This is a genomic window from Cupriavidus sp. IDO (assembly GCF_000812465.1).
GTDB lineage: Bacteria > Pseudomonadota > Gammaproteobacteria > Burkholderiales > Burkholderiaceae > Cupriavidus.
In genome coordinates this window covers 1-55,270 of sequence record NZ_JWMA01000009.1, presented here as the reverse complement: position 1 = coordinate 55,270, position 55,270 = coordinate 1, and the positions used below count along the sequence as shown (strand labels likewise).

Genomic DNA, 55,270 nt, shown 5'->3' with positions numbered 1-55,270 from the left:
GTCTCCACTCGGTACGACAAGCGAGCCGACAGCTATCTCGTCTTCGCATCGCTCGCCTGCGCCTTCGGACCATTGGTTCAATTGTGAACAGACCCTAGGAAACCATGTTATCGAGCCCCCATGAAGAGAGTGCGTCGTTTTCCCTTTCCGTCTGTCTTCGGCTGGGCCGCCAGCCCCGAGAGGTCCGGCATGACCGAGTCATTCCCCGCCATCGGCCCGGCGCGCCCCGGCACGCGGGCACAGTCGCTGGTCGCGCTCGCGCTCGCGCTGGCGATCTTCCTGATCGATGCACTGACGCCGCTGGATATCGCCATTGCCGTACTTTACGTGGTGGTGGTACTGCTGGTCGCGCTGGGCGGATCGCGGCGGAGAACGCTTGCCGCGGGTGTGGCCTGTGTCGTCCTGACGCTGATCGGGTTCGGGCTTTCCCGGGACTTTAACGACAGCGCCGGCTCGCTGGCGCGCTGCGTAATCAGCCTGCTGGCGATCACGATTACGTCGCTGCTGGCGATGCGCAACCTGGCCAGCACGGCGCGCCTGCGCGATCAGATCCAGATGCTGAACCTGACGCATGACGCTATCGTCGTGTACGACATGAAGGACAGTGTCACCTTCTGGAACCGCGGCGCCGAGCAGGTCTATGGCTGGACCGCGGATGAGGCCATGGGCCAGTCGGTCCACCGGCTGACACAGACCCGTTTTCCTGTCCCTGCAGAACATATTCAAGCCGAACTGCTGCGGACCGGAAGCTGGGACGGCGAACTGCAGCGCACGCGCCGCGACGGCAAGCCGCTCACCATTTCCAGCCGCTGGGCGCTGTGGCGAGACCAGTCCGGAAAGCCGGCCGCCATCCTCGCCACGAGCAACGACATTACCGAACGCAAGCAGGCCGAAGCCGCGCTGACACGCAGCGAGGCCTTCCTCGCCGAGGCTCAGCGGCTCAGTAAGACCGGCAGCGTGGCGCTGAGGCTGCCGGAGGAGGAGGTAAGCTGGTCGGATGAGGCCTACCGCATCCTGGGCTACGATTTGAGCGTACAGCCCACTTCCGATCGCATGTTGAAGCGGACGCACCCGGACGACCTGGCGCTGGTACAGGAAGCCCGCGCGCAGATTCGGGCGGGTGTGCCGCACATCGACGTGATGCACCGCTTGCTGATGCCGGACGGCTCGGTCAAGCATGTGCATCTGGTGGCCAGGCTAACCACTGCTGCCGCAGGCCACCTCGAGTATGTCGGAGCCCTGATGGATGTGTCGGAGGCCACGCTGACGCAACAGGCGCTGCAGCGCTCGCTGACCGAACTGGCCCACGTCACGCGCATCACTACGCTGGGCGAACTCGCTGCCTCGATTGCCCACGAGGTCGCCCAGCCGATCGCGGCCATCGTCACCTGCGCGGATGCCGCGCTGCGATGGCTGCACCGCCCGCAGCCTGACATCGACGAAGCCACGCGATCGATCCGGCAGATGATCTCCGACGCCAAGCGCTCCAGCGAGATCATCCGCCAGATCCGCGCGATGGCGCAGAAGCGCGATCCCAGCTACGGCGAAGTCGATCTGAACGCGCTGGCGCGAGAATCGGTGGAACTGCTGCGCCGCGAACTGCAGGACCATGGCATCGAAGCCATGCTGCAGCTGGATGAACCGGCTTCGCTGATCCGCGGCGACCGCGTGCAGCTGCAACAGGTGCTGGTCAATCTGGTGGTGAACGCTGTGCAGGCGATGCATGATGTGGCCGGGCGCCGGCGCCGCCTGTGGATCAGCACCTGCCGGGTCGAACCGGAGCAGGTGCAGCTGACGGTCCGCGATTCAGGCAACGGCTTTCTCGCTGGGGACGCCGAGCACCTGTTCAACCCATTCTTCACCACCAAGGCGGATGGCATGGGCATGGGCCTGTCCATCTGCCGGTCGATCGTCGAAGCGCATGGAGGCCGGATCTGGGCGGAATGCCCGGATGACGGCGGCGCGTCGCTGCAAATGTTGCTGCCGATTCAGCATGAGGACGGAAAATGAGCAATAAGCCAGGTGGCGCTCCCGTTGTCTACGTGGTGGATGACGACGATTCCATGCGGGCGGCGCTCAGCATGCTGCTGCGTTCTGTGGGCCTGCACGTCGAGGTTTTCGCCTCGGCGCAGGAATTCCTCGCGCACAAGCAGGCCGACGCGCCAAGCTGCCTGGTGCTGGACGTGCGCCTGAAGGGCCAGAGTGGCCTGGCGGTTCAGGAACAGATTACCGCGAGCGGCATGCCCATCCCCATTGTCTTCATGACCGCGCATGGCGATGTCGCCATGACCGCGAAGGCCATGAAGGCGGGTGCCACCGATTTCCTGGCCAAGCCGTTCCGCGACCAGGATATGCTGGATGCGGTCAGCAGCGCGCTGGCGCGCGACGAAGCACGCCGTACCTCCGACCAGTCTTGCGCCGACCTGCGCCGCCGCTATCAATCCCTGACCCCGCGCGAGCGCGAAGTGATGGCGCTGGTAGTACGGGGCCTGATGAACAAGCAGATAGCCGCGGAGATGAACCTGAGCGAGATCACAGTAAAGCTCCACCGCGGCCAGGCCATGAAGAAAATGGGATCCAGGTCGCTGGCGGACTTCGTGCTCAAGGCCGAAGCGCTTGGCGTGGTCTCCGGCTCGCTCTCCTGAGGTGCGGTTCCAGCCAGCGCGCCTATCGCTGGCACCGGCACGCCGTCAAAGCGGCACCCACAACGCGACGACCGCGGCCATCGCGCAACTGGCGGCACACATGCCAAGCCACGCTGCTGTCAACAGGACAAGCCTGTGGCTACCGGGGCACGGCAGCTTTGAGTCGCCGGGAGCGGCGCGCGCCGGATCAAACAGAGCAACGTTGTTCATCACGGACCTCCGTGGGCGGAATCGCCGCCAGGAAACAGGGGCTGCCCACGCGGTGATGGGCAGCCTTGGCATCAGCCTTTCGCCGTGCCGTCGCCGGCCGGCGATTTCAGTACGCCGGCCAGGTCACGGCCGGCGACCAGTTCGCCGTCGAACGGGCGGGACGTCCCTTCCAGGCGGGCGCCCTCGGTAAAGGGGTCGAATTTTTGGTCAGTCCGACCGCTGCGCGCACCATCGGTGGAGGCGTCGCGCTTGCTGTTGCCGTTGAAGTTGTAGCCGTACCGGTCTGCACTGCCGGGGCTGGTACGCGGGTCGGCAGCGTGGGCCACGCCGGTGGCCAGAACGCTCGCGCCGATGAGGCCGGCGCTGGCAAGGCGGAGTTGGGTGCGTGTGGTCATGATTTCCTCGGGTCGGTGATAGATGGCGCCGGCACAGCTCACCGGCAAGCAGAATATGGCGTTGCGGATCGCGCCTTGGACTGTGGAACTGCACGGCCCGGGTGCGATGCACGCCTTGCTTTCGGGATCGTCGAGCGGGCTCGATTTCCCTAGCTCGAAGCATAGGTGCGACGGTGCGCGCGCGCCTTTATGCGTGCGTTGGCTTTTGCTAGCGCATCGGCTAGCTCCAAGCCATACCTTGGTTTAGGCGGAGCTGGCTGCAAGCGCCATGCCCATGCCCTGCCGGGATACGTAGTAGGGACAGGCCCGCCGATGGCGCGATATACCGGGGTGTGAAGCGGTCAAGCCATCCGGCGCGGTGGGCTACCGTTTGTAGGTCTGGCGATGCCCGGTGGCGCGGAGGAAGCCAAGTCTATGAGCGCGCCGCCGCAAGAAGGAGCGCCATGGCCCAGTCGCGGGGGACATCATTCGCAACGAGTGTGATTATGGCTCTTCGCCGCCGCAGCGGTACTTGTACGCTGACTTGCGGTGCATGCCAAAGCCCTGGCGAATGGTCGGTAATGGAATGCACCCCGAGCACTCGCTCCTTTCGACGACAGTGTTACTACGGACAGGCCGTTAGTGCCTGTGGCCCCTGGTGGGCAGGTACGTCTCAAGCTCCAGCCGGCCTGCCTGCCTGACGAGTTTGGCAAATGAGCCCGCTTGCATCTTCTTCATAATGTGACCACGATGCACCTGCACGGTGTACTCAGTGATCCCCAGTACGTCCGCTGCCTGCTTGTTCAACAACCCCCCGACGAGCAAAGGCAGAAGCTCTTTCTCTCTTGGGGTCAGGGCTTCGTACAACGCTCGTAGGGCAGCAGCTTCTGCCGCATTTCCTCGCTGCAAACGCGTCCTGGCAATTGCCGTGTCGACTGCTCGGAGTAGAGCATCCCCACTGATGGGCTTAACCAGGAAGTCAACGGCCCCGCTCTTCATCGCCAAAACCGTGGAAGGCACGTCATTCCTTCCTGTGATGAAAACGATCGAAGCATGAGAGTTGTTAATAACCTGCTCCTGGACTTCCAGGCCGCTCATGCCCGGCATGCGCATATCAAGAATCAAGCATGCCACTGCGTCCCACTGAATTGATTCCAGAAACTCCTTCCCCGAGTTGAACGACAGCACACTTTTTCCATGGGCGCGCAGCAGGCTTGTTACCGCTTCCCGGACGCTTGCATCGTCATCGACGACACACACAAATTGATTGACCGACTCCATGGTCCCTTCTCCATCATTACATCAGCGTGCTTCCCTTCTCTCTGTGGCGACTCAAGCGGCTGAGGCGACGAGAATTTCCTGCCGCTCTGAATTGAAATGGCGCTCAAAGCACGCCGCGCCAGGGATAGCCCCGCAACTGCCGGCAAGAATCGATCGTCAGCTCACGCAAGGTCCAGTGCGCCCCATCGGCCATGCCGCCGCAAGGAATGCAGCGAACAGGCATAGCGCAGTCCGAATAGCCGCGCGCGGGTCGATGAAGCACGCAAGCACCTGTTCGCTACGGCTTTCCCCATACAGGCACCAGGCGCAGAAATGTTCGCAGTTATTAGTCAGCAGCCTGTAATGATTCTCGCCTAATCGAGAGCGTGCGCGCCGCACGGCTTCGTGCCTGGCGTACACCGGATCAGCGCTTGGCACGAGCAAGACTTCGTATCCGGCAGCGAACCGCGTGATGCTGACCTCCTCGACAGGCCCGCGACGCAACGACCCGGCAAGTCCGGCGTAGTGCACCACCTTGCCGTCGCCCACATAGATGCCATGGTGGCTGTAGCCGTTGCGCGGGGTAAGGAGATGCGCACCAAGCGGCGGTTCTGTGCCGGCATCGAGAGCGCGGTGCGTCAGGACTGTGTTGGCGGTGCGACCTTGGTCGCGGGTTGGCTGGTCCATTTCGGATGCCCAGGCGGTCAGGTGAACTTGAGAGAAGCCTAAGCCCGGCAACACATTAATGACAATTAAACATTCTTCTATTGATCATAAATTTTCATTTATGCCATGCGTGTTGCTACTGGATCGACGATGGGTCATCGGCGGCGCCTGGTAGGCCACTGCGTATCGCATCGAGGTGCGCGGTCCGCGAGGGGACCGCGTTGCCTTCCTCCACGATGTGCCGGCTCGAGGCCGTGCAGCGTTGCCCTGTGGAGAAGAATGCACTCCGCACCGCGCATTCGACTGCGACTTCCAGGTCGGCGTCATCGAGCACCGCCATCCGGTTCTTGCAGCCCATCGCGAACCGGACCTTGGCCAGCCGCTGCGCTGCAGCCTGTGCTACACGAGTGCCGGTGGCGGCCGAACCGGAAACGAAATCGCGTCGATGCGCCGGTCGTCAAGCATGGCCCGGCCGACTTGCGAGCCGCAGCCCATCATGAGGTTTAACGGTTCCCGCCAGCAACAGCCCGGCACCCGTTCCGCCGGCTATCACCTGCGCTCGCTACGCTTCTCGCCGTCCACGTCGGTCATGCCTGTCGGGCCGGCCTCGGCTGGATCGAGCTGTCCGCTGCGCAAGTAGGCCGTGATCGGGGCCCAGAAGCGGGCTGCCTGGTCGCCTTCGATCGCGGCGTTGTGAACCAGGCCACTGTAGGCGACCAGGCGATGCGGCCCCGCAGCGGCGCCGGCAAGCCGCTCTGAGTTGGCGAAGGGGATGAGTTTGTCGGAACGGCTGTGCGTTAGCAGTAGCGGCAGCGTGAGCTTGCGCACCTGGGCTTCGTTGTCCCAGGGTTCGGGCAGCAGAGGTGCAAGCCAGGACGGCACGATGCCAGTGGCAACCGCCGCGGCGTGCGCCGTGGCGAATCCGGCGGCGATCACGACGCCGGACGGCGCCGGGGACAGGGAGTTGACGATATCAAGCAGCACCCCCGAACCGAGGGAGTAACCGAGGACGTAGCGCCGCGCCGCCAGCGGCGTGTCCGCGACAAAGCGGCGGTAGGCTTCCAGGCCATCCTGGTGCAGGTTGTTCACGTTGGGCCGGCCGCTGCTGGCGCCATAGCCGCTGTAGTCGAACACGAAGGAGGATATGCCCTCGTGGTAGAGCAGAGCCTGCACGATGGCCCAGTCCGAGAGGTTTTCTTCGTCGCCGTGGCAAATCATCAAAGCCGGCGCGGCCGGGTCAGCCGCCTGCACGTAAGAAGCACGCAGCTTGCGTTGCGAACTGGCGAAGACAATTTGCCGTGACGGTATGCCGAAGCTCTCGGGCGTGAAGGCGCCGGCGGGCTTCGGCTCGAACGCTTCGCGCTCTATCGCGGCAAACAATGCGAGCCGGCCGAGTCCGACCAGCATGGCCAGGCAGGCTACCCCTGCCAGCCAGCGGGTGAGGGAATGATTGCCCTTGCGATCCATGCCTGCCATGACGCTTGCCCATCCTCATGGCGTCGTGCCGACCGCGATCATCCAGGGGTCGCTCCCGGTCGGGCACGGATGGATCGTCGCGACTCGACTTGGCATGCCGAACGAGAAACAGGTCTTCATAGTCCATCCTGGTTCATGGGGAATTCTCTCGATTTCCGCGCGTCTGCGGTCAGCAGGCGGCGACTGGCCTCGCCGTCACGCCCGCCCCATGGTGAACCGAGATGAATGTGATTGCAACAGGATGAACGTCCGGGCGCCATCTGTTGGCTGGACAGCGGCATGCGGGGCGGTCCAAATGCAGTGGAGGTTGTGATCCCGGCCGGCGGCGTGGACCTGCGGCCATACTCACGCTGCCCCCGGGCGCAGACTCATTGGTATTGTCTGCGCACATTCGCCTTCGCTGGTTTCGACGGATGCGAGCGGCAACGCAACGGTCAATGCGAAGCCTTGATTGGGTGCGGTCTGGATCCGGATGGCGCCGCCCAGGCGGGCCGCACGCTCCCGCATTCCCAGCAGGCCGAAGGCGTTCGCGTTGGGTCGCACGTCACTGGTGCAACCACTGCCGTTGTCTACCACGCGTACTATGCAATTCATCTCCTCGCGCACGATTTCGAGCGTCACCGAGGTTGCCCCCGAATGGCGCGTGACGTTTGTCAGTGCTTCCTGGACAATTCGGAATACTGCGGTGCCGCCCTCGTGATTGAAGTCAATGTTGTCGACGTCAATTCGGCGGATCACTTGTACGTCGTGGCTCGCTGAAAACTCATCGATCAGCCAGTTGACCGCCGGAGTCAGGCCAAGGTCGTCCAGCATCGTGGGACGCAGACCTGCCGCAATCCGCCTTACCGAGCCAATGACCTGGTCGATCAGTGAGTAGACTTTGCGCAAGTTGGCAAGCGGCGCGGCCGTCTCAGCAGCCATAAGATGGTCTTCGATTTTGGCGGCTTCCACTTTCAGTGTCGCCAACTGCTGCCCAAGATCGTCGTGCAGTTCGCGTGCAATACGATTTTTCTCCTCCTCCCGTACGTGCTGAATATTCGCCGACAGGCGCTGCAGTTCTTCGCGCGATTCACGCAATGCGTCATCAGCCCGTTTCCGATCTGTAATATCCATGATCCAGCCCACCATGCGATACGGCTGATCGGAATCGTTCCACAGTGCTTGCCCACGAGACTGAACCCAACGGAAATCGGGAGACTTGGTTCGAACTCGATACTCCACGTCGTAGACGCGCTTATGCTCCAGGTGCGCTTTCAGGCTGGTGAATACCCTGTCTGCGTCGTCCGGATGAATGGCATCCCGAAGCGCTCGCGCGTCGTTGGGCAGTTCGCTGTTTTCATAGCCCATGGTTTCCTTGAAATAGGACGAAAGATACATCGCACCGGTCTGCAGATTCCAATCCCACAATCCCGCGGTAGCGCCGCTCACAGCGAGCTGAAATCGCTCCTCACTCGCTCTGAGCGCCGCCGCGATGCGATGTCGCTCGATGGCGTAACGAATTGCGCGGCCCAGCTCCGACGCATGGATATCTCTTTTCAGAAGGTAGTCCTGCGCACCTTCTTGTATGGCCAGCAAGCCAGCCGATGCGTCGTCCAGACCCGTGAGAACCAGTACCGGAACATCCGGCGAAAGCCGAATGAATGTTCTGACCGTGTCGAGCCCCTGGGCGTCTGGCAGGCCCAGATCCAGAAGCACGACATCGAAACGCATCGATTGTGAACGAGCCACGCCGTCAGACAGGCGCTCGGACCGAACCATCCGATGCTCGAACTCCACCACATCCCCTAGCGCCGTTTCAATCAGGAACGCATCGCTGGCGCTATCCTCAACCAGAAGAATTCTGATTTCCTTCGATATGCTCATGGTCGGATAAGCGGCAGCGTCACAATGCCAAACCAGAACTCACTGATGCTTCGTACGACATCCATGAATTTGGTGAAATCAACCGGCTTTGTGATGTAGCAATTGGCATAGAGCCCGTATGATCTCGCCACATCCTCCTCCGATTTGGAGGTGGTCAGCACGACCACCGGGATATTCATCAGCGCCGGATCTTTTTTGACATCCTCGAGCACTTCCCGCCCGCTCTTGCGCGGTAAATTGAGATCGAGAATGATGAGTCCGGGCCGGGGAGCGGCGCCGTGTTTTCCCTCACGCCTCAGGTATTCCATCGCCTCCACGCCGTCCTCGACCACATGCAGGGGATTCAGCACCTTGTAATACTCAAGAGCCTCACGTGTCATCATCACATCAGTGGGACTGTCTTCCACCAGGAGAATATGAAGGAGATCGTGGGATGCGTTGGTAACCATGGTGGCCTTCGGGACGTTATCGCGACGGATTTACGTGGTCGACCTTCGCGTGCAGAGTAAAGAAGAATGTCGTGCCCTGATCCGAAGCAGACTCGACCCAGATGCGCCCGCCGTGCTGTTCAACGATTCGCTTGCATAGGGCAAGACCGATTCCCGTGCCGGGATGTTCGGCGCGGGTATGGAGGCGCTGGAACACCAGAAAGATGCGCTCGTAATACTGAGGTTCGATGCCGATTCCGTTGTCCCTGACCCAGAACACCCATGAATCGCCCTGATGTTTGGCCCCTACATCGATCCGCACAGGACGGCCCTGGTGCCGAAACTTGATAGCGTTTCCGACCAGATTCTGAAACAGCAGCGTCAGCTGCGTGGGATTCGCGAGCACCGTTGGCAACGCAGCGTGAACAATCTGTGCACCAGCCTCCTCAATCACGACGCTCAAGCTCCTTAGCGCCTGATCAAGTGTTTGTCCGCAGTCAGTCGGCTCCCGTGTATCCACCGATCGACCCACACGAGAATATGTAAGCAGGTCGTTGATGAGCGCCTGCATGCGGGTGGCGCCATCCACCGCATGCGCAATATACTCATCGGCCCGCGGATCCAGTTGGCCCTGATATCGGCGTTGCAGCATTTGCAAGGAGCCGGCGACTGCACGCAGCGGCTCTTGCAGGTCGTGAGAGGCCACGTAGGCAAACTGTTCAAGGTCGTGATTGGAACGGGCCAGATCATCCGTCTTTCTAAGCAGCTCCTGCTCCGCACGCTTCCGCCCCGTGATATCGACAATCGCGCTGAGCACAAATACTTCCTCGGGCGTTCTGACCGGATTGAGTCCGAGCTCGACCGGGAACTCGGAGCCGTCCTTGCGCAGCGCGTAAAGCTCGCGGCCAATTCCCATTGGACGGCTCTTAAGGTCCCCATAGAACGCACTGCGGTAGCCTGGGTGAGCAGCACGGAAGCGCGCGGGCACGAGCGCTTCGATGCTCTTCCCGATCAGTTCGTCGCGCTCATAGCCAAACAGCTTCTCCGTCTGCGCGTTTACGAGGACGATCCGGCCAGCGCGATCCACCATCACCATGGCGTTGGGCGCTGCCTCCACCACCTGGCGGAAGAGTTCGTTTGTGAGGCCATTTGATTCCTTGCGTGGGTCCATCCGGCCTCCCGGCAACATCTCTTTGCGTTTCCGCGGAAAGCGACGCTTACGCGTCTTCACCTGGGTCGCTGCACAGGCCGTTTTTCAACGCGTAACGAATGAGCGCGACGTCGTTGCTCATCTGCATCTTCTGATGAATCCGCATCTTGTAGGTACTGACCGTTTTGGAGTTGATGCACAGCCCGTTTGCGATCTCCGAGACCGTCTCACCATTGACAAGCCGCCTGAAGACGTCGAACTCACGATCTGATAGCTGCTCGTGCGGCAAAGCCTCCGCGTCGCGGTCAAGGTTGCCGGCTACGCGCTCGGCCATGGCTGGGCTCAGATAGACGCCGCCACTGGCGACTTTGGTGATCGCAGTGACCAGATCCGTCATTGCGCTCTCCTTGGTCAGATAGCCCCGCGCGCCGCACTTGAACGCACGTTCGGCGTACTGGTGCTCGCCGTGCATGGTCAACACGATCGTTCGCACGGGCACATTTTCCTTCTTCAATTGGCGCACGACTTCGAGGCCATTGCGTCCTGGCATTGACAGGTCCACCAGCATGACCTGCGCAGGCGTGGTGCGCCCAAGGTGCAATGCCGCAGAACCGTCAGCCGCTTCGCCTACTACGTGGAATCCGGTTGCCTTCTCAAGGATATGCCGCAGGCCCTCACGCATCAATGCGTGGTCATCGGCGATCAATACGCGAATCATGCCTTGTCCCTCCAACGTTTGTCGCAAACGGCAATGCAAGGGAACCCGATCTCCCGTCTGCCATTGTCGGCGTCGGACACATCCCATCAGAATTTCGCGCTCAGGGAGAAGCGCTACCGTGGAAAGCCTACAAGGGTGTGCTCGGCTGGGAAACTACATGTTTATGTAGTCCGGGACACGGTCGCAGGTGCATTCAAGCAATCCCTTCATCACTGCCAGCGGCGATATCCCTTCGGTGATTGCGGGGATTTGCGAGTCGTTGTCGATTAACCCGCGAGGGCCGCTTACGGCAAAGAAATTCCTTCTTAGCACCGGCAACAGCTTTGAGGATCCAGCGATGCACGGTTGAATGCCACTCCTGGAAAGCGGCAGGCAGGCCCGTGGGCTAATGTGACTTTCGCGAGCACGTCCGCCGAGACCGCACCTTTGACAATTCGCAGCGCCTCAGTGGAGATATTCAGCACCAGATCGCCTCAACGGCAGGGTCATTCGCAAGCTGAGCGGCAATCGTGTCCGTACCGAAGCCTCAACCAGCTATGGTGTCGCATACGCAGCCCGAGCATGCCTGTATATCTCGACCAACGCCGCCAGCAGCAGTGCTGCTGGCAACCAGAGTGCCGCATCGTGCAGGCGGTGGGTAATCAGTCCGCCTGCCAACGCGCCGAGCACGAAACTGAGACTGATGGCACCAAGGCCCGCGGCATCGCGCAAACCTGCGGCCTTGACCCGCGGTATTGTCGACTCAAAAAGAAGTTGGAGGCAACGCCGCAGATTGCCGGTGGTCATCACCGACGAGTATGTCTGATTTCCTGAATGCGTGAAAAACGTCGATTGCTGCGTCGCTACGAACGCAACGCCTGCTAACAGCCAGAATTCCGGCAGCTCCTTCAGCGCTGCGAGCGCCAGAAACGCAATTTCGAACACCAGTGAAATGATTGCAGGGCTGCTTGGGTGGCGCCAGGCAATCAATTGCAGTAGGCGCGCAGCGAAAATGCCGCATACGAAACCAATGAGTGGCCAGATATGCCTCAGTGTCTGGTGCATGTCGCCACCCGCAAGATTGACGGCCAGCATCACGATATTGCCGGTCATCGAATTAGCGAATACATTACCGTGGCCAAGATAGGTAAATGCGTCAAGAAAGCCGCCATTCAAAGTAAGCAAGATTGCCACAATGGGATGCGTTTTCGCCGCTTCAATATTGTTCATCGCCTTAGATGATGGAGTATGGATGATGACACGTGGAAACCTGGGCGTGCGCACTGGCGCTCTCGGCGAGCTGTGCCGGCAATCCCAGGCTGCCTGGCCAGGAGATCGAGGTCCGGAAAGACGAGCCGCAGGCCGGCAGAAGAAGCGGAAACCGAAGCCAATCAGCCACGGTCGCGCCCCCTGCCGCGCCCACGCTGTGGTTGACGCACGCACGCCCCGGCATCAGCGTTTCTTCAACTTACCGCGACGAGCGATAGACCAACGACGCGCCTGAGCGAAACCAGCAGCGAACGTTCGGTCGGCGCACTCATCGCACGGTCCCCGTCCGCAGCGCGGATTGCACGCCGAACTCGTGGCGCAGCGCGGGTCCGTGCTCGTCGAGCGCCGGCGCCCCCGCGCGAACCTTCGGGTCGGGATAACCGCTGATCTTCACCGGATTGCCAGGCATCCGCACCCCTCCTGCCTCGATGAACATGTTGCGCGCTTCGGTCTGCGGTAGCTGCGCCGCCTCGGCAACGTTCAGCAGCGGTGCCACCGGTACGCCGGCCGCGTGGATCACCTCAAGCCAATGTTCAGCGGTTTGGCGTTTGAGCACCGACTCGAGTTCCACCTTCAATTCGGGCTCGTGCGCCACGCGACTGGTGTTGGTCACGAAGCGCGGGTCGGCGGCAAGCTCCGTCCGGCCGATTGCCGTACACAGCAGCTCGAACAGATGGTCGTTCCCGCAGCAGATGACGAACGGCTTGTCCGCCGCGGCGAAAACGTCGAACGGAGCCATGTACGGGTGCCGATTGCCAATCCGCGCGGGCGCGTGGCCGGTCGCAACGTACGACATGAAGCCATGCTCGAGGAAGGAAAGCGTCGCGTCGAACATCGCAACGTCGACGTGCGCGCCCTTGCCGGTTCGCTCGCGCGCGTATAGGGCACTCGCAATGCCGCAAAACATGAAGACGCCACCGCACAGATCTGAGAGCGATGTGCCGACCCGCGTCGGCGGGCCGTCGGGAAAGCCCGTTGCGTCCAAGATGCCGCTCATCGCCTGAACAATGGTGTCATATGCCGGGAAGGTCGACAGCGGCCCGGTTTGTCCGAAGCCCGACGACGACGCGTAGACGAGTCGCGGATTGATTTGGGCCAGCGCCTCGTACGAAAATCCGAGTCGCGCCATCGTGCCAGGGCGGAAATTCTCGGCAAGCACGTCGGCCTTGCGGACCATGTTCAGAAAGATCTCGCGGTCTGCGTCGTCTTTCAGGTTGAGCACGATGCTTTCTTTGCCGCGATTCACGAAGCTGAAATAGAGCGACTGGTCGCCGACGTACGGCTCGCCGACGTACGGGCCGTAGGTGCGCGTGTCGTCGCCGTGCCCCGGCGGCTCCACTTTAATCACGCGCGCGCCCAGGTCGCACAGGATCGTCGTGCCGAACGGGCCGTTCAACACGTGCGTGAGGTCGATTACCAACAGGCCGGCAAAGGGGCCGGCGGCGTTCTTGCGATGAGTAAAAGACATGATTTTGCTACCTTTATCAACGGATTGCATTGGCTTGTTCAACTGGAGCTACGCTGCCATTCTTTTTTACTGGTTTACCCATCTTGGGGATGACAAATGTTGCTATAGCGAAAGCGATGAAAGATGTAGCACCTGTAATCATAAACGCCGTATTCCAGCCGAATTTTGTAGCAATCGCTGCGCCAAGACCACCACCGAAGATAGATGAAATTGCCTTAGCTCCGAAGAAGAAGCCATAGTTTTCAGTCGAGAAGGCCGTACCAAAAACCTCGCTATTTATAGGTGGGAAAAGAGCGTAGGAACCACCCCAAGTAAAGAATGTCAACGCCAGTACGATGATAAAGGCTGTTGTCGAAATTGCTGCAACTGTTGGGAACGAAAACAGGATGATACAATTGACACCAAATACGATAGACATCGTCTTGTAGCGGCCAATCTTATCCGAAACAGCGCCCCAGAATGGACGGCTGGCACCGTTGAATAGATTCTGGATCGAAACTGCAATCGCTAGCGTGCCAGCAGCGATACCGAGGCTCTTACCGAAGGGGGCACTATTGGCAACCAGGAGCATGCCACCGAAGTTTACCGAGAAGAATGCCAACCACAGGACCCAGAACTGCGGTGTCTTCAGCATTTGAGCCGAAGTGAAGTCTTTTTCGGTGACAATCGGAGGAGCGTGTTTGACACCCTTCTGTTCGCCCGGGAACTTAATGATCAGTGCGATTGCGATAATCATCAGACCTTCGATCAAGCCTGTGTACGCAAATGCAGGACCAACGCCGCGTGTCTTCAACATGCCGCTAATCAGTGGCAGGAAAGGCAGAACACCCAAACCGTAGCCGGCAGCTGTGAATCCCGATGCCATACCGCGCTTCTCCGGGAACCAACGGTTAGCTGTATTTATCGCGGTACCATAGACGACACCAACGCCTGCACCAGCCAATGCGTACAGTGCGTACAGAGCTGGGGCAGTATCAACTTGCCCCATGAATGCCCAACCAACCAGAACCATTATGCCGCTGATAATCAGTGCACCCTTAGGACCGAATTTATCGACGACGATGCCGCCACTTGGTTGCGAAACTGCTTGAATGACTTGCGACAACGTAAACGCGATTTGCACGGCAGTAAGCGAAATCCCCAACTTTCCTTGCAGCGGGGCCGCATACAGAGTCCAGGAATACTGGACACCAGAGACCATACACATCAGCAAAACAGCTAATATTAGGTAGAGCCAACGATTTTCCAGCAAACCGGCTGGTTGAACTTTCTGCGAATTATTCACGGCATCCTCGCGAAGAATTTGATTGGTGATCGGATCATGTGGGCCGCCAAAGGCCCCAATTGCTCTGTACTGCTACCTGAATGGCGAAGATCGCCAGCGAAAGCGCCGCAAACGATCAGGCCGAAGCGTCGGCGACGCCGGCGAGCACCGTCGCAACGCGCCGCGCGGCGGCAAGCGACGCGGCCTCGCTCTCGGACGCCGCGTCGTCGACAACCCGCTGATACGGCAGCGGTACCGGTACGCGTATCGCAGTCAAACGGCTTTGGCCTCATGCATCCTGGCGATTTGCTCCTTCGTGTAGCCGAGCTGCGCAAGCACCTCGTCCGTATGCTCACCAAGGAGCGGCGACCCCGTAATCTCGGGCTTCATGTCCGAGAACTTGATCGGGCTGCCGACCGTCAGGTACTTGCCGCGCACCGGGTGGTCCACTTCGACGACCGAGCCCGTCTTGCGCATCGACTCGTCGTAGGCGAGCTCCTTCATGCTGAGCACTGGAGCGCACGGGATGTCGAATTTGCGCAGAATATCGACGGCCTCATACTTCGTCTTGTCGGCGAGCCACTCCTCGATCTTCGCAAAGATGTCGAAGATATGGGGCTGACGCGCCTGGGCCGTCTTGTAGTCCGGATCGTTGATCCATTCGGGCCGCCCGAGCGCGCGGCAGATCGGCTCCCACGCTTGCCCCTGAATGGTGAAGTAGATATATGCGTTCGGATCGGTTTCCCATCCCTTGCACTTGAGCACCCAGCCCGGCTGCCCGCCGCCGCCCGCGTTGCCGCCACGTGGCACGACATCGGTGAATGTGCCGTGCGGATACTGCGGATACTCCTCGAGGTAGCCGACGCGTTCGAGACGCTGCTGGTCGCGCAGCTTGACTCGGCACAGGTTCAGCACCGCGTCTTGCATCGATACGGCCACCTTCTGCCCCTTGCCCGTCTTGTCGCGTCCGATCAGCGCCGTCAGGATGCCAATCGCGAGGTGCATGCCGGTATTGCTGTCGCCGAGCGCGGCCGCGCTCACCGTCGGCGGACCGTCCCAGAAACCCGTTGTCGAAGCGGCGCCGCCCGCGCACTGCGCGACGTTCTCGTAGACCTTCAGATCCGAGTAGTGATGGCCTTCGGAAAAGCCCTTCACCGAGGCCACGATCATCTTCGGATTGAGCTCGTTGATACGCTCCCACGAGAAGCCCATCCGGTCGAGCGCGCCAGGACCGAAGTTCTCGACGAGCACGTCCGATTCGCGGATCAGCTTCTCGAGGACTTCCTTGCCTTCCGCTGTCTTCGTGTCGAGCGTCAGCGAACGCTTGTTGCTATTGAGCATGGTGAAGTAAAGCGCGTCGGCCTCGGGGATATCGCGCAGCTGATTGCGCGTCACGTCTCCCGAGCCGGGACGCTCGACCTTGATCACGTCGGCGCCGAACCAGGCGAGCAGTTGCGTGCAGGCGGGGCCCGCCTGAACATGCGTGAAGTCGATGATCTTGATTTCTTTCAGTGGGAGTTTCACTTTCGTTCTCCGGAGAATATAAGGGGGGTGATCAGGGGATTTAGTCCTGTTTCGCCGAGCTGTGCGGATTGAGGTTCGTCAAGCGGCCGCTTTCAGTGCCGGCGGATTCATCGATGACGGCGTTGATGAGGGCTGGCTTGCCGAGCCTGAGCGCTTCGTTCACCGCCTTTTTGAGCTCAGCCGTCGTCGTGGCGTGGTAGCCGATGCCACCGAACGCCTCGATCAGCTTGTCGTAGCGCGCATTCTTGACGAACACGGTCGGGGCTACATCCCTGGTTCCGGATGGATTCACATCCGTGCCGTGATACACGCCGTTGTTGTTGAAGACGACCGTGCAAACCGGCAGGTCATAACGGCAGATCGTTTCGATCTCCATACCGGAAAAGCCGAACGCGCTGTCGCCGCAGACCGCGAGCACCGGCTTGCCGGTCACGATCGCCGCGCCCACGGCATAGCCCATCCCGACGCCCATGACGCCCCACGTGCCGACGTCTAGGCGCTTGCGCGGCTCGTACATGTCGATGACCGCACGTGCAAAATCAAGCGTGTTGGCACCTTCGTTCACGAGCGAGATGCCCGGATTCGCCTCGATAACATCCTTCAGCACGCGAAGCGCGCTGTGGAAGCTCATTGGTGTCGGATCCTTGGCGAGCGTCTCTGCCATCTTCGCCAGGTTCTTGTCCTTGCGCTCGCCCACGGCATCCAGCCATTCGGCGCTGGGCTTCGGGAAGCTCGAGCCGAGCTCGCCGAGCATCGCCGAGACGCACGAACCGATATCACCAATGACAGGCGCAGCAACAGCGACATTGCTGTCGATTTCCGTCGGTGCGATGTCGATCTGGATGAACTGCTTCGGCTTGCCCCAGGTCTTGCCCTTGCCGTGCGCGAGCAGCCAGTTCAGGCGCGCGCCTACGAGCATCACAACGTCGGACTCCGCCAGCACGAACGAACGCGCGGCCGACGCCGATTGCGGATGAGTGTCGGGCAAGAGACCCTTGGCCATCGACATCGGCAGATAGGGAATGCCGGTCTTTTCGACGAGCTCATGAATCTGGGCGTCGGCTTGCGCGTACGCCGCACCCTTGCCGAGCAGGATCAGCGGACGCTTTGCGCTTTTCAGCAGGTCGACAGCACGCTTGACCGATTCGGGAGCGGGCAGCTGACGCGGCGCCGGATCGACCACCTTGATCAACGACTTGCGGCCCTTTTCGGCGTCGATTGCCTGCGCCAGCAGCTTCGCCGGCAGGTCGAGGTAGACGCCACCGGGACGGCCCGATACGGCAGCGCGAATAGCCCGCGCGACGCCGACGCCGATGTCTTCAGCGTGCAGCACGCGGAAGGCGGCCTTTGCGTGCGGCCTGGCGATGGCGAGCTGATCCATCTCTTCGTAATCGCCCTGCTGCAAGTCGACGATCTCGCGCTCGCTCGAGCCGCTGATTAGGATCATCGGAAAGCAGTTCGTGGTCGCGTTGGCCAACGCCGTGAGGCCGTTCAGGAAGCCAGGGGCGGACACGGTCAAGCAAATTCCAGGCTTCTTGCTGATAAAGCCGGAAATCGCGGCTGCGTTGCCTGCGTTCTGCTCATGACGAAAGCTGATGACGCGCATGCCTTCGGCCTGCGCGAGACGCGCCAAGTCGGTAACCGGGATGCCGGGCAAGCCGTAAATGTTCTCGATACCGTTCAGCTTCAGTGCATCGATGACGAGATGAAACCCGTCGATCATCTCTGTCTTTTGTTGCAGTGGGTCTTCTGCAGCGGAGCGCTGCAGGTTACCTTGTGCGCTGCGGGTTGCGCGTTGGTCTTCGTCGAGGTCTAGCATGACACATTCCTTAATTTATGCCTGGTTGGATACTCATTGGCCTTTGCGCATCGCGACCATCTGCGAGGCGTTCCTGTGATTGGCTGCAGTGCGAGAATCGTTAGAACGTAATGCCCGGTATGCTCACAGGAGCTGGCCAAAAGCTGAACGATGGCCGCGAACGCGGAGACATCGTTGATCCAAGTATTGACGAACCGGTCGATTGCGGAAATCGACTCCTTCTTGGAATCCTGTAGGGATTGGCTTTCGAGATTCATGTAATAGCCGTCCTTCGCCCCGCCAGCTATCATCAAGAACCTGGCACTATGAACCGTTCAAGTCAGTCAAAACGGGCTTGGTTATTGCACTGCGGACCTCGACGTGACCGCGGGCCAGATGAACGTCCCGCCGGGGCAATTCATGGCAACCGATTCAGCACTCGTCTTGGAGAGATGGCGGCCAGATAACGGCGCGGCGTGGCGGATACTGCGCGACGGAGACTCGTGGCTGACGAGACAGTGCCGTGGGGGCGCAACATCCACACGGCATCAAATGCAAAGTCGACTGCGTGCAATGCAAATCAAGTAAGCAGCGAAGACCGTATATTGGGTCCAAGGGATCGACTGGTTACGAGACGCACGCCGCGGGTCAGGACGAGTCTCACCTCCACCAGGGGGAGTGCCCCTCAATGTGCCTCGGCGTAGCGAAGCCGCCAGCAGCTCGCGGAAGCCTTTGCGCTTGCGATAGCGCTCTTGGAGCGATCAGAACAACGGTCTTGGTACCCGCGTCAAGCACTTAATGCGATCTGGTGGGAATTCGATCTTGGTAATTGTGTGTCTGCTACCGGCGCCAATTGCCCTCCATGCTCGGTAGCCAAAGGTGGTTGTAAGTGAGTTTTCTTGGAAAGATAAAGTTCGCCGCTTATGTGTTTGGTGGCCAGCATGCAACAGCAAAAGCAAGGGTTCTCTCTAGAGATATTCGAACATTCATTTACGAAGCCGACGCCATACCAAATGATGCTGACAAGGATCCGTTAGTGAAATCGAAGATCTGGCAGAGGACGCGTAATTGCTCGGAGAATGAGTTGCTATTTCTTTATGCGGTGGATAAGGAAGTTGCGATGCTCTGCGAAAGAGTTGCGCAACAGCACTCACCATGGGAATTGTTGTAACGGCACGCGGTGTATTTCTGAGCTCGCCCGGGAATCTGCCGGCCACCGCCAAGGCGACTCACAGAGGGCCGTCACATACGGTGCATCCCGACGGCGCAGTTCGACTCTGTTTGATCGGGGGCGCCCGGCGGGGGAAATTTCAGCCTGCGCGCGAGACTGACAAGAACGCGCCTCGAGGTCGGGGCCTGCCCCACGCTGCCTACGCCGCCATTGCGCGGCGACGTCGATGGCGCCGGGCAGGCGCTCGACGCCCTACTTAACAACATTGAGGACTTTACGCGCGCCATTGTGGTCGGCGACCGCCGCTAGCCGCCCTCACCCTTGCGCCATCTTCCGTTTTCAGCCATCCAGGACGCGCTTGCACCTACTGGACGGTGATTGTCGCCTTCATATTCGGGTGTATGCCACAGAAGATCTTGTAGACACCCGGCTTATCGAACCTGAACTTGTAGGTGTCGTTCTGATCGAGCGCGCTGGAGCGGAACAGGCCGGCATCGTTGACAATCGTGTGCGGTTCGCCGTCGAGATTCTTCCAGGTCACGGTCGAGCCAGCTTTAATTGTGAGTGACATTGGCGAGAACATGAAATTCTTCACAACGACAACATTGGCCTCCTGCGCTTGCGCGACGGAGAGCCCGGAAAGCGACGCCGCTATGAGTAGGCCGACCCCGAGGGGAACGACGAAGGCGCGACGGAGGGTATTCGTTAGCATGATTCGGATCCTGGTTGGTGAGCAGTGTTTGGAAACTCAGGCGAGCGTCGTGTCGGCGAGGGTCGCTGCGAGCGGGTGGCGCACGATCCTGATGCCGGTTACACCAAGCATCCTGGGAAGCTGGTCGCTCGGTACCGTCAGCGGCATCGGGCCCGGTCCATTGCCTGCCGTCGGTTGGGGATAGGCCGTCGAGCGCGCCGTGTGGAAGGTGATATTGCCTTCCACCTTCGACACGATCTGGTGGATATGGCCGTTCAGGACTGTGACCGAACCGAAGCGCGTCAGATAGCTCATCGCCTCGCCGGCGTCGCCGGTGCCCCACCCCCACGGCTGGTAGATCGTCCACATTGGCATGTGGGCGAAGACGACGATCGGCGTACTGGCCGAGCGGCCCTTCAGGTCGGCTTTCAGCCACGCGAGCTGGTCGTCGCCCAGGCCCCCCAGACCGTTCGGCTTGAAATGCATCACGTTGACCAGGCCGATAAAGTGGACGCCACTGTGGTCGAAGCTGTAGTAGCCCTTATTGTCGGAGGCTTGACCAAAGCGCCTGAAGTATTCCGTCCCGGGTCCATCGGTGACATCATGCTCGCCAGGCACGGTATGCAACTCGGTGATATTCAGCCCCGACATCAACTGGGCCGCGTGGTCGAACTCTTCCGCCTTGGAGAGATGCGTTATGTCGCCCGTGTGAATCGTCAACGCAGGCTTGACCGGCATGGCGTTGACGAGGTCAATGGTCTGCTTGAGCGTGCCCGCGACGTCGGGATTGGCCTCCTTGTTGAAGCCAATATGCGTGTCGCTGATCTGCAGGAAAAGGGGGATGCCCGTGGCATCCGACAGCCCCTTCCCCGAGACGGCACGGGCCAGTTCCAGCGGCGCCAGAATGCCGCCGGACAAGACAAAGACGGTGCCCGCACCACCGAAAGCGAGACATTTCAACGCGCCGCGGCGCGACGGATCGGATGGAAGATCTGATGACATATTGCCCTCGCGACTTAGGTTCGGGAGGCAGATCGCCGGACTATCCGACGGGCCTCGCGACTGGGTTCACGAGCAAGACTCTTGCGGCATCCGTTTTATTCCACCGTAAGCATCGCGCGGCGGCGGCTGGAGGCGTCCGTGCTATCAGCGATATGAGGAAGCAGCGACGCACCCAGCTGTACAGTAGCTTGACGCTCGGCCACGCTACATCCTCGCCAAGCCTCGTGAGCTGGAATAAACCTGGCGTCTGCGCAGTCCTGCAAGTGCGCGCGACCAGTTCTCGGGAATGTTCGGCTGGCTCATGCGCCACATGCTCGCCCTCCTCCCGAACGACCGCTTCCTCAACGCCCGGCGGACGTGCCTTGCACCTCTCTGGCGCCAGCCCTTTCGACGCCAGCGAAGATAAGATACGAATCGGCTGCGTCCCGTCGAGGCCAAGGAGAACCGAGCATGTCGCACTTTCCCTATCTTCAGAGGTTGCTGCCGGCGGGGGTGCGATCGGTGCGGCTGACGACTGGACTGGTGCTCTTCACCTACGTAGGCACGCACCTCCTGAACCACTCGCTGGGGAATATCTCGCTCGCATGGCTGGAGCGTGATCTGCTTGTGCAGAAGTTCATCTGGCAGGGATGGCTGGGAACGGCCGTGCTGTACAGTGCGCTGGCGACGCATTTCTTTCTGGGTCTGTGGGCGCTGTATGAACGGCGCTCGCTGAATTGGACTCCCGGTGAGGTGGCGCAACTCGCCCTTGGCTTGTGCATACCGCCGCTGCTAGCCAACCATGTTGTGAACACGCGGGTCGCACTTGCCGAGTTCGGCCTGAACAAGGGCTATGCGCAGTTGCTGTACTCGTTCTGGATCGACTCACCGTTCTTCGGGCGCGTGCAGCTGATGCTGTTGGTGGTCGCCTGGCTGCATGGGTGCTATGGCATCTGGTTCTGGTTGCGGTTGAAGCCATGGTTCGGGGCGTGGCGGAGCGTGCTGCTGAGTGCCGCCGTGCTCCTCCCGGTGCTCGCGCTGCTAGGCTTCTTGCAGGGCGGACGGGAAGTGATCGCGCTCGCGCAGGATCCCGTCTGGCGTGCCGAGGCGACCCGGCCGGCGGTCATTGGAACGGGACTGCAAAATCTCTGGCTCGCCCAGCTGCGCAACGACTTTCTGCTCTTCGATGGCGGTGCGTTGCTGCTTGTGTTCGCAGCGCGGCTGGTGCGCACGGTGCGCGAGCGCCGGGTCGGGCGGCTCCGTGTTCTGTATCCGGACGGGCGAAAGGTATTCCCGCCGCTCGGATTTTCGGTACTCGAGGCTAGCCGCATGGCCGGCATTCCCCATGCCAGCAGTTGCGGTGGCCGCGCCCGATGCTCGTTGTGCCGGGTGCGCGTGCTCAGCGATGTGCCGCTGCCCGCGCCGTCCGAAGCGGAGCGGCGCGTTCTGGAACGGCTGGGCGTTGACTCACAGACAGTTCGACTCGCCTGCCAGTTGCGGCCGACCCATGATCTTTCCGTATGGCCCCTGGTGCCGCCGGCAGCATCCTCGGCCTTCTTGCAGAGGCGCCAGCGGGACGTCATGCCTCAAGAGCGATTCGCGGCGTTCATGTTCGTGGATATGCGGGATTCCACAAAGCTTGCGGCGGCACAGTTGCCGTTCGACAGCCTGTTCGTCGTCAGTCGCTTCCTGAGTGCGGTCAGCGCCGCGGTAGTCAAGGCTGGCGGCCTGCCAAACCAGTTCATTGGGGACGCAGTGCTGGCGATCTTTGGCTTAAGCAGCGAGCCGTCCGCTGCATGTCGTCAGGCGCTCAGCGCGGTGCCACTGGTCGCAGCCAATATAGACGCCCTCAACGCCGCGCTCGAACAGCAGCTGCAAACGCAAATCCGGTTTGGCATTGGCTTGCATTGCGGCCGGGCGGTAATGGGTGAGATCGGTTTTCGCGAGCATGTCACGTTCACAGCGATTGGCGACCCGTTGAACGTGGCTTCGAGACTTGAACAGTTGACCAAAGAGATCGCGTGCGAGGCGATCGTCTCGGAAGAGGTCTTCCAGCATGCCGGCGTTTCGGCCGCAGGCTTGCCGCAGCTTGCCGCACGCCTGCGAGGCCGCGATGAACCGATGCCCGTCCGTGTACTGTCCAAGGCGGCGCAGATGCCTCGCGCCTGACTACGCCCTCCACGTCCCGCAGTGAAGTACATAGAATGCAAGGATACCTACCCAGTGTTGTGTTGAGCGGAGCAGCTCCTCTGCTCGAGGTACTCGGCGTCCAACCCGAGTTGGTTGCGACCGGAGCCGAGCTGCCGGAGCTTGCGCTCCGTTCCGCCGACGTGCCGATCCGGGGTGCGCAAGTGCTTCGATTTCTTTCGCTGGCTGCCGAAGTTACGCAATGCCGGAATTTTGGACTAAGACTCGCCGAATATCAGGGCCTGGCGGTCCTGGGCCCGATCCTTGTGATGATGCATGGCGCGCGTACCCTCGGGGAGGCAATGGATACGCTAGCCGAGTTCTACGTGCTGCATACGTCGATGTCTTCTGTACGTGCAGTGCGGGACGAACAGGGGATGGTCTTGACTTACGACATTGAGAACGCTTCCGGTCCCGGAGAAGTTCAGGCAGTTGAACTGGGTCTCGCCAACGGCATGCAGTACTTGCGTACCATCTGTGGTACCGCCTGGCAGCCGGCCGTTGTGCAATTCCGTCATTCGGCGCCTGCGGACTGCACAATGCACAGGCGCACGTTCGGACCATCCCTCAGCTTCGATCAGGACAGAAATGCGATTGTCCTCGATCGCGGTACGGTGACGCGTCCGGTAACGCAACTTCGCCGTCACGCGCATCGTGTGCTCGAAGCACACTTGCGGCGCGAAAGGGCGCAGTTGGAGGCGCTATGGACGGTACGCACGCAAACGATGATTCGCGCACTTTTGCCGTTCACTGACAGTTCGCTCAACGCCATAGCGCGAGCGCTCGCCACGTCCCCGCGGTCCTTGCAGCGCCGCCTCGCTGAGGCCCGCACGACGTTCGATGAACTGCGGGAGCAGGTTCGTGAAGATCTCGCCCTGAAGTATGTGCAGCAGTCAAACCTGCGTCTCGCCGAGATCTCTGAACTGCTTGGTTATTCGCAGCAAAGCGCGTTCAGCCGTGCGTTCAAGCGACTGCAGGGCGTCACGCCCCGGCAGTTTCGAGCGATGCGTCACGAGGATGACCCCGGACGTCCAACCAGGTAGCAATAGCCTGCCTTGGGTTTCAGGTGGCGACGAACGTGGGATTCAGGAACTCCGGATCGGGATATTGATAGAAGCCGCGCCCCACTGACTCGCCGATATACCCGGTATCGATGAAATGCGCTTTCACGTATTCCGCAATGCGCCGATGCGTTGAATCGCCCGTACGTTCCGCAAGCGCGCGCGTGACGTTATAGACGGTCGTCATGCCGATTCCGTCGAGAATGCCGAACGGGCCAATCCGATCCGCCTTCGCAATCATCCACGCCTTGTCGATCGTCTGCACGTCGGCAACCTCGTTGACCAGCAGACCCAGCGCGGCGATCAGCATCGGGACGAGCATGGTATTCAGCAGGTAGCCGGGCTGCTCCTTGCGCAGCGGTAAAGGCACCATGCCAATGCGGTGTGCGAACTGCACCATGCGCGCGAATACGGCGGGGTCGGTGCCCGGATGGCCCATGATTTCGACGATGTTGTGCTTCCACACTTCGTGCGCGAAATGCAGGCTCAGCACGCGCTCGGGCCGGTCCGTGAACATGGCAAACTGGCTTGGCACCAGCGTCGACGAGTTGCTCGCAAAGATGGTGCCGGCCGGCGCTACAGCCGACAGTGAACGGTAGAAAGACTGCTTGATTGCCAGATCCTCGGGGATGGCTTCGATGACGAGGTCCATGTCGGCAACGGCCGAAGCGAGGTCGCTATTGCCCTCGATGCGTGCCAGCGTGGCTTCGATCTGCTCGCGAGGGGCACCCAAATCGGCAGCGTAGACGCGCCCTAGCGCATCGAAGCGGCCGTTCGCGCGATCCAGGCAGGCGGCATTGATGTCGTAGGCTACGACGTCGATACCGGAAAACGCGCACTGAAAGGCGATCTGCGCGCCCAGCACGCCGGTACCGGCCACCATGATGCGTGCGATCGGCCGATTGTCGTTTAGGGGATGAGAAGGCATGAGTGGCGGGGGCGGTGCGTATCGTAGATCAAATGGGTCGGACCGTTTGCGTGACCTCCGTGAGCCAGATGCCTGGCTCACGTCCGTTGCCGTCGCTTAGCGGCCGCCCTGGCAGCCGATCAGGTCGATCTCGGGCAACGCATTGGCTTTGCAGTAGTCCTGGTAGCGGCTCAAGGCCGTCCGCCACGTCTCGACGAACGTGACGTTGCCGTTTTCGTCGAGGAAGTGGAGCTCACCGGTCGACACCACGAGCGCCATGCCATTGTCGTCGTCGGAGAGATTGGTGAACGAGTGCGACGACTCCGACGGCTCAAAAACGAAATCGCCGGCTTGCGCGATCCAGTCGTGCTGGTCGTATTTCCATCGACCGCTGAGTGTGTAGACCATCACCGTGCCGGTATGGCGATGAATATGCGCGCCCTCCCCTTTGGCGGCCTTCATGAGCAATACCACTTCGCCCGTCACAGGGTTGATTTTGAAGTATTTGAGTAGAATTTTGTCGTTGATAGGGGCGAAGGGAATCCACGGCGTGGCGTTTCCACCGATATGGACCGTGTCGATCGCGGAAACATCGTTGAGGGCTTGGGTAGCTTTTGTGTTCATGGAATGCGTCTCCGATTGAGTTGAGGGCTGGGTGTGCGCAGCGCGAACCGTGCGCAATCTCCAGCCCTTATTCAATCGCAAGCCACCCGTGGGAACTTGACCTGTGCCGCCCTAATTTGTACTTTACGCGCCAAGTGTGTTCTGTCAGCTGATCTCAATCAGGACAGGGCTGACCCGCGGCACCCCACATCGCCATATCCTTCACATGCGACTCGAATGTGCCAGGCGGTGTGCTGCGCCCCCCGCCCGGGTTCCAGCTCCAGGGGATAAAGCCATGCATAACGGCATCGTGACGCAGATGCTCTGCCAACCCCGCTGCGTCCCGACCACCATTGCGCCTGGGGTCGCGCAACTGCTGACAGATCTCCGCGCCGCTCTTGCCGAACCATTGGAATTGCACAGGGGCTAATTGCCAGGCAATGCCGACATGTGGTGGCGCATGCGGTACATCGTTCGGCGCGGTCGAAGTCACATGGCAAGTTGTGCACGCTTGTCCCGGGATACCCGCGCGGCCGAAACCGGCATTGATGTTCATACCGTGCAGTCGGGTCTTGCTCTCCCCGACAACATTCCACCTCGGAACATTGTCCGCGCCAACGTGGCAATTGGCACAGCGCGGATGGGTGACGACGGCCTGGATGCGCTGCCATGCCTTCAGGCCATCGTCCTTGCTGACGCTGCCCAGAGGCGGCATGTCGCTGGCGGTCTCCTGGTGGTCGGTGGCCGAGATCGCGAACGGGGCGGCAATGGCCACGGCGGCGGCGACCAGGCATCTCAACAGAATGCGTTTCACGTTTGCCCCTCAAACGAATTCGACGAACTTGTTGAACGGCATTTCGCGCAGGCGCTTGCCAGTGGCTGCGAAAATCGCATTGGCCAGCGCCGGCGCGGCTGGGGGCACAGGCGGCTCGCCGACCCCCCGTATCGGGCCGGTTTCGATTCCGCGCACTTCTATCCTGGGGCACTGGAACATGCGCATGCCCTCATGCTGATTGAAATTGCGCTGCTGCACCATGCCGTTCGCGTAGGTCAGTTCGCAATTCATGGCGTGGCCCAGCGCCCAGACGACACCACCCTGCACCAGATTTTCAAAGTTGACGGGATCAATGACTTTGCCAACTGCGGCGGCCACCCACACTTTTTCGATACGAATGGCGCCGCTGTTCGTCACGGAAACCTCGACCACCTCGGCTACAGGAACGCCAAAGGATTCCGTGAACGCCACGCCTCGCCCGCGGCCGTTGCCCGGCCGCGGGCCGTTCCAGCCGGACATTTCGCCGACGGCATCCAGTACCATGCGGTGCAGTTCATTCTTGCACAGGTCGATTCGTCCCTTGAGGGGATCGACCCCGGCGGCGTGCAGCAGTTCATCAATAAAAGAATCGCCAAAGAAGCCGCCAGTGGAAGCGCCAACCGAGCGCCACGACGAGCACGGCGAGGTGCCCTTGACCTGGTAGCCCGTCATTCTGAAGTTCGGGATGTTGTACTGGAGGTTGCCGGTCCCAAGCGGAATCTGACCGTCCGCCCCAGCCGCCTTCATTCCCATGCGGCTGAACTGCGACCCCACGGCCGAACTGGTGGCGACATGAAAATCCACCGCGACGATCTTGCCATCCTTGACCACGCCGCGGTTGCGCGCCATGCCGATATGGCGCGGGAAGTCTTGCAGGAAATCCTCCTCGCGCGAAAACACCAGCTTGACCGGCGTGCCGCGCATTTTGTCGGCGATCTGCACGACTGCGCGGATGTTCTCGAACTCCAGGCGATGACCAAAGCTGCCGCCGGCCCATTGGTTGTGCAGCACGACCTGCTCCGGCTTGTGCCCGGTGATGGAGGCGGCGATGCCCTGCACCGCGTCAGGCATCTGGTGACTGGTCCAGAGCTCGATGCCGTCGTCGCGAACGATGGCGATCGCGTTCAGCGGTTCGAGCGGCTGATGCGCGACATACGGTGCGCGATACTCGGCCTCGACCACCCTGGCGCCCTGCAACGCGCCTTTCACGTCGCCCTCGTTGCGCCAGACCTTGTCGACGTTGTCCGGCGCGAATGCGGCAGCGACGGCAGCCCAGTGCTGGGCCTGCTCGGGCGGATAGTCGGTGGCCGCGGCCCACTTGCACTCGACCGCATCCGCTGCCTGCATTGCGTACCAGGTATTGGTCGCGACGACGGCAAATCCGTTGGTGATCGGCAGGATCTTCTTCACCCCCGGCATGCGCTCGGCCTTGCTCGCGTCGAACGACTGCAACGGCGCACCCTTGTGCGGATTCATCTTGACTGTGGCGAAGACCATGCCCGGCACAGACTGGTCGATGCCGAACCTGAGTTGGCCGGTGGTTTTCGAGGCGATATCCAGCCGCTGCACAGGCTTGCCGAGCAGGCGCCACTGCGATGGATCGCGCAGACTGACGCTCTGCACCGGCGTTACTTTGGCTGCCTCGGCAGCGAGATCGACATAGCGAATCTTCTTGCCGTTGGGCAGGATCACCGCCGCGGACGCGGTACGCAACTTGTCGACGGAAATGCCGGTGCGCCTGGCCGCGGCGGCCTTCAAGGTCTCGCGCGCAATCGCGCCGGCCTCGCGCAGCTTGGTGTAGCTGTCCGGAATGGTGCTCGAGCCGCCAGTCAGCTGCATGCCGCCGTCCTTGAGCATCTTTCTCGCGCCCGCGCGCGCTGCCTCGGCTTCCGGGCTGTGGTCAATGCTGAGGAACGGTACCAGCTCATCCGCCAGCGCGGTGTTGTAGTAGGCCTTGTCGGTCGGGCCGAAGTCGGTCTCGAACTGACCAGGGTCGAGATCCATTTCCTCCGCGATCAGAATGGCCTGGCTCGCGACAGCGCCCTGGCCGACATCGGTGTGCGGCGTGATCAGGGTGATCTTGTCGGGGCCGATCCTGACCCACGGACTGATCGAGACCGGCGTCGCTCCGGCCTTCGGCGCACTGGCGGCACCCTTGGCGAAGACATAGGGCCCGAACACGACGCCGCCAGCGACGGCAGCCGAGCCGATCAGGAAGGAGCGGCGACCGGGCTTGCTGACGATCTCGTCCATCTCACTTCTCCGAAAGCTTCGTGGCGGCCGCATGGATCGCGGTGCGGATACGCTCATAGGTACCGCAGCGGCACAGGTTGCCAGACATGGCTGCGTTGATATCGTCGTCCGACGGCTTCGGATTGGCCGACAGCAGCGCAGCGGCCTGCATGATCTGTCCGGTCTGGCAGTAACCGCACTGCGGCACCTGATGTTCGATCCAGGCCCGTTGCACGGCGTGCAGAGACTTCGCGCCGAGCCCTTCGATCGTGGTCACCCGCCGCTTTCCGAGGTCCCCGATGCGCAACTGGCAGGATCGCACCGCCTGGCCATCGATATGCACCGTGCAGGCGCCGCATTGTGCGATGCCGCAGCCGTATTTCGGCCCCGTGATGCCCAACTCGTCCCGCAACACCCAGAGCAGGGGCATGTCGGGGACAACGTCCAGCCGCCGCATTTTCCCATTGACTGTCAGCTCGATCATGGTCCGCCTCCGCGCTTGCCGGCGTTGAGTAAACGCATCGGAACGATGCTCATACGTGCCCGTTCACTGTATCGCCCTGTGGGATACCGGGCGAGGCAGCCATGGCTCTGATGTCACTGTTCTCGAAAATCATACCGGGCGTCTTGCCCGTTCCCTCGACGGCGACATCGACCATGGCGCGAGCCAGGTCGTCGGCCTGAATCACCTGGTTCGGGAATAGCAACCGAAACACTGGATAAATCCAGCGCAAAACGCGGTAGCTGAAATTCGGCTCCTTCCGCGGCTCCACGGGGTAGATATACGCCGGCCGGAAGATATAAAGGCGAGGGAACCCGGCCGCGAGCAGCGCTTTCTCGGCCTCTCCCTTATAGCGTGCAAAGGCCATCCGACTTTGCCCGGTCAAGTCCGCGCCACTGCCGCTCAGGAAGGCGAACGCGGCCTCGGGGCTGCTGCCGCGGAGAACTCGCGCGAACTCGACCGTGTAGTCCACGGTGATCGCGCGGAGCTCCGGGTCCGACACCGCCCCGGTGTACGCGCCCAGGCAGAAAACGGCAGCGTCCTGATCCGAAAGCACTTCAGCGAGTGCGGAGCAGTCCGAGAAGTCCTGATGCAGGACCTCTTTCAGCTTGGGGTCCGAGATGCCGAGCTTCCTGCGTCCGATCGCCGTTACACTCCCGACGGCAAGATCCTCGAGAGCGTAGCGAAGGGCATGCCCGCCAACCATGCCACTCGCGCCGACAATGACAAGCCGTGTCTGATTTGCCGTCGAAGTATTCATCTATGCCCCGAAGCTTCGTGAAGGCCATGAATGGGCTTCCTTATTTGATTCGTTCTGGCGCGGCAGTGGTCGGGACGAGGGGCGCAAGTGAACAAATCGATGCCTCGTGATCGTCGGCTCCGCCCCTGCCGCGCTGCTGCACCAGGGTCTGGGATGTCTGACGCAATTACTGAGCCAACGGCAATGTATTGAATTTACAAGGATTTTTAAGGTTTTGCCTTGGCGATATTTCGCCAATGGCGAACTCCTGTACAACAACGCACTGCTTAACTGTGCGCCCGCGGCTGCCGAAAGCGGCACTTGTCGATTCCCAGCGCGCGGATCTTCGATTCGAGCGTCGAGCGCGGAATGCCGAGCCGTGTCGCCGCCCCGGATGGTCCGTAGACCCGGCCGTCACAGGCGCGCAGCGCGTCCTCGATAATCGCCTTCTCATGTGCAGCGAGCGTGCTGGACAGGGCGAGCCGGCTGTCGACCGGTGGTCGTGTCGGCAGCCAGCTGTCGTCGATCGTGAATTCTTCGGCGTCACACACAATCACTGACCGCTCGATGACGTTTTGCAGTTCGCGCACGTTTCCCGGCCACGGATAGGATTGCAGGCGATTCAGTGTCCGCTTGTTAACGCGCTTGAATGCTTTGCCCGCCTTGCGCGCGTAGTGATCGATGAAATACTCCGCCAGCAGGGGAATGTCCTGTATCCGCTCCCGCAGCGGCGGCATCTCAACAGGGAAAACGTTCAGACGATAGAAGAGGTCGCGGCGGAAGCTTCCGTCGGCCACGGCTTCGCTCAGGTCACGATTGGTGGCCGCGATCAGGCGAACGTCGACGCGGATAGTCTCCGTTCCCCCAACGCGCTCAAACTCGCGTTCCTGCAGCACCCTCAGCAACGCGATCTGCGTGTCGGGCATCAGTTCGCCGACCTCATCCAGGAAGATCGTTCCGCCGTCGGCGAGTTCGAAGCGACCGAGTCGCCGCTGGGTGGCACCTGTGAAGGCCCCCTTCTCATGCCCAAACAGTTCCGAGGCAATCAGCTCGCGAGGAATCGCGGCGCAGTTGACAGCGACGAATGCCTTCGACGCGCGGCGCGACCGCCGGTGAATCGCACGGGCGACGAGCTCCTTGCCGGTCCCGGTCTCGCCAGTGATCAGTACCGTCGAATCGCTGGCTGCGACCTTGGAAACTCGCGCAAGCACAACCGTGAGTGCGGGCGATGTACCGACAATCTCTTCGAAGATGGAGGCTTTGTCGATTTCCTCGCGAAGCGCCACGTTTTCCTGTTGCAGTCTCTCCTCGGCTCGCTTGCGCTCCTCGATATCCGTACATGCAACATACCAGCGGAGCAGCCGTCCATGCTCGTCGCAGACCGGGTTATAACGAGCCAGAAACCAGCGATAGCTTCCGTCGTTCTTGCGCAGGCGCAATTCCAGCTCAGGGACGGAACCGACCGACAAACGACTTGCAAACGCTATTAGCCGCTCGCGATCGTCAGGATGAACGTGAGATCCAGTGGATGCACGCACCCAGTCGTCCAGACGGGTGCCGAGATAGGCGAGCGCTGTGCGGTTGGCGTAGAGGCGCTCGCCGTTCGGGCCCAGTACGCCTACGTGCTGCGGCGCGAGATCGACAATCTGCCGGAGTTCCTCCTCGCTCTTGCGCAGCGCCTGCGTGAGTTCCTCTTGCTCCGTTACATCCATCCCGGTTCCGACGAACCCCCGGAACGTCCCGCCGTCGGTCGCCGGCCTGCCGACGCAACGGATATGCCGAATGGCTCCGTCTGGCCGCACAATCCGTTTCGTGAAATCGAAGCCACGGCCGTCCGCCAGCATCTTCTGCATTGCATGCGCCACGAAATCTCGATCGTCAGGGTGCACGAGCGCAAGATACTCCGGCGTATTTGGTGCCTTGCCGCCCGGCTCAAGCCCGTGGATCTGAAACAACCCGGCAGACCAGTATTCAAAACCGGCAGCGTTGAAGGCCCAGCTGCCGATGTGCGCAAGGCGCTGGCCTTCCGCCAGGTAGAACTCGGCCCGCTGTCGCTCTTCAATATCGAGGTTGATTCCAATCCAGCCACATAGCGTTCCATCATTCGCCCGGCGAGGCTCTGCGCGACTGAGGAACCAGCGATACCCGCCTTCAGCGTTGCGCACCCGAAAAGTCACTTCACCTGCGGATCCCGATCTGACGCACTCTGACCAGGCGTTGCGTGCTGCCTCGTGATCGTCTGGATGGAGAAACGCGAGATGGGACTCCCACGCCGTGCCTGTCTCGATGCCGAACCGAAGAGGATGGTCCTTCGCAAGGCCCAGGTAATCCGCGCTTCGTTCATTCAGGAACGTGAGGGCAACAGACGGATCCGCGTACCAGATGTGCGCCGGAATCAGATTCAGCGGGAATTGCAGCGATTCCCTGGTGAAGTCATTCATGAGGCAGCCCTCGGCGAGAACCGGTGAGAGCGTTGACCGTTGTTCAGGCGCTCGTCATCCAATTTCCGAACGTCAGTAGCAATGACAGGACTCCCGCATCCCGCTGACGGTGCGCTTGTTGTTCAGCATATCGTCACTGGCGAGATTTCGCCAATCATTAGTTGGTGCCAAGCCGTGTCATGCGACCCGTGCCCCAAGGCCGTGGGCTTCTATGTCGAGAGACTAGCGCCGTTGCGCCTGAAGAATGAAACGAAGCTACTGGCCCAGCCATCTCAGGGCCTGATGCTTGCCCTCAGCACAAGGAAGGCTGGCGATTCAAGTTATATCAAAACAAGAAATCAGGCTTATTCGATATAAGGATGGATTTGCCGACAGCCCCCAGGAGCTACTACGTCGGCTTTACGGGGCGGCGAACGCCGCACCGATCTGCCGTGCCCGTTTCACCTCGTCGCCGTGCAGGTAGATCGAGGTCGTCGAGATAGACGCATGCCGCAGATTGTCCCGGACCGTTGTCAATTCCGCACCGCGTGCGAGCGCATGTGTCGCATGCGTATGCCGCATCCAGTGCGGGCTAGCACGTTGCAGCTTCTCCGCCGCTGCCGGATGATCGTTGGCGATCAGCTCGGCCGTCTGCGAGAAAAATCGCTTCACCACATGCCACAAGCGCGTGCTCGTGATGCCGCTGCCGGTTTCCTTGCCCAGCCCGCCAATAAGCTGCGTCCGGGGATTCCATCGAGCCGGTGTCACCGGTAGTCCGCGCTCGACCAGATAACGGTCGAGCGCCGTTCGGGCCAGCGGAGGCAGCGCGACCCGTCCGGCGCGGCTGCCTTTGCCCACCAGCCCGAGCCAGTGGTCGCCCTGCCCGTCGGTCTCGATATCGCCGAGCGTTGCGCCGACCAGTTCGCTGGCACGCAGTCCGGTGGCGTAGCCGAAGTCCAGCACAAAGCGCAGCCGCTGTGCCGCCGGGCCGTCCCAGCCATAGGACCATTCCAGGCCGTCGGCAATGGTGCGGATCAGCAGCCATTCGCCTTCGGTGAATGCGTGCGAGCTGTCCAGCGCCGCCGGCCGCCCTCCTCCCCGCACCTTGATGCCGGCGAACGGATTGGCCAGCACATAGCGTTGCTGGATCAGCCAGCGGAACATCGCCCCCAGAATGGACAAGGCATGGGCGGTGGAGCGCGCCGAGAGGCTGCCGGTGAACGGACGCCAGTCGGGCGAGGTACGGGGTCTTGCTGGCCCTACCCAACGTTCCCGCGGCACTGGCCGCCGCAGGAAGCTGCGGTAGGCCGTCGCATCCTCCGTGGTGAGCGACGACAAAGGCCGCTCGCGCTCGACGATGGCCCACAGGATCAACCGCTCGGCCTCTTTGCGATAGGTCCGCTGGGTGGCCGGCGATTCGTGCAGGGCCAGCCAGGCCTGGATGGCGGCGTAGTCGTTGTCCGCGTTGAGGGTGCAGGTTGCGCGTGGCGCGCGAAACTGGCCTTGCGAGCCGTCTACCTCGTGCGGCAGGCGCAGCTCTTCCCACGGGACAACGATTCCGCGCGGCGTCTGCGCAATCAGTGCACGGGCGCGTTCGGTGAGTTGCGGATGCCGGGCGAAGAAGGCCTCGATCTGCCGCGCACCGGCGACGCCCAGGCCGGGAATCGCGGCCCACCAGCGGCGCCGGCGCGGCACGCGCACCGTCAGTGCCGCCAGCGTGTCGATGCCATGTGCCCGCAGCGCGGCCACCGCCCGCGGCGCCAGCCACAGCCCGATGTCGTCGCTGATCGCCGGCATCGGCGCCGGCAGCGCACGCAATAATTCGATGGCCTGGTCTGCTGCCCTGCCCTTTTTCGCGCGTTCGGCCGCGGAAATCTCAAACAGCGCGGCCAGGTCCTCGCGCTGGCGGTATCGGGCATACGCCGCAAGCTGGCGGCGGATGCGCCCGAGGATGCCGCGCGACGACTGGCCCCGCGCCCGCTCCTCGCCCAGGTACCTGGCAACGGCCTCGCGGGTCGCCAGCCCGGCATGCCAGGCGCGCAGCGCCGCGAGCGAGGCGGCGTCGGGAAACCCGGGTGGCGGGGTCGGTTCCGGGGCACTCAGGGTGAGGCGGGTTTTCATGCCCGCAAGTTTAGCGTACAGATACAGCTATTGCGATAAGAAAACTTATCGCAATAGCTGCACCGAGTGGGGGCGTCGCCTGTGACGGCACGCCGCGAAGCACCGCTGCGGTGGCCACCCTGGCCTATCCCCGTTCGCTCCGCTGCAGCCGGGCCATGCTGTACTTGATCACATCCAGTACCGCAGCGGTCATCACCGAGGTGGAGACGCCAAACATCAGGATCCCGTTGGCCGCCTCCAGCGGCCCCAGCAGGCGCCAACGTGCGGACATCACGATATCGCCATAGCCCAGCGTGGCGAAGTTGACACCCGAGTGATACAGCGCGGTGGCGTAATTGCCGAATTCGCCGAGCAGCATGAACAGGACTGCCCAGATGGCCATCTGCACGAAATTGCCGATCAACATCAGCAGCATCACCACCGCCAGCAGCAGGATATCCAGCCACAGAGAGTCTCGGCCCTCGCGGGCATGCCCGAAGCGCACGTAGTAGCGCAGGCCGATCGCCACAAAGATGGCCTGCAGCAGCAGGCAGAGCAACATCACGGGAAGAGCGGTCAGCAGATTGAGCAGCACGATTGACCTGTTCAGCGGTTGTGCCGGCGCGCGCGGCGGGGTTGGTCAAGAAGCTGGAGCATCAGCCACGCATACAGCGTGACGCCGATAAACAGGCCCATGCGCACGGCGAAGGCGGTATAGACATCCTTGCCGGCGGCGCTGTCCTGCACCGACTGGCCCAGCAGGATGATCAGGGTCACCAGCGTGTTCAGCCAGAAGCCCGGCGGCTGCCCCGTCTGGCTGAGACCATAGAGTTTGCGCGCAACCAGCAGGCCGAACAGAAGCATCCACAGGAAGAACATCCACAGGTGCACGAACAGGCTGAGTGCGCACCAGAACAGGATGGCCAGCACGCCGCCGAGCAACGTCGAGCCGATGAGTTCGCGGCCGGCGTTGCGAGCCGTGGTGGTGCAGCTCTGCCGGCCGAGGCCGACCGCTTTCATGATGATCGGCATGTACGAGGCCGGATCGTTGAGCGCCAGCAGGTAGGCCGGCATCACCACCAGGGTAGCGCGCAGCGCAATCCAGGCGGCCTGGTCAACCGGCAAGACCGGGGCGGCGGGCGGTGCCGGCGTGCCGGCGGGTTCGGGAAACAGCCAATGGCCGATGGCCAGCACTGCCACGGCGACCAATAGCCCCTTGACCAGCGCCTCGATGACCGTGACCGCCAGTCCGAAATCGAAGGTGCCGGCAGCCGAGATCATGGTCAGGCCGACCACCAGGAAGGTGGAAACCAGGTTGTTGCCGCCGCGCAGGCCAAGGCGGAAGGCCAGGAACAGGCCCAGGCCGATCAGCAGCAACCCGCTCAAGGCGTAGTGGCGCAGCAATGGAATCAGCAGCAGCCCACTGCCGGTGGTCAGCATCACGACCAGCGCCAGGCCCAGCCCGGCCTTGAGCGACATCGGCCGGTTGACGCCGGCAAGCAGGAACACGGCGAGTACCGGCGCGACCATGGGGATCGGCAACTGCAGGCCGAAGCTGGCTGCCAGGCACAGTGCGGTGCCGCTGGCCAGGCGCAGCGCACGCTGCGCGCGGGGGGAGCGCGCGGCGGACAGGGGTGCCGTGCCGTCAGTAGACATAGGAGAGCCAGCTCATCAGGTACAGGAATACGCGGCCGAGCGGATTGAGTGGGTTGCCCTGCAGCGGGAACGCCATGACTTCGGCCTGCCCGCCCACTCGAATGCCGCGCAGCGTGGCCAGCTCGCCCGGCGCGAACTCAACGATCACCGGGAAGCGTTGGGCCGGACGCAGCCAGTCACGGCTGTTCTGCACCGTCGGCAGGCTGCCGGGCGGCGTGCTGGGGCCGGTATTGACGCCGTAGCCGACGCTGCGCACGCGCCCTTCGAAGATCCTGCCAGGCAGTGCGTCCAGCACGATGGCAACCGGTGTGCCTGGCTCGACGTGGCCCAGGTTGTTCTCTGTCATTTCCGCATTGATCCATATATCGTGGATCGTGATCAGCGTCATGACCGGGTTGCCGGCGGCGGCAAACTGGCCGGCATCGGTGCGCAGGTCGGTGACCAGGCCTGCCGAGCGCGCACGCACCCGGGTATTGGCAAGATCCAGCTCGGCCTTTTCCAGTGCCGTAGCGGCGCTGCGCAGCTTGGCGTTGTCTTCTTCGCTGCCCCCTTGCTGTTCGCGCGCGCGCTGTACCTCTGCCCTGGCCGCGGCGACCTGGCTGACGGCCTGCTCGAGGGTGGCGCGGGCCACCTCGAGGCGGCGCAGTGAAATGGTGCCCGGGTCTTCGCCGTACAGCCGTTCGAGGCGTTCGCTGTCCTGGCGTGCCTTGAGCTCGTTGGCGCGGGCCGCACGCAAGGATGCCTGCGCCGACTCGATGCCGGCGGTGCTGGCACCGATCTGCCGGCGCGTCGACTCGAGATCGGCGCGTGCGCGGTCAACGGCGATCTGGTAGAGCTGCGGATCGACCTCGAACAGGATGGTTCCTGCCGCGACGTCCTGATTGTTGCGCACATGCACCCGGGTCACTCGCCCGGCCACTTCCGAAGCCACCGGCACGACAAAGGCTTGCACCCGTGCCTGCTGCGTGTAGGGGGTCAGCCGGTCGGCCAGGAGGTACCAGACCAGGCTGATGACGATCAGCAGGAGTACCCACCTGATCCCCTTCTTTGCCGGGTCGGCGGCGGGTGCGGGTGCGGGTGCGGGTGCGGGTGCGGGTGCGGGTGCGGGTGCGCCTGGCGTAGGGGCTGCTGGTGGCTGGGACGGCTGGGGTGGCTGCGGGGCGTCGCTCATCGGCACTCACTTAAGGAGATCTACCTATGTTCCACGGGAAGGCCGGCACCGGCGGGCGGAGGGCCAGGCTCGTTCAGCAGCTTCCCCCAGTCGGTGCGTTGCTGCATCTGTTCGCGGGTGGCCGGGTCCACCAGCGGCCGCTCGCTGTACCAGCCGCCGCCGAGGGCCTTGTACAAGGCAATCAGATCGCTCACGGCACTGCTCCGATTGAGCAGGTAGGCGTCCTGCTGGGCAGCCAGCGCGCGCTGGGCATCCAGTACGCGCTGGAAGTCCGAGTAGCCTTCGCGGTACAGCGCGTTGGCCAGCGTCAGCGACCGTTTGGCGGCCAGCGCCCCGTCGCGCAGGATTTCCTCGCGCTCCAGCGCCTTGATCAGGGCGCTGGCGGCATCGTCGGCCTCGCGCGCGGCCTGTCGCACGGCGTCCTGGTAGGCGACGATCAGTTGCTGCAGGCGGGCATCCTGTACGCGCACGCTGTTCCTGATCTTCCCATAGTCGAATATGTTCCAGCGCAGGCTGGGGCCGCCGACCAGGGCCAGGCTGTTGGGCGTGCCGGCCAGCGTGCTGGCGGACCACACGATGCTGCCCAGCAGGGTCAGCGACGGATAGAGATCGGCTTCTGCCACGCCGATGAGGGCCGATTGCGCGGCAATCTGCAGTTCGGCGGCACGGATATCCGGACGGCGCAGCAGCAGGCTGGCGGGCACGTCTTGCAGCACCGCGCGATCGATCAGGGGAATGACCCCTTCCTTCTCCGCCAGGTCCGGCAGCTCGGGCATCGGGCCGGGAGGGCGGCCCATCAGGATCGCCAGGGCATTGCGCGTGCTCATGATCTGGCTTTCAAAATCGGGAATGCTGCTCAGGGTGCCCAGATACTGCGTCTTGGCTTGTTGCAGGTCGAGCTCGTCTGTCTCGCCGCTCTTGAACAGCCGCTCGGTAATTTCAAAGCTGCGCTTTTGCAGCGCGGCGTTCTCGCGGGCGATGCGCAGCCGGGCCTCGGCAGTGCGCAGGGCGAAGTAGGTCTGTGCCATCTGCGCCCGCAGCAGCACCAGCACATCGTCATGATTGGCCTGGGCGGCAAAATAGGCGGCATCGGCAGACTCGATGGCGCGGCTGAAGCGTCCCCAGAAATCCAGCTCCCAGCCAATGTCGAAGCCTGCGCTGTATTGCCAGAAGCGGCTGTTTTGCGGGTTGCGGCCGCCGGCCTGCCGGCTATCCGTGTACAGGACGTCGGCGCTGGCCTGCTGCAGTTGCGGGTAGCGCCCGCTCTGCGCAATGCCCAGCTGGGCACGGGCCTCCATCACGCGCAGGCCGGCAATCTTCAGGCCGGCATTGTGCGCATCGGCTTCGGCGATCAGGCGTTCGAGAGTCGGGTCGGCAAAGACCCGCCACCATTCGCGGATGTCGGGCTTCAGGCCTTGCTCGCTGGCCTGTTCGAGCGCGGGGCTGCTCCAGTGCTCCACCCAGGGTTCGCGCTGCTTCTGGAAGTCCGGCCCCAATCGTGCGCAGCCACCGAGGAAAAGCGCCCCGATCAGCAGTATTCCCTTCGGCCGGTTCCAGGCAGACATGTGGCGAGGCTGGCAGCGTTACGAAACCGCGATCGGCATGGCACGCCTCGCCATCAGACCGGCAACAGCCCGGCGCGCGTCGGGATATCGGGTCCCCCACAAGGCAGCGCCTTCCCGGAAGTGGACGTGGACCACATCGATTGCCTCCTTCTCGGAACGGGGCATGATGCACGGACTGCGACGAGGGCAACCACAGGGTGCACGGCGCCGCCGGCCACGGGCTGCAAGCGGCTCGCCAACAGGGGATGACCGGCCCTTGAATCGGTGCAGTGTAGTCTAGACTACGTGCAAAACCGGGACAACCCGATAGCGGATTCCCGGGAATGCAGCGGCACGCAACAAGCCGTACGAGCTCGAGCAGGTATTGCCATACGATCCGATGGGCGATAACTAGGAGCAGGCTACGCTGCTCACAGGGCCCATCGCGAAATCAAAGGGACCGTGCCCGGCTCCCTCCGGCCTGCCTTCTGGAAGCAGCCGTTACAACCCTAACAAGTCCAGCCCCGCGCCGAAACACCTGACAAGCGGTTTGTGTTCCATTATTCCTCTCACAAACATCGCATCCAGGAGTCGGACATGCGCCCCATCATCCGTATCGTTACTGCCACCGCCCTGTGTGCCGCCCTGGTGGCGGCCGGCCCGGCGTCAGCGCACGGCCGTTATCACGATGGCGGATCGCAAGCCGGCGTGGCGCTAGCCGTAGGAGCCCTGGTCGGACTGGCGCTGGGCGCCGTGGTGGCGTCCGGGCCCGTTGTCGCGGCGCCCCCGCCCGTTGCCTACGCGCCGGCGCCCGTCAGCTATGCCGCGCCGGCCGTTCCTCCTGGCTATTGCTACCGGGACTATGACCGCGCCTATGTACCCTGCGGTCCGCAGCAGGGCGGCTACTACCCGGCACCGGTGGCCTACGGCTACTGATCCTCCCTTCCCTACCCTTGCCGGCTGGCGTTTCCTCGCCGGCCGGCATGCCGGCTACGCCAGCGCCGCGAGGTGCGCCACCAGCGCGCCGATCATCTCGTCCTCCTCCGTCTGCCGCCGCCACATCACGCCCACGGGAGGCAGATCCCAGCTCAACGCGTGCGGCAGGACAACCGCCCCTTTGGCATCGACCAGCTCCGCCGCCACGGCCTTCGGCACGATCGTGATGGTGCCTGGATTCTTGTGCATCAGTGTTGCCATGGTCTTGATGGAATAGGTCTCGATGACCGGCGTCGGCTGCGCGACGCCCGCCACGGCAAAGATCGTATTGATGGTGCGTCGGATCGGCGTGTTGGGCGGCGGCAGGATCCAGTCCCGCTCCGCCAGGCGCGCCCAGTCCAGGGCGCCGCGTGCCAGCCGGTCTGCGGCGGCGGACGGCACTACCAGCACTGGCTCCTCGCGATATAAGGCACGCTGCGCGATATCGGCACCCGGTGCGTAGAAGGTGCGCGCGATCACGCAGTCGAGTTCGTGTTCGCGCAGCGCCGCCACCAGCTCGTCGGTCGTTCCCTCCCGCACCAGCACGGACACCCGCGGTGTCTGCCGCAGGCCGTAGGTGCAGACAGCATCCAGCACCCCACGGGCAATGAAGGGAATGACACCAACGCGCAAGCGGCCTGACAGCCCGGCGTCGATCACAGCCAGCTCGCGCCCCAGCGCCTCGGCGTCGGCCAGGGTGAGACGGGCATGGGCGAGCACGGCAATGCCGGTCGGCGTAGGCTCCAGGCCCCGGCGCGTACGCGCAAACAGCGGCACCATGAAGATGTCTTCGATCTCGCGCAGCGCCTTGGTGACGGCCGGCTGCGACAGGTTCAGCTCTGCCGCCACGCGCGAAACGGAGCGCTGGCGTTCCAGCGCAAGCAGCAATGGCAGGTGCTTGAGGCGCAGCCGCGAGACCACGTTGTGCACGAGCTTGTCGGAGGCAATGGACATGAGGCATTCCCGGCGCCAGTCCGGGGTGATCATCGTATTACCAAATGGTAATACAACGATAACCATTTATGGCGTTGAAGTTATTGTGCAGTTCTATACTGGGACGAATCCGAGGAGCTATGCGCCATGTTCACCACCCGTCCCGAAATCACCGGCACCTTTGGCGTTGCCGCCTCCACCCATTGGCTGGCCGCGCAAACCGCCATGGGCGTGCTTGAGCGCGGGGGCAATGCGTTCGACGCCGCGGTGGCTGCCGGCTTCGTCCTGCAGGTTGTCGAGCCGCACCTGAACGGCCCCGGCGGCGAGGTGCCCATCGTCTACTGGAACCAACGCGAGCGCAGCATGCGGACGATCTGCGGCCAGGGCCCTGCCCCCGCGCTGGCCGATCCGGCCGCCATGCGGGCCATGGGCCTGGAGCTGGTTCCCGGCATCGGCCTGATGCCGGCCACGGTGCCGGGCGCGTTCGGTGCATGGCTCACGATGCTGCGCGACCATGGCACCTGGTCGCTGGCTGACGTCCTCGCGCCGGCCATCGGCTATGCCCGGGACGGCTTCCCGCTGGTGCCGCGCATCTCGCGCGCGATCCTGGCGGTACAGGCACTCTTCCGCGAAGAATGGCACAGCTCGGCCGCCACCTGGCTGCCGGACGGCAAGGTGCCGCGTCCCGGCAGCCTGCACACGCTGCCAGTCCTTGCCGCGACCTACACCCGTCTTGTCGAAGAGGCCGGGCAACGCAGCGATACCCGCACCGGCCAGATCGATGCCGCCATGGACAGCTGGTATCGCGGGTTCGTGGCGCGCGAAATCGACCACTACTGCCGCCATACCCCGGTGCGCGATACCACCGGCGAGAAGCACACCGGGCTGCTGCGCTACGAAGACATGGCCGGCTGGACGCCGGAGACGGAGGCCCCTGTCACGCTTGATTTTGGCCGCTACACCGTGGCCAAGTGCGGCATCTGGAGCCAGGGGCCGGTGTTCCTGCAGCAACTGGGCATGCTACGCCACGCCGGCCTGGAGCAGCACGCGCCGGATTCGCCCGAGTTCGTGCACCGGATTGCCGAAGCCACGAAGCTGGCGATGGCCGACCGGCTGGCCTGGTATGGCGATCCGCGCTTCGCGCAAAGTCCCCTGCCGTCGCTGCTGGACGACCGCTACCTGGCTGCGCGGGCGCAGCGGATCGGCGAGCGCGCGGCGCTGTCGATCGATGCGGGCACCGTCGCCGGCATGGCACCACGGCTGCCCGACCTGGCCGCTGCTGACCGCACCCTGCAGCGCGCCGACGTGCGCTTTGGCGTGGGCGAGCCGACCTTTGCCGAATTGCCGCCGGTCGCGGAATGGGCGGAACGCGAGCTGTTCGTCGGGGACACCTGCCACATCGACGTGATCGACCGGCACGGCAATATGGTGGCGGCCACGCCCTCGGGCGGCTGGCTATCGTCGAGCCCCACGATCCCGTCGCTGGGCTTCGCGCTCAACACCCGCTTGCAGATGACCTGGCTGGAGCCGGGCCTGACCAACACCCTCGCACCCGGCAAGCGGCCCTGCACCACGCTGTCGCCATCGCTCGCGCTGCGCGACGGCGAGCCGTATATGGTGTTCGGCACGCCGGGCGGCGACCAGCAAGACCAGTGGTCGCTGGCGTTCTTCCTGCGCCATGCCGTCCACGGCATGAACCTGCAGGAGGCGATCGACGCACCGGCCTGGCACATCGATCATTTCCCGGCATCGTTCTGGCCGCGCCAGACGGTGCTCAACCGCATCAGCATCGAGTCGCGCTTTCCGGAGGCGACCCTGGCTGCACTGCGCGAGCGCGGGCATGAGGTACGCGTCGGCGAGCCCTGGTCGGAGGGGCGCATGTCCGCCTGCTCGCGCGAGCGCGACGCCAGCGGCCGGCTGGTGCTGCGTGCCGGAGCGAACCCGCGCGGCATGCAGGGCTACGCAGTCGGACGCTGAACGGCAACTAACACCGGCCGCACCTGGCGGCCAGGCCTGACATCACATCGAGGAGAAAACCAATGCAGTGCGTCGTGAAATCCCTGCTGCGCGGCATTGCCGTGCTGGCGCTTGGCTTCGCCGGGCTTGCCCAGGCAAGCGAAGCCTATCCGCAAAAGCCGATTACGCTGATCGTGCCCTGGGCGGCGGGCGGCTCGACCGATATCCTGGCGCGCGTGCTGTCCGAGCACCTGACCCGCTCGCTGGGCCAGCCGGTGATCGTGGACAACAAGCCGGGTGCCTCGGGCAACATCGGCTCCGCCATGGTCGCCCGCGCGAAGCCAGATGGCTACACGCTGCTGGTCGGCTCGATGAGCACGCACGCCATGAACCCGGCGCTGATGCCGAACATGCCGTTTCGCGGCGTCGAGGATTTCACCCCGCTGGGACTGCTGGCGTATGTGACCAACACCATGGTGGTGCACCCGTCGGTGCCCGCGCAGAACGTGAAGGAACTGATCGCCTACGCGAAGGCCAATCCCGGCAAGCTGGCCTATGCCAGCGCGGGCCCCGGCTCCACCAACCACCTGAGCGCGGTGCTGTTCGAAAAGCTGGCCGGCATCCAGCTGCTGCACGTCCCGTACAAGGGGGGTGCGCCAGCCGTGGTCGATACGGTCGCAGGCCAGACCCAGCTGCTCTTCTCGGCCGGCACCCAGACGCTGCCGCATGTGAAGGCTGGCAAGCTGCGCCTGCTCGCCGTGACGGAGTCCCGGCGCTCGCCGCTGCTGCCCAACGTGCCGACGGTGGCAGAGACCCTGCCCGGCTACGAGCTGGCGGTCTGGTACGGCGCCTTCGGCCCGAAGGGGATGCCGGCCGACCTGACCGCGCGCCTGAACCGGGAGATCAACGCCGTCATGTCGCTGCCGGAGGTGAAGGCCAGGATGAACGCTATCGGCGTCGAAACGGCCACATCGACACCGCAGCAGTTCGGCACCATCCTGCGCCGCGATGCCGACCGCTATGGCAAGCTGATCCGCGAACTTGGCATCCAGGGGGAATGACGTGGGCGCGATTTCTAGCGATCCGCAGCAGCTGATCGCGCAGGTGAACGGCCTGTGCGATGCCTTGCAGCGCGCGGCCAGTCCGCTTGCAACGTTCGACGCCGTCGGCCACGCGACCATGCGGCTGCTTGGGCCCGGGCTGTTGACCATCAATGCCTGGCATGCCGATGCTGCGCAGATCGAGCGGCTCTGGTCGTCCGATACCGCCGCCTACCCCGTGGGCGGCCGCAAGTCCAAGGGTGACAGCCCGTGGCGGCGCCAGCTGCTGGAGCGCGGTGAGGTTTTCACCGGCGAAGGCGACGACGCGCTGGCGGCCGTGTTCGACGACATAGAGACCATCCGCTCGCTGGGCTGCACGGCCGTGGTCAACGTCCCGCTTTGCCGCGCCGGCCGGGTGATCGGGACTTTCAACTACCTGGCGGACAGATCGGCGTGGAGCAATAGCGAGCTGGCAGCACTTCGGGTCCTGGCCAGTCTTGCGGCGCAGGCGGTCCGGACCTGATCTGCCTTTTCCGGCCGGGCCGAACCCTGCCTTCGCACCATGCGATGCCTGCGCCGCCGGGCGATGGCGGTAAGATGCCGTATCCCGGCCACCGCCCGCGCGGCACTCCGATCTCGCCGGGACGTTTTCAGGAGACGCACGCCAATGAGCGAGGCGCTATGTTTTCTCTCTGCCGTCGAACTCCAGGGCCGCATCCGGCGCAAGGAAGTATCGCCAGTGGAGGTCACGCAAGCGGTGCTCGACCGCGCCGCCCGGCTCCAGCCTGAGCTGAACTGCTTTATCACCCTTTGCGCCGACGAAGCCATGGCCGCGGCCCGTGCCGCGGAGCAGGACGTGATGGCGGGCAAGCCGCTGGGGTTGCTGCATGGCATCCCGTTCACGGTCAAGGACATCGTCAATACCCGCGGCGTGCGCACCACGTTCGGGGCGGCGCCGATGCGCGACAACGTTCCCGCCGAGGATGCCGTCGCCGTGGCGCGGTTGCGCGAGCAAGGCGCGATCCTGATCGGCAAGACCACCACGCCAGAATTCGGCTCCAAATGCCTGACCGATTCGCCGCTGTTTGGCCGCACCCGCAATGCGTGGAGCGCTGAACGAACCAGCGGCGGATCGAGCGGTGGTGCCGCGGTGGCAACGGCCAGCGGCATCGCGCCGCTGGCCGTTGCCACGGACGGCGGCGGCTCCACGCGCATTCCCGCCGCCTGCAACGGCGTGGTCGGCATCAAGCAGAGCAATGGCGTGATCCCGCACAGCCAGGCGCAGGACCTGTTCGGCAACCAGACCTATGTCACGCCGACCACCCGCACGGTGGCCGACACCGGGCTGATGATGCAGGTGATGGCCGGCGAGCACGCCTGCGATCCGTGGTCGATCGGCATCCCGAAACCGGACTACGTCGAAGCTGCCGCCGCGCAAGGCGATCTGCGCGGGCGCAGGATCCTGTATTGCCCGGCGCCGCCGGGACGGCCGGTGGCGGCCGATGTGGCGCGCGCCTTCGAGGCCAGCCTGGCAAAGCTGGCCGGCCTTGGCGCGGAACTGGAGCCGTTCTCGGGCGAGGGCTTCGATATCGAGCCGGTCTGGCGTGCCATCAACCATACGGTCTGGCGCTCCCGCTTTGCGCCCATCGTCGAGCGGCACAGGGAAGAACTAAGCCCTACCTTCGTGCGGCAGGTCGAGTCCGCCGCGCAGTTCAGCGGCGTGGAGTACCAGCAGGCGATGTTCGAGCGCTCTAAGCTGTTCCTGCGCGTGCAGGCGCTGCTGGAGCGTGGCGACCTGCTGGCGATGCCGACTATCACGCGCACCGCGCTGCCGATCGGCCAGGACCTGTTCGGCACCATCGAGATCGACGGCCAGCATTACGAAAACGTGCGCGCACACTGGTTCCCCTGGACCATGCCGTTCAACATGACCGGCCATCCGGCCATCAGCCTGCCGTGCGGATTCGGCAGCGACGGCTTGCCGGTGGGCTTTCAACTGGTTGGCCGGTTCCGCGCCGATGCCGACCTGCTGCGCGTGGCGGCGCTGTTCGAAGCCGCGCACCGGTTGACCGAGCAATGGCCATCCTTGCCATAAAGCGCGGAAACTGCACCGCCCTTCCCTACTGCGACTGAACTACTGCCTACCTCCATGTCTTACGCGACCCGTCGTACCCACCTGTTCAAACTCCTGGCCCTGGCCGGCGCCGCCAGCCTCTTCGCGCTCGGCCCGGCGCATGCCGCCGACGAGCCGATGCATATCATCGTCGGCTATGCTCCGGGGGGCGCGGCCGACAGTCTTGCGCGGATCTACGCCGAGCAGTTGCGCCAGGACGGGCGCGGCACCGTCATCGTCGAGAACCGCCCCGGCGCCTCGGCCCGGCTGGCGCTCGACTACGTCAAGCGATCGAAGCCGGATGGCAAGACCGTGTTCATCGGCCCTTCGCCGCTGTTCACGATCTTTCCGCTGACCTACAAGAAGCTGTCGTATGACGCCGACAAGGACCTGGTGCCGGCGGCGGTGCTGACCGATGTGCCGACGGTGGTCGCGGCCGGCGTGCAGCAGCCTTACAAGAACATGAAGGAATACATCGACTGGGCCAGGCGCAACCCGGGCGGCGCCAGCCTTGGCCTGGCGACCATCGGCAGCGCGGGTCACCTGGGTACGGTGGCGCTGGGCAAGGCTGTCGGCGTTTCGATCACACCTGCCGCATATCGCGGAGCGTCGCCGATGCTGGTTGACGTGATCAGCGGCAATGTGTCGATCGGCTGGGATGCGGTGGCAAGCATGATGCCGCTATACAAGGGCGGCAAGCTGCAGTTCCTCGGTGTCAGCGGCACCCGGCGCGCCAAGGCGCTGCCTGACGTGCCGACCATGAAGGAACAGGGCTTCAGCCAGTATGACTACGCCACCAGCTGGTACGGCGTGTTCCTGCCGGCAGGCACGCAGCCTGACGTGGTGGCGCAGGTGGAGAAGATGTTCATCACCGCCTCGGGCAGCGCCGCCACGGCGGCCAAGCTGGAAGCCCTTGGCCTCGAAGTGGTCGGCAAGCCCGGCCAGGAGGCCCGGCGACGCATCGTGCTGGAACGCGCTGCCTGGAAGCCGATCGTGGAAGCGACCGGCTTCGTGGCTGAGGACTGACCGCGCACTCAGGGCTTCGGCCGCACCGCGTCGGCCGTGCCCTGGATGAATGCCTCGATCTTCTTCACGTCACCCGGGGCCTGCTCGGCCCTCAATCCGCCTTTACCCCCAGCTTCTGCGCCAGCGGAATCCACCGCGCCCGCTCATCCCGCACGAACTGGCCGAACGCTTCCGGGCTTCCCGGCATCGGCTGCGCGCCGATGGCATGGAGCTTCTCCTGCATATCCGGCCGCTGCAGCGCCTCGTTGATGGCGCGGTTGAGACTGGCCACCGCCTCGTTCGGCGTCCGCGCCGGCGCTACCACGCCAAACCAGGCGCTCGCTTCCAGGTTGGGGAAGCCAAGCTCCTGCATGGTCGGCACCTCGGGCAGCAGCGGGAAGCGCGTCTTGTCGAGGATCGCCAGCGCATGCAGCTTGCCGCTCTTGGCCTGCTGCATCGATGACGGCAGCGCATCGAACATGAAGTCGATGTTCTTGCCGAGCAGGCTGACGATGGCCGGCGCGCTGCCCGCGAACGGCACGTGCGTGACCTGGATGCCGAGGGCCGAGGCCGCATATTCGCCGGCCAGATGCGTGATGTTGCCGTTGCTGGCCGAGCCCATGGTCAGCTTGCCGGGCGACTGCTTGCCCAGCGCCACAAGGTCCTTTACCGAACCTGCCTTCAGGTCCTGGCGGGTGACCAGCAGCAGCGGCGACTTGCCCATGCCCGCGACCGGCCTGAAGTCCTTGACCGGGTCATAGGGCAGCGTGGTGTAGAGCGCGCTGTTGATGACCAGCGGCGCGTTGGAGCCCACCAGGAACGTCTTGCCATCGGGCTCGGCACGCGCGACAGCCTCGGCCGCCAGGATGCCGCCGGCGCCGCCCTTGTTGTCGACGACGATGGAGGTCCCGAGCGTCGTGCTGGCCTGCTGCGCGACCAGCCTTGTGATCTGGTCGGCCGCGCCGCCGGGCGGATACGGCACGACGAAGCGGATCGGTTGCGCGCGGGTCTGCGCCACGGCGGATCCTGCGATGACGCAGAATGCCGATGCCACCGTGGCGGCGATGATGCGAATCGAGAAACTGTCTTGCACTGTGGTCTCCTCTTTATGGTTTCTGGTGTGTGCAGCAGATCTGTGGCGATGGATGGCAGCGCGCTACAGGATTCCCTCCCCGCGCAGCGCGGAAATGCGCGCGGCGTCGTAGCCGAGGCGCTCGCGCAGGATGTCGTCGGTGTGCTCGCCGAGTGTCGGTGCCGAGCGTTCGTAGACCACAGGTGTGGCGGACAGCCGGATCGGGTTGGCAAGCCCCGGCGCCTGCACGCCGGCGCTGTGGGGCAGCGAGACCTTCATCTCGCGGTGCTGCACCTGTGGGTCCTCGAACACCTGCTCCATGTTGTAGATCGGGCCGCACGGCACGTTGGCCGCTTCCATCCTTTCCACCCAGTCGGTCATGGTGCGTGCGAGCATGGCTTCGGCAACCTGCGGGATCAGCGCGTCGCGGTTGCGGTTGCGCTGCCCTGCAGACGTAAAGCGCTCGTCGCTGGCCAGGTCCGGCCGGCCGATCACCTCGCAGAACGCCCGGTACTGGCTGTCGTTGCCCACCGCGACGATCACATCGCCTTCCTTGCAGCGGAACACCTGGTACGGGACCATGTTCGAGTGCGCGTTGCCCATGCGCTGCGGAACCTTGCCGGACAGGAAGTAGTTGATCGCCTGGTAGGAGTTGAGGGTGACCACGCAGTCCAGCAGCGCCATGTCGATGTATTGCCCTTCCCCACTGACGTGCCGGTGCTCGAGCGCGGCCAGGATGGCGGTGCTGGCGTACATGCCGGTCAGCAGGTCGGTGATGGCGATGCCCGACTTGACCGGACCGCCGCCGGGCTCGCCGTCGGGCATGCCGGTGATGCTCATCAGCCCGCCCATGCCCTGGAACACGAAGTCGTAGCCCGGCAGCGACGCATAGGGGCCGCTCTGGCCAAAGCCGGTGATCGAGCAATACACCAGCCGCGGATTGACCGCGCGCAGGTCTTCATAGCCCAGCCCGTAGCGCGCCAGCGTGCCGACCTTGTAGTTCTCGACCACCACGTCGGCCTGGCGTGCCAGTTCGCGGATGATCTCCTGTCCCTGCGGCGTGGCGATATCCACGGTCACCGAACGCTTGCCGCGGTTTGCGCTGAGGAAGTAGGAGGAATCGCGCGTCTCGTTGCCGTCAGCATCGCGCAGGAACGGCGGGCCCCAGGCGCGGGTATCGTCGCCCGCGCCGGGCCGCTCGATCTTGATGACTTCGGCCCCCATGTCGGCCAGGTTCTGCGTGGCCCAGGGGCCGGCCAGCACGCGCGTCAGGTCCAGCACCTTCAGATGTTCCAGGGCTTTCTTCATTGGTCTCCTTCCTGTTCTTGATCTGCGCGCCAGGCCACCATGGCCAGCCTGGCGCGAACACCAGCTTAGGAGGGGCCGGACTGCGGTGTCCAATATTCATTTGTTCGAAGGTGATATTCAGCGGATATCGGCGGCAAAGAAATGAATATTGGACGCGCCCGGCCGGCTGCCTTAGCCTTTCGCGACAGACAATCGGCCACAGGCCACCCCCTATTCGATTCACGGAGACCTCCCAAATGACTGACTTCCTGCGCTATGAGCAACAGGGCCATATCGTCACCCTGACCATGAACGAGCCCGGGCGCCGCAATCCGCTGACGGGCAACACCGCCGTTGCCGAATTCCTGGCCGCGATCGACCGCATCCATGGCGACCGCAGCGTGCGCGCGGTCATCATCACCGGCGCGGGCACGGCGTTCTCGTCGGGCGGCAGTATCCAGGACATGGAGCGCCAGGCCTCGGGCCGGGTATCGGGCATGGAGATCCGCCAGGACTACCGCTGCGGCATCCAGCGCCTGCCGCTGGCGCTGTTCAATCTAGAGGTGCCGGTGATCGCCGCCGTCAACGGCGCAGCCATGGGCGCGGGCCTGGACCTGGCGTGCATGTGCGATATCCGCATTGCCTCGGAGCGCGCGCAGTTTGCCGAGTCGTTCGTGAAGCTGGGGATCATCCCGGGCGATGGCGGGGCCTGGCTGCTGCCGCGCGTGATCGGGCTGTCGCGCGCGGCGGAGATGACGTTCACCGGGCAGGCTATCGATGCAAAGCAGGCGCTGGAGTGGAACCTGGTGTCGCGCGTGGTGGCGCCGGACGACCTGCTGCCGACCGCCAATGAACTGGCCTCGCGCATTGCCGCCAATCCGCCGCACGCCGTGCGGCTGGCCAAGCGCCTGATGCGCGAAGCGCTGCACAGCCGGCTGGATACGGTGCTCGAGCTTTCGGCCGGCTTCCAGGCGCTGTCGCACCAGACCGCGGATCACCGCGAGGCCGTGCAGGCCTTTCTGGAAAAGCGTACGCCGGTGTTTTCGGGGAACTGAACTGGACGGTGCCAGGCGGACTGCATCGCTCAAGAAAAGGCTCTTCGCTGGATCGGGGGTCTCGGTTCTTGGAGGCGTGGCTGTTTCGCCGGCGTAGCCGGCGACTCCCTTTTCGACTGCGCCAAAAAGGAAGCAAAAAGCGCCTTCTTGCCCGCCGGGCGGGAGTCTTATCGTAGCGTGCGCGGGTTTTTGTACGGGTATGGGCTTCAGGGCATAGCTACGATGCCTGCCGCGTGGTAACGAGACAGCGCGAGGCATTGACAGGCCGTCCTCCCGACCTCGTGAGAGCGGAGTGGCACGCAGCTTGAGGCCCGTCAGTGTGCGCAGCGCCATCGCGCACCACCGTCGTGGTTCAAAAACTCTTGCCGTAGGCACGTCGCTAGATCAAGGTGCCACTCCGCTCTCACGAGGTCGGGAGGACAGCGCCGTTCCCGGCGTTGCCCCTGGCGATCTGCGCGGCAGGCAGTCCAGCTATGCCCTGAAGCAAATACCCGTACAAAAACACGGGCACGCTACGATAAGACTGGCCGTCCGCCGAGGACAGACGGCGCCTTTTGCCTACTTTTGGGCGCCGTCCAAAAGTAGATCGCCCCTTCAGGGGCGAAACCTGAGGCCGTCGACCCTCGACAGCGCCAAACCGCAGCCACTACCCTCAGCCGCACCAAGACCCCAGCCCCACAAATCGGTAACGAACAAAAAAACCCCGACGCTCACACATCGGGGCTCCTGAGAGTGCTTCCTGATGAGCCTTGTTTGCCAAGCCAGGCTCGCTGCCACTATCACGCCGGGCGGGCTTCGGGGCAATTACTCAATTGCGGTATTGCGCTACATCGCGCCTGGCCTGCCTTGCGCTATCCGGCGGCGCCAAGGGAGCCTTCCACGTTCCGCACCAGGCTCACCAGCCGCGGCCCCACGTCTTCCACCATCTGCTTGCTCTGCTGGCTGAACACCGGCACCGAGGCTGCGAAGAGCCACGCCTCGCCGTCGCGCCGCGTGCGCATCGGCACGGCAATGGATTCGACCTCGCGATGCAGGTCGCGGTGGCCTCGGCAGAAGCCGTGTTCCTCCAGGTCGAGCGCGGCTTCCGCCAGCCGGCCCTGCAGCCAGGCTTCGCGTTCGGCATCGTTCGCCCTGAGCTGCGCCAGGTAAGTACTGCGCTCGGCCTCGCCCATCATCGACAGATAGGCGCGCCCGGAGCCCGTGCGCGACATCGATACGCGCGTGCCGACCTCGGGCCGGTACACGCGGCTGCCGACGCCCTGCGCGATTTCCACATAGGTGATCGTGTTGCCGTAGCCCACCATCAGCTCGACCTGCCCGGCGATATGGTCCGCCAGTTCCTGCATCAGCGGCCGCGCCAGCTGGCGCACCGTCATGCGCGCCAGCGCGGGCGCGGCCAGGTTCACCAGCCCCACGCCCGGTACGTAGCGCGACAGCCGCTCGGAATAGCGCAGCAGACCCAGTTCGCACAGGGTGTCGAGCAGCCGGAACAGCGTGGGCTTGGCCAGGCCGGTGCGCTCCATCAGCTCGCGGCTGCTCAGGTCCTGCACCGTCGGCGAAAAGCAGCTGAGGATCGAGATGCCGCGCGCCAGCGCGCTGACCAGGCGCGCCTCGCCGTCGGCATCCGCGGCGGCGGGCGGCGGAGCCAAAGGTGCGTGTGGTGCATTAGTCATATCGGCGCCTCGAACGGAGATTTTTTGATACTCATGTCTCGAAACCCGAATGTTGCCCTTCTGTTTTTCCGAAGTCAAATGCAGGTTTTTGAGTTTACATGGAAGGTTTCCGACGCCAGAATCCCAATTCATCGTATTGGACGATCATTTTTCGGCCCCAACTTCTCAATAATCTTGTTCACGCATCGCAACGCTCAGCCTTACAGGAGACAACCCATGCAACAAGCCGTCATCGTCGACGCCATCCGCAGCCCGATGGGCCGTTCCAAGCCCGGTTCGGCCTTTACCGAGTTACATGCCACTGAGTTGCTGGCGCAGGTCCTGAAGGGCCTGGTCGAACGCAACAGGCTCGATCCGGGCCTGGTCGACGATGTCATTACCGGCTGCGTCACGCAGGCGGGCGAGCAGTCCGCCGGCCCCGGCCGGGTGGCCTGGCTTGCGGCGGGATTTCCCGACCACGTGCCGGCCACCACCATCGACCGCAAGTGCGGCTCCAGCCAGCAGGCGGTGCACTTTGCCGCGCAGGGCATCATGGCCGGCGCATATGACATCGTCATCGCCTGCGGCATCGAATCGATGAGCCGTGTGCCGATGGGCTCTGCACGAATCGGCCAGAACCCGTACGGCCCGTCGATGGAAGCGCGCTATGCGCCGGGGCTGGTCTCGCAGGGGGTGGCGGCCGAGCTGGTGGCTGCAAAGTACGAGCTGTCGCGCCTCGATATGGACAGCTACTCGGCCCGCTCGCACGAACTGGCCGCCGCGGCGCGCGAGAGCGGCGCCTTCCGCCGCGAGATCCTGCCGATCAGCACGCCCAACGGGCTGGTCGACCAGGACGAGACGATCCGCCCCGGCACCTCGGTGGAAAAGCTGGCCACGCTGCAGGCCTCGTTCCGCAACGACGAGCTGAGCGAACGCTTCCCGCAGATCGGCTGGAACGTCACCGCCGGCAATGCCTCGCAGATCAGCGACGGTGCCTCGGCGATGCTGCTGATGAGCGAATCGGCAGCGGCCCGCTTTGGCCTCAAGCCGCGTGCGCGCTTCGTTGCCTTCGACGTCTGCGGCGATGACCCGCTGATGATGCTGACCGCCCCGATCCCCGCCAGCCAGCGCGCGCTGAAGAAGAGCGGCCTGTCCATCGGCCAGATCGACCACTACGAAATCAACGAAGCCTTCGCCTGCGTGCCGCTGGCATGGCAGCGCGCACTGGGCGCCGATCCGGCTCGCCTGAATCCGCGTGGTGGCGCAATCGCGCTGGGCCACCCGCTGGGCGCCTCCGGCGTGCGCCTGATGACCACCATGCTGCATGCGATGGAAGACAGCGGCCACCGCTACGGCCTGCAGTCCATGTGCGAAGCCGGCGGCATGGCCAACGCCACCATCATCGAACGCCTGTAACGCGGCGTCATCGCCTGAGTACCTTTCAGCTAAACCAACGTCATTTCCGCGCAGGCGGAAATGACGACAAACACGATCAGCAAAGATCCATTCGAGGAGACACAGCATGAAACTCAACAATATGTCCGCGGTTGTGACTGGCGGCGCTTCCGGCCTGGGCCTGGCCTGCGCACGGCGCCTGGTGGAGCGCGGCGTCAACGTGGTGATCGCCGACCTGTCGGAAGAGCGCGGCAATGCCGCGGTGGATGAATTCGGCGGCAAGGTCCGCTTCGTCAAGGCCGATGTCTGCGATACCGACCAGATGAACGCCGTCTACGACGCCGCCGAAGCGCTCGGCCCGCTGCGCGCGCTGATCCACTGCGCAGGCCTGGGCGGCCCGGTGCGTGTGGTGGAGAAGGACGGCCAGCCCGGCTCGCTGGAAAAATACGAGTCGATCGTGCGCATCAACCTGATCGGCACCTTCAACGCGCTGCGCCTGGGCGCGGCACGCATGGCGAAGAACGAACTGGTGGACGGCGAACGCGGCGCCTGCGTGCTGACCGCTTCGGTGGCGGCGTATGAAGGCCAGATCGGGCAGATTCCCTACGCTTCGGCCAAGGCCGGCATCGTCGGCATGACGCTGGTGGCCGCGCGCGACCTGGCCCAGCGCAACATCCGCGTCTGCACCATCGCCCCGGGCCTGTTCGATACGCCGCTGCTGGCCAAGCTGCCCGAGAACGTGCGCGCCTCGCTGGGCGCCATGGTGCCGCACCCGGCACGACTGGGCGCACCGGACGAATTTGCCTCGACCGCGCTGCACATCCTCGAGAACCCGATGCTCAACGGCGAAACCATTCGCCTGGACGGCGCCATCCGCATGGCGCCGCGCTGAGTTGCGAGCCGCCACGACTCTCATCCGGAACAAGAGGGACAACCTATGAGCGACACGCTGCAACTTGAAACGCGCGGCAATATCCTGCTGATCACCATGAACCGGCCGCAGGCGCGCAATGCCATGGACTTCGAGACGGCCACCGCGCTCGCCGCGGCGATCGACCAACTCGAATTGCGCGATGACCTGAGCGTGGCCATTCTCACCGGCGCGGGCGGCACCTTCTGCTCGGGCATGGACCTGAAGGGCTTTCTCGAAGGCAAGCGCCCCAGCCTGCCGGGGCGTGGCTTCGGCGGCCTGACCGAAAAGCCCCCGCGCAAGGTGCTGATTGCCGCCGTGGAAGGCTATGCGCTGGCCGGTGGCTTCGAGCTGGCGCTGGCCTGCGACCTGATCGTGGCATCGAAGGAAGCCAGGTTCGGCCTGCCCGAAGTCAAGCGCGGGCTGGTGGCCGGCGCGGGTGGCCTGATGCGCTTGCCGCAGCGCATTCCCTACCACATCGCGATGGAATACGCGCTGACCGGCAATATGCTCGGCGCCGCGCAGGCGCATGCCTACGGCCTGATCAACCGCCTGAGCGAGCCGGGCCAGGCGCTCGAAGGCGCGCTGGCGCTGGCCGCCGAGATCGGCGCCAACGGCCCGCTTGCCGTGGCTGTCAGCAAGCAGATCGTCGCGGAGTCCGCCGACTGGTCCGCCGCCGAGATGTTCGAGCGCCAGCGCCCGCTGCTGGCGCCGGTGTTCACCTCGGCCGACGCGCGCGAAGGCGCTGCCGCCTTTGCGGAGAAGCGCAAGCCGGTCTGGACGGGCAAGTAAGCGGTATCGATGCACTTGCGGCGCACAGTGTCCGGTGATCCTGCATTGCCGGACGCTCCCCGAAGTCAGGCTTCGGCAACGGCGCATTGACAGCTCCCCTGCCAGCCCCTACCCTCGCCTGACCTGACGGAAATTTCAGCGGCCGCTTAACAGTTGTATCGATGCTGCACCGGCGGGACCATCAGAACGATAAGAGACAACCCCGTGCCTCCCC

The 55,270-nt window shown here is 63.5% G+C and carries 46 protein-coding genes and 3 pseudogenes; 17 read left to right on the top strand and 32 right to left on the bottom strand.

Features of this window, described 5'->3' with window-relative positions; genetic code table 11:
• From RM96_RS38420 to RM96_RS03620, 3 genes and pseudogenes are all read left to right on the top strand, one after another.
• Nucleotides 1-87 (top strand): annotated as a pseudogene (locus tag RM96_RS38420) (IS5/IS1182 family transposase); the annotation flags it as partial.
• 102 nt (nucleotides 88-189) lie between these two features.
• Complete coding sequence (locus RM96_RS03625) at nucleotides 190-2,010, top strand: PAS domain-containing sensor histidine kinase (protein ID WP_039007775.1); 1,821 nt, start codon at nucleotides 190-192, stop codon at nucleotides 2,008-2,010.
• Entirely contained in the window at nucleotides 2,007-2,645 is a 639-nt protein-coding gene (locus tag RM96_RS03620; RefSeq protein ID WP_039007773.1) for a response regulator transcription factor, read from the top strand. Before RM96_RS03625 ends, RM96_RS03620 begins: the two co-directional genes overlap by 4 nt.
• A 281-nt stretch (nucleotides 2,646-2,926) precedes the next feature.
• Here RM96_RS03620 and RM96_RS03615 read toward each other — a convergent pair whose 3' ends face one another.
• The 12 genes and pseudogenes from RM96_RS03615 to oxlT form a co-directional block, all read right to left on the bottom strand.
• Nucleotides 2,927-3,250, bottom strand: a complete 324-nt coding sequence (locus tag RM96_RS03615; RefSeq protein ID WP_052279303.1) for a hypothetical protein — start codon at nucleotides 3,248-3,250, stop codon at nucleotides 2,927-2,929.
• Between the two features lie 618 nt (nucleotides 3,251-3,868).
• Nucleotides 3,869-4,510, bottom strand: coding sequence for a response regulator transcription factor (locus RM96_RS03610; protein WP_039007771.1), 642 nt, complete (start codon nucleotides 4,508-4,510; stop codon nucleotides 3,869-3,871).
• 156 nt (nucleotides 4,511-4,666) lie between these two features.
• Complete coding sequence (locus RM96_RS03605) at nucleotides 4,667-5,176, bottom strand: lecithin retinol acyltransferase family protein (RefSeq protein WP_039007769.1); 510 nt, start codon at nucleotides 5,174-5,176, stop codon at nucleotides 4,667-4,669.
• A 202-nt stretch (nucleotides 5,177-5,378) separates the two neighbouring features.
• Nucleotides 5,379-5,701, bottom strand: a pseudogene (locus tag RM96_RS36695) (aldehyde dehydrogenase family protein); the annotation flags it as partial.
• Nucleotides 5,702-5,704: 3 nt separating this feature from the next.
• Complete coding sequence (locus RM96_RS03595) at nucleotides 5,705-6,631, bottom strand: alpha/beta hydrolase (RefSeq protein WP_063925967.1); 927 nt, start codon at nucleotides 6,629-6,631, stop codon at nucleotides 5,705-5,707.
• Nucleotides 6,632-6,976: 345 nt separating this feature from the next.
• On the bottom strand, nucleotides 6,977-8,494 hold the full coding sequence (locus tag RM96_RS03590) for a hybrid sensor histidine kinase/response regulator (protein ID WP_052279302.1): 1,518 nt from the start codon (nucleotides 8,492-8,494) through the stop codon (nucleotides 6,977-6,979).
• Complete coding sequence (locus RM96_RS03585) at nucleotides 8,491-8,943, bottom strand: response regulator (protein ID WP_039007765.1); 453 nt, start codon at nucleotides 8,941-8,943, stop codon at nucleotides 8,491-8,493. The genes RM96_RS03590 and RM96_RS03585 overlap by 4 nt, the downstream gene beginning before the upstream one ends.
• 16 nt (nucleotides 8,944-8,959) lie before the next feature.
• Nucleotides 8,960-10,057: pseudogene (locus RM96_RS03580) on the bottom strand (sensor histidine kinase); the annotation flags it as partial.
• Between the two features lie 82 nt (nucleotides 10,058-10,139).
• Nucleotides 10,140-10,790: a response regulator gene (locus RM96_RS03575; RefSeq protein ID WP_039007763.1), complete on the bottom strand. Its 651-nt coding sequence runs from the start codon at nucleotides 10,788-10,790 to the stop codon at nucleotides 10,140-10,142.
• A 534-nt stretch (nucleotides 10,791-11,324) separates the two neighbouring features.
• Entirely contained in the window at nucleotides 11,325-11,999 is a 675-nt protein-coding gene (locus tag RM96_RS03570; RefSeq protein WP_039007761.1) for a YoaK family protein, read from the bottom strand.
• Nucleotides 12,000-12,306: 307 nt separating this feature from the next.
• The gene (gene yfdE / locus RM96_RS03565; protein ID WP_238587067.1) at nucleotides 12,307-13,536 is read right to left on the bottom strand and encodes a CoA:oxalate CoA-transferase; all 1,230 of its coding nucleotides are present in this window, start codon (nucleotides 13,534-13,536) and stop codon (nucleotides 12,307-12,309) included.
• Complete coding sequence (oxlT, locus tag RM96_RS03560; RefSeq protein ID WP_039007759.1) at nucleotides 13,523-14,791, bottom strand: oxalate/formate MFS antiporter; 1,269 nt, start codon at nucleotides 14,789-14,791, stop codon at nucleotides 13,523-13,525. Before oxlT ends, yfdE begins: the two co-directional genes overlap by 14 nt.
• Nucleotides 14,792-14,871: 80 nt before the next feature.
• Here oxlT and RM96_RS39240 point away from each other — a divergent pair, with 80 nt between their 5' ends.
• Nucleotides 14,872-15,012, top strand: coding sequence for a hypothetical protein (locus tag RM96_RS39240; protein WP_193752382.1), 141 nt, complete (start codon nucleotides 14,872-14,874; stop codon nucleotides 15,010-15,012).
• A 31-nt stretch (nucleotides 15,013-15,043) separates the two neighbouring features.
• Here the strand turns inward: RM96_RS39240 and frc are convergent, their stop codons facing one another.
• Complete coding sequence (frc, locus tag RM96_RS03555) at nucleotides 15,044-16,294, bottom strand: formyl-CoA transferase (protein WP_039007758.1); 1,251 nt, start codon at nucleotides 16,292-16,294, stop codon at nucleotides 15,044-15,046.
• 40 nt (nucleotides 16,295-16,334) lie between these two features.
• On the bottom strand, nucleotides 16,335-18,113 hold the full coding sequence (gene oxc / locus RM96_RS03550) for an oxalyl-CoA decarboxylase (RefSeq protein ID WP_052279301.1): 1,779 nt from the start codon (nucleotides 18,111-18,113) through the stop codon (nucleotides 16,335-16,337).
• A gap of 868 nt (nucleotides 18,114-18,981) precedes the next feature.
• On the opposite strand from oxc, the gene RM96_RS38410 reads away from it, so the two are divergent.
• Nucleotides 18,982-19,263 (top strand): hypothetical protein, encoded by a 282-nt coding sequence (locus RM96_RS38410; RefSeq protein WP_152624030.1) that lies wholly within the window; start codon nucleotides 18,982-18,984, stop codon nucleotides 19,261-19,263.
• Between the two features lie 364 nt (nucleotides 19,264-19,627).
• Here RM96_RS38410 and RM96_RS03545 read toward each other — a convergent pair whose 3' ends face one another.
• Entirely contained in the window at nucleotides 19,628-19,975 is a 348-nt protein-coding gene (locus RM96_RS03545) for a cupredoxin domain-containing protein (RefSeq protein WP_039007756.1), read from the bottom strand.
• 36 nt (nucleotides 19,976-20,011) lie between these two features.
• On the bottom strand, nucleotides 20,012-20,956 hold the full coding sequence (locus RM96_RS03540; RefSeq protein ID WP_039007754.1) for a metallophosphoesterase family protein: 945 nt from the start codon (nucleotides 20,954-20,956) through the stop codon (nucleotides 20,012-20,014).
• Nucleotides 20,957-21,406: 450 nt separating this feature from the next.
• Between RM96_RS03540 and RM96_RS03535 the strand changes: the two genes are divergently transcribed.
• Both RM96_RS03535 and RM96_RS03530 read left to right on the top strand, forming a co-directional pair.
• The gene (locus tag RM96_RS03535; protein ID WP_063925966.1) at nucleotides 21,407-23,104 is read left to right on the top strand and encodes an adenylate/guanylate cyclase domain-containing protein; all 1,698 of its coding nucleotides are present in this window, start codon (nucleotides 21,407-21,409) and stop codon (nucleotides 23,102-23,104) included.
• A gap of 35 nt (nucleotides 23,105-23,139) precedes the next feature.
• Nucleotides 23,140-24,165, top strand: a complete 1,026-nt coding sequence (locus RM96_RS03530; RefSeq protein WP_039007751.1) for an AraC family transcriptional regulator — start codon at nucleotides 23,140-23,142, stop codon at nucleotides 24,163-24,165.
• A 19-nt stretch (nucleotides 24,166-24,184) separates the two neighbouring features.
• Here the strand turns inward: RM96_RS03530 and RM96_RS03525 are convergent, their stop codons facing one another.
• From RM96_RS03525 to RM96_RS03460, 12 genes are all read right to left on the bottom strand, one after another.
• Entirely contained in the window at nucleotides 24,185-25,111 is a 927-nt protein-coding gene (locus tag RM96_RS03525) for a 3-hydroxyacyl-CoA dehydrogenase (RefSeq protein ID WP_052279300.1), read from the bottom strand.
• 96 nt (nucleotides 25,112-25,207) lie between these two features.
• Nucleotides 25,208-25,714 carry a 2,4'-dihydroxyacetophenone dioxygenase family protein gene (locus tag RM96_RS03520; RefSeq protein WP_052279299.1) on the bottom strand — a complete coding sequence of 169 codons (507 nt, stop codon included), beginning with the start codon at nucleotides 25,712-25,714 and terminating at the stop codon, nucleotides 25,208-25,210.
• Between the two features lie 154 nt (nucleotides 25,715-25,868).
• Nucleotides 25,869-26,507 (bottom strand): hypothetical protein, encoded by a 639-nt coding sequence (locus tag RM96_RS03515; protein WP_052279298.1) that lies wholly within the window; start codon nucleotides 26,505-26,507, stop codon nucleotides 25,869-25,871.
• Nucleotides 26,508-26,516: 9 nt separating this feature from the next.
• On the bottom strand, nucleotides 26,517-28,760 hold the full coding sequence (locus RM96_RS03510; RefSeq protein ID WP_039007748.1) for a xanthine dehydrogenase family protein molybdopterin-binding subunit: 2,244 nt from the start codon (nucleotides 28,758-28,760) through the stop codon (nucleotides 26,517-26,519).
• Nucleotide 28,761: 1 nt separating this feature from the next.
• Nucleotides 28,762-29,223 (bottom strand): (2Fe-2S)-binding protein, encoded by a 462-nt coding sequence (locus RM96_RS03505; RefSeq protein WP_193752381.1) that lies wholly within the window; start codon nucleotides 29,221-29,223, stop codon nucleotides 28,762-28,764.
• A gap of 49 nt (nucleotides 29,224-29,272) precedes the next feature.
• Nucleotides 29,273-30,001: an NAD-dependent epimerase/dehydratase family protein gene (locus RM96_RS03500; protein WP_052279297.1), complete on the bottom strand. Its 729-nt coding sequence runs from the start codon at nucleotides 29,999-30,001 to the stop codon at nucleotides 29,273-29,275.
• A gap of 266 nt (nucleotides 30,002-30,267) precedes the next feature.
• Nucleotides 30,268-32,421, bottom strand: a complete 2,154-nt coding sequence (locus tag RM96_RS03495) for a sigma 54-interacting transcriptional regulator (protein ID WP_082016405.1) — start codon at nucleotides 32,419-32,421, stop codon at nucleotides 30,268-30,270.
• A gap of 399 nt (nucleotides 32,422-32,820) precedes the next feature.
• Nucleotides 32,821-34,521, bottom strand: a complete 1,701-nt coding sequence (locus RM96_RS03480; RefSeq protein WP_052279295.1) for a site-specific integrase — start codon at nucleotides 34,519-34,521, stop codon at nucleotides 32,821-32,823.
• Nucleotides 34,522-34,645: 124 nt separating this feature from the next.
• Complete coding sequence (locus tag RM96_RS03475; RefSeq protein ID WP_039007742.1) at nucleotides 34,646-35,095, bottom strand: ion channel; 450 nt, start codon at nucleotides 35,093-35,095, stop codon at nucleotides 34,646-34,648.
• Between the two features lie 11 nt (nucleotides 35,096-35,106).
• Complete coding sequence (locus tag RM96_RS03470) at nucleotides 35,107-36,156, bottom strand: DUF2955 domain-containing protein (protein ID WP_039007740.1); 1,050 nt, start codon at nucleotides 36,154-36,156, stop codon at nucleotides 35,107-35,109.
• Complete coding sequence (locus tag RM96_RS03465; RefSeq protein ID WP_039007737.1) at nucleotides 36,146-37,327, bottom strand: HlyD family secretion protein; 1,182 nt, start codon at nucleotides 37,325-37,327, stop codon at nucleotides 36,146-36,148. The genes RM96_RS03470 and RM96_RS03465 overlap by 11 nt, the downstream gene beginning before the upstream one ends.
• 20 nt (nucleotides 37,328-37,347) lie before the next feature.
• Nucleotides 37,348-38,892 (bottom strand): efflux transporter outer membrane subunit, encoded by a 1,545-nt coding sequence (locus tag RM96_RS03460; RefSeq protein WP_039007730.1) that lies wholly within the window; start codon nucleotides 38,890-38,892, stop codon nucleotides 37,348-37,350.
• Nucleotides 38,893-39,468: 576 nt separating this feature from the next.
• Here RM96_RS03460 and RM96_RS03455 point away from each other — a divergent pair.
• Nucleotides 39,469-39,807, top strand: a complete 339-nt coding sequence (locus tag RM96_RS03455; protein WP_039007729.1) for a hypothetical protein — start codon at nucleotides 39,469-39,471, stop codon at nucleotides 39,805-39,807.
• 54 nt (nucleotides 39,808-39,861) lie between these two features.
• Here the strand turns inward: RM96_RS03455 and RM96_RS03450 are convergent, their stop codons facing one another.
• The gene (locus RM96_RS03450; protein ID WP_039007727.1) at nucleotides 39,862-40,800 is read right to left on the bottom strand and encodes a LysR family transcriptional regulator; all 939 of its coding nucleotides are present in this window, start codon (nucleotides 40,798-40,800) and stop codon (nucleotides 39,862-39,864) included.
• Between the two features lie 126 nt (nucleotides 40,801-40,926).
• On the opposite strand from RM96_RS03450, the gene RM96_RS03445 reads away from it, so the two are divergent.
• The 5 genes from RM96_RS03445 to RM96_RS03425 all read left to right on the top strand — a co-directional run bounded on the left by RM96_RS03445 (nucleotide 40,927) and on the right by RM96_RS03425 (nucleotide 46,914).
• The gene (locus RM96_RS03445) at nucleotides 40,927-42,756 is read left to right on the top strand and encodes a gamma-glutamyltransferase family protein (RefSeq protein WP_039007726.1); all 1,830 of its coding nucleotides are present in this window, start codon (nucleotides 40,927-40,929) and stop codon (nucleotides 42,754-42,756) included.
• 62 nt (nucleotides 42,757-42,818) lie between these two features.
• On the top strand, nucleotides 42,819-43,796 hold the full coding sequence (locus tag RM96_RS03440) for a Bug family tripartite tricarboxylate transporter substrate binding protein (protein ID WP_039007725.1): 978 nt from the start codon (nucleotides 42,819-42,821) through the stop codon (nucleotides 43,794-43,796).
• A 1-nt stretch (nucleotide 43,797) separates the two neighbouring features.
• Nucleotides 43,798-44,298 (top strand): GAF domain-containing protein, encoded by a 501-nt coding sequence (locus RM96_RS03435; RefSeq protein ID WP_052279294.1) that lies wholly within the window; start codon nucleotides 43,798-43,800, stop codon nucleotides 44,296-44,298.
• Nucleotides 44,299-44,442: 144 nt separating this feature from the next.
• Complete coding sequence (locus RM96_RS03430; protein ID WP_039007720.1) at nucleotides 44,443-45,870, top strand: amidase; 1,428 nt, start codon at nucleotides 44,443-44,445, stop codon at nucleotides 45,868-45,870.
• Between the two features lie 54 nt (nucleotides 45,871-45,924).
• Complete coding sequence (locus tag RM96_RS03425; RefSeq protein WP_039007718.1) at nucleotides 45,925-46,914, top strand: Bug family tripartite tricarboxylate transporter substrate binding protein; 990 nt, start codon at nucleotides 45,925-45,927, stop codon at nucleotides 46,912-46,914.
• Nucleotides 46,915-47,005: 91 nt separating this feature from the next.
• Here RM96_RS03425 and RM96_RS03420 read toward each other — a convergent pair whose 3' ends face one another.
• Nucleotides 47,006-47,986, bottom strand: coding sequence for a tripartite tricarboxylate transporter substrate binding protein (locus RM96_RS03420; RefSeq protein WP_082016404.1), 981 nt, complete (start codon nucleotides 47,984-47,986; stop codon nucleotides 47,006-47,008).
• A 63-nt stretch (nucleotides 47,987-48,049) separates the two neighbouring features.
• Entirely contained in the window at nucleotides 48,050-49,273 is a 1,224-nt protein-coding gene (locus RM96_RS03415) for a CaiB/BaiF CoA transferase family protein (RefSeq protein ID WP_039007716.1), read from the bottom strand.
• A gap of 236 nt (nucleotides 49,274-49,509) precedes the next feature.
• Here RM96_RS03415 and RM96_RS03410 point away from each other — a divergent pair, with 236 nt between their 5' ends.
• Nucleotides 49,510-50,307: a crotonase/enoyl-CoA hydratase family protein gene (locus tag RM96_RS03410; protein ID WP_039007714.1), complete on the top strand. Its 798-nt coding sequence runs from the start codon at nucleotides 49,510-49,512 to the stop codon at nucleotides 50,305-50,307.
• Nucleotides 50,308-51,158: 851 nt separating this feature from the next.
• On the opposite strand, the gene RM96_RS03405 is transcribed toward RM96_RS03410, so the two are convergent.
• Nucleotides 51,159-51,980: an IclR family transcriptional regulator gene (locus RM96_RS03405; RefSeq protein ID WP_052279293.1), complete on the bottom strand. Its 822-nt coding sequence runs from the start codon at nucleotides 51,978-51,980 to the stop codon at nucleotides 51,159-51,161.
• A 216-nt stretch (nucleotides 51,981-52,196) separates the two neighbouring features.
• Here RM96_RS03405 and RM96_RS03400 point away from each other — a divergent pair, with 216 nt between their 5' ends.
• From RM96_RS03400 to RM96_RS03390, 3 genes are all read left to right on the top strand, one after another.
• Complete coding sequence (locus RM96_RS03400; protein WP_039007712.1) at nucleotides 52,197-53,375, top strand: thiolase family protein; 1,179 nt, start codon at nucleotides 52,197-52,199, stop codon at nucleotides 53,373-53,375.
• 106 nt (nucleotides 53,376-53,481) lie between these two features.
• The gene (locus tag RM96_RS03395) at nucleotides 53,482-54,246 is read left to right on the top strand and encodes an SDR family NAD(P)-dependent oxidoreductase (protein WP_039007710.1); all 765 of its coding nucleotides are present in this window, start codon (nucleotides 53,482-53,484) and stop codon (nucleotides 54,244-54,246) included.
• Nucleotides 54,247-54,291: 45 nt separating this feature from the next.
• Nucleotides 54,292-55,056 (top strand): crotonase/enoyl-CoA hydratase family protein, encoded by a 765-nt coding sequence (locus RM96_RS03390; RefSeq protein ID WP_039007709.1) that lies wholly within the window; start codon nucleotides 54,292-54,294, stop codon nucleotides 55,054-55,056.
• Nucleotides 55,057-55,270 lie beyond the last annotated feature (214 nt).

Excerpts from the sequence above, each read along its gene's own strand:
- RM96_RS03505 (WP_193752381.1), bottom strand. The coding sequence starts at position 29,223 with ATGATCGAGCTGACAGTCAATGGGAAAATGCGGCGGCTGGACGTTGTC.
- RM96_RS03535 (WP_063925966.1), top strand. The coding sequence starts at position 21,407 with ATGTCGCACTTTCCCTATCTTCAGAGGTTGCTGCCGGCGGGGGTGCGA.
- RM96_RS03480 (WP_052279295.1), bottom strand. The coding sequence starts at position 34,521 with ATGAAAACCCGCCTCACCCTGAGTGCCCCGGAACCGACCCCGCCACCC.
- yfdE (WP_238587067.1), bottom strand. The coding sequence starts at position 13,536 with ATGCAATCCGTTGATAAAGGTAGCAAAATCATGTCTTTTACTCATCGC.
- RM96_RS03470 (WP_039007740.1), bottom strand. The coding sequence starts at position 36,156 with ATGTCTACTGACGGCACGGCACCCCTGTCCGCCGCGCGCTCCCCCCGC.
- RM96_RS03415 (WP_039007716.1), bottom strand. The coding sequence starts at position 49,273 with ATGAAGAAAGCCCTGGAACATCTGAAGGTGCTGGACCTGACGCGCGTG.
- RM96_RS03620 (WP_039007773.1), top strand. The coding sequence starts at position 2,007 with ATGAGCAATAAGCCAGGTGGCGCTCCCGTTGTCTACGTGGTGGATGAC.
- RM96_RS03460 (WP_039007730.1), bottom strand. The coding sequence starts at position 38,892 with ATGTCTGCCTGGAACCGGCCGAAGGGAATACTGCTGATCGGGGCGCTT.
- RM96_RS03495 (WP_082016405.1), bottom strand. The coding sequence starts at position 32,421 with ATGAATGACTTCACCAGGGAATCGCTGCAATTCCCGCTGAATCTGATT.
- RM96_RS03405 (WP_052279293.1), bottom strand. The coding sequence starts at position 51,980 with ATGACTAATGCACCACACGCACCTTTGGCTCCGCCGCCCGCCGCCGCG.
- RM96_RS03425 (WP_039007718.1), top strand. The coding sequence starts at position 45,925 with ATGTCTTACGCGACCCGTCGTACCCACCTGTTCAAACTCCTGGCCCTG.
- RM96_RS03465 (WP_039007737.1), bottom strand. The coding sequence starts at position 37,327 with ATGAGCGACGCCCCGCAGCCACCCCAGCCGTCCCAGCCACCAGCAGCC.
- RM96_RS03540 (WP_039007754.1), bottom strand. The coding sequence starts at position 20,956 with ATGTCATCAGATCTTCCATCCGATCCGTCGCGCCGCGGCGCGTTGAAA.
- RM96_RS03400 (WP_039007712.1), top strand. The coding sequence starts at position 52,197 with ATGCAACAAGCCGTCATCGTCGACGCCATCCGCAGCCCGATGGGCCGT.
- RM96_RS03545 (WP_039007756.1), bottom strand. The coding sequence starts at position 19,975 with ATGCTAACGAATACCCTCCGTCGCGCCTTCGTCGTTCCCCTCGGGGTC.
- RM96_RS03590 (WP_052279302.1), bottom strand. The coding sequence starts at position 8,494 with ATGAGCATATCGAAGGAAATCAGAATTCTTCTGGTTGAGGATAGCGCC.
- RM96_RS03455 (WP_039007729.1), top strand. The coding sequence starts at position 39,469 with ATGCGCCCCATCATCCGTATCGTTACTGCCACCGCCCTGTGTGCCGCC.
- RM96_RS03500 (WP_052279297.1), bottom strand. The coding sequence starts at position 30,001 with ATGAATACTTCGACGGCAAATCAGACACGGCTTGTCATTGTCGGCGCG.
- RM96_RS03615 (WP_052279303.1), bottom strand. The coding sequence starts at position 3,250 with ATGACCACACGCACCCAACTCCGCCTTGCCAGCGCCGGCCTCATCGGC.
- RM96_RS03440 (WP_039007725.1), top strand. The coding sequence starts at position 42,819 with ATGCAGTGCGTCGTGAAATCCCTGCTGCGCGGCATTGCCGTGCTGGCG.
- RM96_RS39240 (WP_193752382.1), top strand. The coding sequence starts at position 14,872 with ATGGCGAAGATCGCCAGCGAAAGCGCCGCAAACGATCAGGCCGAAGCG.
- RM96_RS03395 (WP_039007710.1), top strand. The coding sequence starts at position 53,482 with ATGAAACTCAACAATATGTCCGCGGTTGTGACTGGCGGCGCTTCCGGC.
- RM96_RS03450 (WP_039007727.1), bottom strand. The coding sequence starts at position 40,800 with ATGTCCATTGCCTCCGACAAGCTCGTGCACAACGTGGTCTCGCGGCTG.
- RM96_RS03595 (WP_063925967.1), bottom strand. The coding sequence starts at position 6,631 with ATGGCAGGCATGGATCGCAAGGGCAATCATTCCCTCACCCGCTGGCTG.
- RM96_RS03570 (WP_039007761.1), bottom strand. The coding sequence starts at position 11,999 with ATGAACAATATTGAAGCGGCGAAAACGCATCCCATTGTGGCAATCTTG.
- RM96_RS03585 (WP_039007765.1), bottom strand. The coding sequence starts at position 8,943 with ATGGTTACCAACGCATCCCACGATCTCCTTCATATTCTCCTGGTGGAA.
- RM96_RS03530 (WP_039007751.1), top strand. The coding sequence starts at position 23,140 with ATGCAAGGATACCTACCCAGTGTTGTGTTGAGCGGAGCAGCTCCTCTG.
- RM96_RS03575 (WP_039007763.1), bottom strand. The coding sequence starts at position 10,790 with ATGATTCGCGTATTGATCGCCGATGACCACGCATTGATGCGTGAGGGC.
- RM96_RS03605 (WP_039007769.1), bottom strand. The coding sequence starts at position 5,176 with ATGGACCAGCCAACCCGCGACCAAGGTCGCACCGCCAACACAGTCCTG.
- RM96_RS03625 (WP_039007775.1), top strand. The coding sequence starts at position 190 with ATGACCGAGTCATTCCCCGCCATCGGCCCGGCGCGCCCCGGCACGCGG.
- RM96_RS03430 (WP_039007720.1), top strand. The coding sequence starts at position 44,443 with ATGAGCGAGGCGCTATGTTTTCTCTCTGCCGTCGAACTCCAGGGCCGC.
- RM96_RS03520 (WP_052279299.1), bottom strand. The coding sequence starts at position 25,714 with ATGAACACAAAAGCTACCCAAGCCCTCAACGATGTTTCCGCGATCGAC.
- RM96_RS03610 (WP_039007771.1), bottom strand. The coding sequence starts at position 4,510 with ATGGAGTCGGTCAATCAATTTGTGTGTGTCGTCGATGACGATGCAAGC.
- RM96_RS03445 (WP_039007726.1), top strand. The coding sequence starts at position 40,927 with ATGTTCACCACCCGTCCCGAAATCACCGGCACCTTTGGCGTTGCCGCC.
- RM96_RS03525 (WP_052279300.1), bottom strand. The coding sequence starts at position 25,111 with ATGCCTTCTCATCCCCTAAACGACAATCGGCCGATCGCACGCATCATG.
- RM96_RS03390 (WP_039007709.1), top strand. The coding sequence starts at position 54,292 with ATGAGCGACACGCTGCAACTTGAAACGCGCGGCAATATCCTGCTGATC.
- RM96_RS03510 (WP_039007748.1), bottom strand. The coding sequence starts at position 28,760 with ATGGACGAGATCGTCAGCAAGCCCGGTCGCCGCTCCTTCCTGATCGGC.
- oxc (WP_052279301.1), bottom strand. The coding sequence starts at position 18,113 with ATGCTAGACCTCGACGAAGACCAACGCGCAACCCGCAGCGCACAAGGT.
- RM96_RS03410 (WP_039007714.1), top strand. The coding sequence starts at position 49,510 with ATGACTGACTTCCTGCGCTATGAGCAACAGGGCCATATCGTCACCCTG.